The 42658-nt window shown below is 61.1% G+C and carries 33 protein-coding genes and 1 pseudogene; 16 read left to right on the top strand and 18 right to left on the bottom strand.

Features of this window, described 5'->3' with window-relative positions:
- Nucleotides 1–77 precede the first annotated feature (77 nt).
- Together IL54_RS07925 and IL54_RS22205 are read left to right on the top strand one after the other, a co-directional pair.
- Nucleotides 78–1007: a phytanoyl-CoA dioxygenase family protein gene (locus IL54_RS07925; RefSeq protein ID WP_052027605.1), complete on the top strand. Its 930-nt coding sequence runs from the start codon at nt 78–80 to the stop codon at nt 1005–1007.
- Entirely contained in the window at nt 1004–1597 is a 594-nt protein-coding gene (locus IL54_RS22205) for a GntR family transcriptional regulator (RefSeq protein WP_052027604.1), read from the top strand. The genes IL54_RS07925 and IL54_RS22205 overlap by 4 nt, the downstream gene beginning before the upstream one ends.
- A 499-nt stretch (nt 1598–2096) precedes the next feature.
- Here IL54_RS22205 and IL54_RS07915 read toward each other — a convergent pair whose 3' ends face one another.
- From IL54_RS07915 to IL54_RS07895, 5 genes are all read right to left on the bottom strand, one after another.
- Nucleotides 2097–2879 carry an HNH endonuclease signature motif containing protein gene (locus IL54_RS07915; RefSeq protein ID WP_037474540.1) on the bottom strand — a complete coding sequence of 261 codons (783 nt, stop codon included), beginning with the start codon at nt 2877–2879 and terminating at the stop codon, nt 2097–2099.
- Between the two features lie 161 nt (nt 2880–3040).
- Nucleotides 3041–4441 (bottom strand): hypothetical protein, encoded by a 1401-nt coding sequence (locus tag IL54_RS07910; protein ID WP_037474539.1) that lies wholly within the window; start codon nt 4439–4441, stop codon nt 3041–3043.
- Nucleotides 4438–9189 (bottom strand): AAA domain-containing protein, encoded by a 4752-nt coding sequence (locus IL54_RS07905; protein ID WP_037474536.1) that lies wholly within the window; start codon nt 9187–9189, stop codon nt 4438–4440. The genes IL54_RS07910 and IL54_RS07905 overlap by 4 nt, the downstream gene beginning before the upstream one ends.
- A 2-nt stretch (nt 9190–9191) precedes the next feature.
- Entirely contained in the window at nt 9192–10406 is a 1215-nt protein-coding gene (locus IL54_RS07900) for an IS256 family transposase (RefSeq protein WP_037474533.1), read from the bottom strand.
- 475 nt (nt 10407–10881) lie between these two features.
- Nucleotides 10882–11916, bottom strand: a complete 1035-nt coding sequence (locus IL54_RS07895; RefSeq protein ID WP_052027603.1) for an Abi family protein — start codon at nt 11914–11916, stop codon at nt 10882–10884.
- Nucleotides 11917–12012: 96 nt separating this feature from the next.
- On the opposite strand from IL54_RS07895, the gene IL54_RS07890 reads away from it, so the two are divergent.
- From IL54_RS07890 to IL54_RS07880, 3 genes are all read left to right on the top strand, one after another.
- Nucleotides 12013–12564, top strand: coding sequence for a YfbU family protein (locus tag IL54_RS07890; protein WP_156106177.1), 552 nt, complete (start codon nt 12013–12015; stop codon nt 12562–12564).
- Nucleotides 12565–12660: 96 nt separating this feature from the next.
- Nucleotides 12661–14562 (top strand): PIN-like domain-containing protein, encoded by a 1902-nt coding sequence (locus IL54_RS07885; protein WP_156106176.1) that lies wholly within the window; start codon nt 12661–12663, stop codon nt 14560–14562.
- Nucleotides 14562–16124 (top strand): ATP-binding protein, encoded by a 1563-nt coding sequence (locus tag IL54_RS07880; protein ID WP_052027602.1) that lies wholly within the window; start codon nt 14562–14564, stop codon nt 16122–16124. The genes IL54_RS07885 and IL54_RS07880 overlap by 1 nt, the downstream gene beginning before the upstream one ends.
- A 141-nt stretch (nt 16125–16265) precedes the next feature.
- On the opposite strand, the gene IL54_RS07875 is transcribed toward IL54_RS07880, so the two are convergent.
- The 4 genes from IL54_RS07875 to IL54_RS07860 form a co-directional block, all read right to left on the bottom strand.
- Complete coding sequence (locus tag IL54_RS07875; protein WP_052027601.1) at nt 16266–17840, bottom strand: ATP-binding protein; 1575 nt, start codon at nt 17838–17840, stop codon at nt 16266–16268.
- A complete protein-coding gene (locus IL54_RS07870; RefSeq protein ID WP_052027600.1) occupies nt 17837–19471 on the bottom strand; it encodes a radical SAM protein in 1635 nt (544 codons plus the stop codon). The genes IL54_RS07875 and IL54_RS07870 overlap by 4 nt, the downstream gene beginning before the upstream one ends.
- Complete coding sequence (locus IL54_RS07865; RefSeq protein WP_037474530.1) at nt 19464–20498, bottom strand: DGQHR domain-containing protein; 1035 nt, start codon at nt 20496–20498, stop codon at nt 19464–19466. The genes IL54_RS07870 and IL54_RS07865 overlap by 8 nt, the downstream gene beginning before the upstream one ends.
- A 269-nt stretch (nt 20499–20767) precedes the next feature.
- A complete protein-coding gene (locus IL54_RS07860; protein ID WP_037474529.1) occupies nt 20768–23143 on the bottom strand; it encodes a DGQHR domain-containing protein in 2376 nt (791 codons plus the stop codon).
- Between the two features lie 197 nt (nt 23144–23340).
- Here IL54_RS07860 and IL54_RS07855 point away from each other — a divergent pair, with 197 nt between their 5' ends.
- From IL54_RS07855 to IL54_RS07840, 4 genes and pseudogenes are all read left to right on the top strand, one after another.
- Nucleotides 23341–23742 carry a hypothetical protein gene (locus tag IL54_RS07855; RefSeq protein WP_081912841.1) on the top strand — a complete coding sequence of 134 codons (402 nt, stop codon included), beginning with the start codon at nt 23341–23343 and terminating at the stop codon, nt 23740–23742.
- Between the two features lie 286 nt (nt 23743–24028).
- Nucleotides 24029–24709, top strand: a pseudogene (locus tag IL54_RS07850) (nucleotidyltransferase); the annotation flags it as partial.
- Nucleotides 24710–24823: 114 nt separating this feature from the next.
- Nucleotides 24824–26176: an IS1380 family transposase gene (locus IL54_RS07845; RefSeq protein ID WP_037472266.1), complete on the top strand. Its 1353-nt coding sequence runs from the start codon at nt 24824–24826 to the stop codon at nt 26174–26176.
- A gap of 412 nt (nt 26177–26588) precedes the next feature.
- Nucleotides 26589–27500, top strand: coding sequence for an alpha/beta hydrolase family protein (locus IL54_RS07840; protein ID WP_037474527.1), 912 nt, complete (start codon nt 26589–26591; stop codon nt 27498–27500).
- 163 nt (nt 27501–27663) lie between these two features.
- Here the strand turns inward: IL54_RS07840 and IL54_RS07835 are convergent, their stop codons facing one another.
- Genes IL54_RS07835 through IL54_RS07820 form a run of 4 tightly spaced genes read right to left on the bottom strand, consistent with a single transcriptional unit; the run spans nt 27664 to nt 32355 of the window.
- A complete protein-coding gene (locus IL54_RS07835; protein WP_004206985.1) occupies nt 27664–28794 on the bottom strand; it encodes an ABC transporter permease in 1131 nt (376 codons plus the stop codon).
- Complete coding sequence (locus IL54_RS07830) at nt 28791–29954, bottom strand: ABC transporter permease (RefSeq protein ID WP_004206986.1); 1164 nt, start codon at nt 29952–29954, stop codon at nt 28791–28793. Before IL54_RS07830 ends, IL54_RS07835 begins: the two co-directional genes overlap by 4 nt.
- Nucleotides 29951–30988, bottom strand: a complete 1038-nt coding sequence (locus IL54_RS07825; RefSeq protein WP_004206989.1) for an HlyD family secretion protein — start codon at nt 30986–30988, stop codon at nt 29951–29953. Before IL54_RS07825 ends, IL54_RS07830 begins: the two co-directional genes overlap by 4 nt.
- On the bottom strand, nt 30985–32355 hold the full coding sequence (locus tag IL54_RS07820) for a TolC family protein (protein ID WP_025290596.1): 1371 nt from the start codon (nt 32353–32355) through the stop codon (nt 30985–30987). Before IL54_RS07820 ends, IL54_RS07825 begins: the two co-directional genes overlap by 4 nt.
- An 88-nt stretch (nt 32356–32443) precedes the next feature.
- Between IL54_RS07820 and IL54_RS07815 the strand changes: the two genes are divergently transcribed.
- Entirely contained in the window at nt 32444–33067 is a 624-nt protein-coding gene (locus IL54_RS07815) for a TetR/AcrR family transcriptional regulator (protein WP_037474525.1), read from the top strand.
- Between the two features lie 76 nt (nt 33068–33143).
- On the opposite strand, the gene IL54_RS07810 is transcribed toward IL54_RS07815, so the two are convergent.
- The gene (locus IL54_RS07810) at nt 33144–35561 is read right to left on the bottom strand and encodes a helix-turn-helix transcriptional regulator (protein ID WP_037474523.1); all 2418 of its coding nucleotides are present in this window, start codon (nt 35559–35561) and stop codon (nt 33144–33146) included.
- Nucleotides 35562–35650: 89 nt separating this feature from the next.
- On the opposite strand from IL54_RS07810, the gene IL54_RS07805 reads away from it, so the two are divergent.
- From IL54_RS07805 to IL54_RS07780, 6 genes are all read left to right on the top strand, one after another.
- Nucleotides 35651–37081 (top strand): aldehyde dehydrogenase family protein, encoded by a 1431-nt coding sequence (locus IL54_RS07805; protein WP_037474520.1) that lies wholly within the window; start codon nt 35651–35653, stop codon nt 37079–37081.
- A 4-nt stretch (nt 37082–37085) separates the two neighbouring features.
- Entirely contained in the window at nt 37086–38663 is a 1578-nt protein-coding gene (locus tag IL54_RS07800; RefSeq protein WP_037474518.1) for a GMC family oxidoreductase, read from the top strand.
- Nucleotides 38664–38675: 12 nt separating this feature from the next.
- On the top strand, nt 38676–39077 hold the full coding sequence (locus IL54_RS07795; RefSeq protein WP_004207001.1) for a DUF2147 domain-containing protein: 402 nt from the start codon (nt 38676–38678) through the stop codon (nt 39075–39077).
- 429 nt (nt 39078–39506) lie between these two features.
- On the top strand, nt 39507–40094 hold the full coding sequence (locus IL54_RS07790; protein WP_037474513.1) for a recombinase family protein: 588 nt from the start codon (nt 39507–39509) through the stop codon (nt 40092–40094).
- A 36-nt stretch (nt 40095–40130) separates the two neighbouring features.
- A complete protein-coding gene (locus IL54_RS07785; protein WP_228221671.1) occupies nt 40131–40430 on the top strand; it encodes a BrnT family toxin in 300 nt (99 codons plus the stop codon).
- The gene (locus tag IL54_RS07780; protein WP_004206995.1) at nt 40411–40746 is read left to right on the top strand and encodes a BrnA antitoxin family protein; all 336 of its coding nucleotides are present in this window, start codon (nt 40411–40413) and stop codon (nt 40744–40746) included. The genes IL54_RS07785 and IL54_RS07780 overlap by 20 nt, the downstream gene beginning before the upstream one ends.
- Before the next feature lie 62 nt (nt 40747–40808).
- Here the strand turns inward: IL54_RS07780 and IL54_RS22865 are convergent, their stop codons facing one another.
- From IL54_RS22865 to IL54_RS25340, 4 genes are all read right to left on the bottom strand, one after another.
- The gene (locus IL54_RS22865) at nt 40809–41342 is read right to left on the bottom strand and encodes an SMI1/KNR4 family protein (protein WP_081912838.1); all 534 of its coding nucleotides are present in this window, start codon (nt 41340–41342) and stop codon (nt 40809–40811) included.
- 111 nt (nt 41343–41453) lie between these two features.
- On the bottom strand, nt 41454–41888 hold the full coding sequence (locus IL54_RS25350; protein WP_025290603.1) for a hypothetical protein: 435 nt from the start codon (nt 41886–41888) through the stop codon (nt 41454–41456).
- A gap of 20 nt (nt 41889–41908) precedes the next feature.
- Nucleotides 41909–42226, bottom strand: a complete 318-nt coding sequence (locus tag IL54_RS25345) for a hypothetical protein (protein ID WP_231958566.1) — start codon at nt 42224–42226, stop codon at nt 41909–41911.
- A 46-nt stretch (nt 42227–42272) separates the two neighbouring features.
- Entirely contained in the window at nt 42273–42611 is a 339-nt protein-coding gene (locus tag IL54_RS25340) for a hypothetical protein (RefSeq protein ID WP_017503244.1), read from the bottom strand.
- Between the last annotated feature and the right edge of the window lie 47 nt (nt 42612–42658).

Here is a 42658-nt window from a genome sequence, read left to right as displayed (position 1 = left end):
GGCGTGTACGAGCCGATCCGTTTCGCTCTGATCGGTAGCGACGTCGAACCATCAGCACGCGCGGGAGACATGCTGTCATGAACCCGCTCGAAACGATCGATCATCTGGCCGCGGTGCAATATTGGACCGGTCGCCTATTGCGGGATGGCTTGTGCATCATCCCCGACCTGCGTCCCCCTTCCGCGCTCCAGGCGCTGGAGCGGGATCTCTCGCCCATCTTCGAGGCGACGCCTTTTTGCGAGGGCGCTTTCTATGGCGAGCGGACCAAGCGCTTTGGCGGCCTCCTGCGCCGCAGCCGTCATATCGCGCCGCTAGTGGAAGATCCGCTCATCGTTGGAATCGCGCACGAAATATTGAGCCCCGCATGCGACCGGATCCAGCTCAATGTCGCCCAGGCCATCGAGATTCATCCCGGCGCCCTGACGCAGTTGCCGCATCGCGATCACGACATGTGGCAGGGCGCCAAAGGCGCCCATGAATATCTGCTCAATGTCATGTGGCCCATCACGCCGTTCACGGCAGACAATGGCGCAACCCAACTCTATCCCGCAAGCCATGGTGCTGCTGGCATGGCACGGCAGGATTATGACGAGCCGATCGTAGCGACCTGTCTGCCGGGGTCTGCTATCCTGTTCCTGGGTTCGACGTTGCACGGTGCTGGCGGAAACGTATCTAATGAGGTCCGGCGCGCGATCGTGACCGGCTATTCGTTGGGCTGGCTCAAACCCTATGAGAATCCGTGGCTGGCCTATCCGCCGCCTGTCGCGCGAACCTTCTCGCCTTCCCTCGCCGCTCTGGTGGGATATGCCCAACACCGTCCCAATCTCGGCAATTACGAGGGCCAATGTCCCTCGATCCTGCTCAGGGACGTGATACCTGCGCACATCGCCGCTATCGATGCGCTCCGGCCCGACCAGATGGATTTGGTCGATCAATACCTCAGTCGGCAGGTGCCGGGGAACGACAGGCCCTGGCTTCAAGACAATGGCGCGGGCAAGGACCGGTGAGTCCGGCACAGATTCTCGAGCGCAGCTACCGAACGCTCAAGCAGCGGCTGATCGAGGGTGCGTTTGATCCCGGACAACGCCTAGAAGCCGCCCGGCTCGCGGACGACATGCATGTAAGCATCACCCCAATCCGTGACGTGCTCAATCGGCTCACCGGAGAGGGCCTGGTCGACGCCATTGCGGGCGGAGGCTTCTACATGCCGATGCCTGATGAAGGCGGGCTGCGCGACCTTCTGGACTGGAACTCCCTTCTTTCCCTTCACGCTGCAGGGTCTCCAAGGCGCGCCATGCCAGAGGTGACGTCGGCATCATCGGACGACGCGGACCGTGCCGCCTGCCTTTTCTTGCAACTGGCCGAAAGCCGCGGCAATCGGGAAATGATCCGGGCCGTCGAACATCTCAATGACCGCCTGTACGCTGCGCGTCTTCTGGACGCCCGTATCCTCAGCGAGACAGGGGCCGAAATACAGGATCTGGAAGAATCCTTGCGGGCTGGTAACGCCGACCTGTCGAAAAGGATCAAAACCTATCACCGCCGTCGAAAAGCCAGGGTGTCGACCTATATCCGACTCCTTTGCAAAAGATCCTGAGTTGCGTGTGTTGCCGAAAGCATCCGAGCCAGTAACTGCCATGTTCTGGCTCATCTGAAAACTGCCCTGCCGGAGCAAGCTCACGACAGGGCCAAGGTTCAGGGAGGTGTCGCTCCAAAGGGGGAAGGACGCGACAAAATCTATGTAGGGAGGTGTTCGGTCATTTCAAGGTTGTTGCCTGTCTATAGTCGCCGGGCCCTGGATCGTCCCGAATTGTCGACACACTAGCCGCACGTTTCACGTTTCACGTTTCAGGCTATCGAGATACTACCGCCCGATGGCTCAGGAACCGCTGGAGATAGATCGGCCTTATCGCCGCGCGAATAGGTGCCGACGTAACAATCCTGCCGCCAGGACATGTCCATTCAGGGCCTCTACCAACGCTGTGCGGCCGGGATTGGAGGTAAGTGATGGCGTCAGCGGCCCTCGCGTATGGACGTCATTCCAGCAGGGCCGATGCGGCGTCGCTGGTCGGCCGAGGCCAACCAGGATTACCGCGTCATCTTCCATGTTTACGCATATACTCTTCAAAGGTTGATAAGAGAGCCTGACCCTTCGCCGCGTTGATCTTTCCGAGGCTTGTCTTGCCGATGCGGGCCTTGAGATAGACGCACAAGTCCGCAAAGCGAGCGAGGCTCACCAGCTCCCACTGGGCCCCAAACTCACGCTTGATGGAGACATAGATAACCGCCGTCTTAAAGGGTGTGGGTCGGACAGGCCCGACTTTCGCATACTGGATATAGCGATCGATCAGATATTTGACATAGCGCCGCTTGTCGCCATCGGCTCCGATTGATCCGGCAGGCGGAAGGATTTTTGTCTTGCTGCTCGTGGACTTGAGCACGAGCGTCCTCGTCTGCACGGCGCCGGGGCTGTTGATAGCGATATTGCCCGTGTTGTTAGTGATGATCGTATTGCTCAGCTTTGCCAGTAAAGCGGCCGAGAAGAAAACGTCTTCTGGACACTCGGGCTTGCAATTGTCTGCTTCGGCCTGCGCTTTCATGTTCAGCAGCAGCTTGACCGAAAAGACCTCCGGCTGAGCATCGATAGTCTTATGATGTGTCGGGCAAAGCAACAGCAGATTGTCGTAGCCCTGCCGCTCCGCCTCACCTTGGTGGGAATCATAACGCTCACCGCCTACATTGCGGGCTCTAATGTGACAGATCTCGCCGATGATTGCCCCGTTTTCACCCACGATAGGCGTCGCGCACCCGGGAAAGGCGCAGCGTTGGCCCGTCCGCGCAAAGAGCCGTTTGATCGTTGGGAGCGATGGCTTACCCATTGGATATCCGGCGCCTCAACGAAGCTGTGCTGCGGTGGCCGCCTGGTTTCGGCGGAACCCTTCGCCATTGCGGAATAAATAAGTCGGCTTCGTCAGTCATCCCCCCTCCATTTCTAATCTAAGTGTCCATCAAAAACGCTGAATCGACGCTTTCGAAATCATCACCTCTTTGTAGCTTGACGCTGAGGCAACGCTTCGGCCGGCACCGCCCATAAAGTATCGCTTGTCGAAATCCTGCTCTCGCTGAACCGGCGCTCGAGCGCGCGCAGCAGCCGTTCATTGCTCGAGGCAATGCCGATAGGCGCGCCGTGCCGGCCGACGTCTATGTGCAGGAAGACCATGGCGGCGATACCTGGGATCAGGATGATCTCCAGATCGGCGGGGTAAAAGCCAGTTGGGGCCAGGCGTCCCTCGTCAAAGACGCGCTTTAGATGTCGGCGCTGGCCGGACGGCACCGCGCGCGGAACGATCGCGATCGTCTGGGCATCCTTGACGCCGCCGGAGCTAAGGGTCTCGTCGAGGCGTTGCAGCGTTTCGCCGACCTTGAAGGTGCGCCCCCAGGCGGTTCCACCTGGACGCAGCCAGATGATCGACGGCGGCCCGCTGGCCGTCCGTTCCGCGCCCAAGGCGGCCTCGATCACGCCGCAGAACTTTCCGACATTGTAGTCGAGATAGGGGGCGCCGACGAGAAGCGGGTCCCCGTCCCGATCGCCGGCAGCGAGCAACCGCGACCAGGTCGAGGTATCGCCTGACTGACGCAGCAGGCCGGGACGATCGTCGCCGGTCAGGCGCTCATAGTCGGCAAGCCCTGATGCACTCTGCTCGGGGCCGCTGAGCATAGCCCAGACGTCCACCGCAGCCATGCTGAGCAGAGCGAACCGCGCAGGGTCATTGTCGGCAAATGGCAGATGGAGATTGGTTTCAAGGGTGGTGTCGCGATCGAGCCAGCATTCGGCCGGCATCGGCTGATAGCCGTAGATCCCCGCTTCCACTTCGGAAATGGAGTAGATGGCGAGCTGGTCGGCATCGGGATGCCGGCGAACTCGCCGGGCATAGTCGTGGAAATTTTGCTCGAAGGCTGTCCGGGCAAAGGTCTCCGGCACCTGGCGGGCATTGGGCTGCTCGGGAATAGACAGAAGGTTGGGCAGCGACCGAAAGCGGGCCGGCGACATGATGTTGCGGCTGACGAGATCGAACCAGACGCCTTCGGTCCAGGGCTCGACGGCAGCCAAGCGCGGTAGCTCCCCCTCGGTCAGTCCCTTGAACAGGTCCTGCCCCTTGGAAGACAGGGAGATTTCCCGATCATCGCTTTCCAGAAGTCCGCGCTCGGTCAGTTCGAGGAGGACGGTCTCGATCTCGCTGCCCGAAAAGCCGAAATAGCCGGCCAGCCGCTCGACGCTGATCTTCTGGACGACTTGGACGAGGCGCAGGACGAATTCGTCGACCACCGGCATCTGGCGCTCGCGCGTGACATTGGCCTTGATCGTGAACCGGCGGCACGGAACCTGGAAGTCGACCGCATCGACCTGCAGCTGCCCACCGCCCGAATTCCCGGCGCTCATCGGATCGCATCCATGCGCACGACCGCCGCCTTGCCGGTGCGGTCGCGGTCGATCTGGTCGATGACGCTGCGTATCGGCGAGCGGCAGCGCTTGTCGCGCCACATCATAGTATTGCCGATGATGAAAAGCCGCTCGCGAGCGCGGGAGATCGCGACGTTGCAGCGATTGGGCGAGCGGACATGGCCCGCTTCGAAATGACCATTGGCGCGCACCAGCGACAGGATGACGATTGCGTTCTCCTTGCCCTGGTAGGAGTCGACCGTGTCGATCTTGACCGTGCGGCGAAAGGCCGGGTCGAAGGGCTGCTGGGCGAAGCGGCGTTCGAGTTCGCGCTTCTGTTTCTTGTACATGCAGATGACCCCGATCGTCTGTTCCTCGTCCTTGGCGAGCGCGGCAGCGAATTGCTCCTGCGCGGCGATAAGATTGAGCAGCCGCATGGTCGCTTCGACCTCGGCTTCGTTCCAGGTGGAATTCTCGCCCTTCTTGCGGTTCTCCGCCGATGCGGCCGCGCCGCGCGTGTCGATCCAGTTGATCGGACGTTTGAGCAGGTCGGGCATGGGCAGGTCGAAGCGCTCGTCGGCCTCGCGATCCTTGGATGTTACCAGCTTAACGCCGTGGGGCGCATAAAAAGTCCGCGAGACGAGATCGCAGATCGGCTTCACCATGCGATATTGCTCGTCGAGTATCTGGCCGGCCACCGCGCCATAGGAAGCGGTGAAGGCGCGCTCGAAATCGCTGCGCATCACCTCGCGTTTGGGCACGCTGGGCAGTTCTTCGGTGACAGCCTTGACCATGTCGCGGTCGATCATAGGGGGCAGCTGGAGATGATCGCCGACCAACAGCACACGTCGGCCGAGCTGGAGCGGTACGGCAAGCTCGCCTGCCGTGCAGCGCGCGGCCTCGTCGACAATGACCCAGTCGAACGAGCCGGCCTCGAGACGTATGCGGGTCTGGCCAAGGCCGACGCAAGTGCCGGTGATGATAGTGCGCGTCTTGGCGAGGAATTCCTCAAAATTGCGGTGCCCCGCCCCGAGCGTCTCGTTCCATTCGCGCGAAAGGGCGAGGAGCCGGCGGGCCGCGGCGAGGTCGGCCGGCGTGGAGCGGACGTGGCGTGTGAGCAGCGCGGTATGCGCTTCTTCGATGACGAGGACTGCCTGCGAGATTTCGGGATCGATGTCGTGGCCGACCCATTGCGGCGCGGCCTTGGCGAAAGCGGCGATGGCGGTGCGCAAACGATCGCGCAGGCGACGCGCTTCGTCTGGCGTGACGTCGGACGCGGCAAGCGCGTCGTGCAGGATTTCGATGCGGCGGGCGAGATCGCCTAACGCCCGGTCGAGATCGACAAGATCGTGGAGCAGCGCCCGGCTGATCCCCATGGCTCCACCGGCGGCCGCGAGACGAGCCTTGAGGCCTCCCTGAAAGCGGCGTTGGTAGCGCTCGCGCAACGTCGAGCTGTGATAGGGTCGCAGGCGACTGGTGAGCCCCTTGGCGCCGACGCGGAGCAGTTCGAGGCGGTCCTTGCGCGCGCCGAACAATTTGATCAGTTCCTCAGCCGCGCCGTTGACCGCCTCGTGGCTCTGGCTCGCCACCAGGATCTTGGAGGCACCGCCGCGCGTGACCAGCCAGTGGACGAGCGCGCCGATGAAGCGCGTCTTGCCGGTGCCCGGCGGCCCCTGCATCAAGCCGAGCGGCCCCGAGGCGAGGATCGTGCTGAAGGCCGCGCGCTGCCCTGCGTTAAGACCGTAGCCCTTAAGCTCTTCATCGGTTGGAGCAAGGGCAAAGGTCGCCGGCACCTTGCGCATCCGCGGCTCGAAATAGTCGATGAGGTCGGGGATCTCGCTGGTGCGCGAGAGGATGCGATCGACGCCGCGTTTACGGCGGTCGAGCGAGGCTTGCGCCCGGCGGTCAATGAGCGAGACGATGTCGCCTTCGCTCGGCGGGCGAGCCATGTTGCGGATGGCGATCGTGCGGTCGGTGAGATCGCGCAGGTCGAGCTTGCCGATGAACTTGCCGCGCGCGCCGTCGCGGGTGCGCACTTCGACATCGCTTTCGCTGTCGAAGTCGAACGGCCGGTCGGTCTCATAGGTGTAGACGACCGCATCGGTCGTGTCGGCAGCCCGCTCGCCGATCGTGATGCAAGGAATGAACTCTTCCTCGAGATCGATCAGCGTCCGCCAGAGCTGCGCGGCAGCGAAGCCGGTTGGGCTGGCACTGCGCTCACCGTCGGTCGGTTCGACAGTGGCCGGAAGGGCCTCGTCGAGGAAGGCGACAAGGTCTGCAACATCGTCGAGCCGGCCATCGGCTGTCTCGAGGCGCAAGGCCATGGCGGTTCCGCGCCGTGTGTAGGAAAGCCCATCGAAATCGATGGCCTCGATGGCGCAGTGTTCGATCAGGCTGCCCCGCATGCGCAGGAGCAGGCTGCTGTCGAGGCCATCGATGCGATATTCGGTGCGCTGGTCGCGAAGGCGCTGGATGCGGACATAGAATGTGTCGTCGTCCGGGGTGAGCTCGCCATCGGCTAGCCCAGGCGAGGTGACGACGAAACGCGGCACGGGCGGCGCATTCGCACGATCGAGATCCTGCCGTGCGGCAATGAGCAGCGGTTCGAGCGTCTCGATCGCGGTGCGATCCAGGTCTTCGCCGATTGCGCGGTCGAGCGCGGGGAGCCGGTCGGTGCCGGCCTCGTCGACCATGGCGCGCGCGATCTTCACAACGGCGAAGCGGTCGATCTGCTGGCCGGTCAGGCGCTCCCAGCCCCCGGGCAGATAGGCATGGTTGCGGATCGCGCCGATGCCCGGCGGTGCCAAGTCGAACAGGTCGATGATGGTGAGCGCGTCGTTGTCCTCGCCGCTGTCGATCAGGATGTTCGCGGGGCTGAGATCGTCATGGGTGCAACCAAGGCCGTGCAGCATATCGATCGTCTGGCCGAGCGTCGCGATGATCCCCGCCGCCCGCGCCGGATCGCCGACCGCAACTTCGCCGAGCGGTGCACCGGCAGCGCGGCGGTAGACGACGAAGGGGCCGACCGACGAGAGGCCGGCGGCCTCGAAATGGGGCAAGCCGTCCTGCGGCTTGAGCCGGAGCCGCGCGATGCCTTCGAACATGGCGAGCATTGCGAGGTCGAGTGCCTGCGACTGGCCGCGCCGCATGCCGGCCCAAACCTTGACCATGCAGTCACGGTCATCAATGCGCGTCGGATAGGTGGCGCAGCGCTCATTCTGTTCGACATTGCCGCTGTTGGGCCACTTCACGAACGGAATGTCGGTGACTTCATGGGCGTCGAGCCGGGAATGATCGATTGCCGGTTCGGTGGGCGACAGGATGTCTCCGAAGGCATCGGCGAAGAGCTGGGCATTGCCATAGCGCTCCGCTGGCACCTGCGCGCCGGCCTTGGCCAAGACCGTGTCGAGTCCCTCCGGGAGCGCGAGGGAAATCGACGCCTCGTCCGGTCCGACGATCTCCCGGACGATCTGCGCAAGCTGATAGACGTCGCGTTCGCTCGCGGTGCCGGCGAGCGTCTTGTCCAGGTCTTCCGGCAAGGGCGCCGAATAGCCGCGCAGGAGGTCGAGCCAGTCGCCAACCGATTCGTCGGCCGTGATCTTTGCCGACATGAAGCCGGTGAGCGCGAGCCGCGTCGGCGAGGTCATCCAGATGCAGGCCGGAGCGAGGTCGCGATGGGCGACGCCCTGGCGGTGCAGCTCGGCGGCGATGCCCAGAAGCGTGCTTATCGTATCGAGGCGCTGGTCGAGCGCGAAAGACGAGCGGTTTTTCTCGATGTAGCGGCGCAGGGTCGTCCAGTTGGGTGGCAGCCCCAGGACTTCATAATGGTCGGTGAGGATCTCGTCGGGCGGCGCGACGGTAGACTGCAGGATGGCGGCATCGGCGATGACCGAACTCTCCGCCTCGCGCAGCAGGCCGACGACACGAGCCTCTCGTTCGGCGACGATGCGCCGGGTTTCTGGGCTGTTGAGATCGTGGGGCAGCTTGTCGAGCCGCCATTGGCGAAGGAGCGCCTTGATGCGCGGGTCGCGAAACTGCTGGGCACCGTGTTCGGCCCACAGGCAGCGCGGATGGACGAACAGGTCGCGCTCGGCGATGCCGTAGCCATCCCAGTTCATTTGGCTGGCGCGAAACACGGTGGGATTGCGCAGCAACTTATCGAAGTCGCCGACCAGCGAACAGGGTTTCACGCTGAGAATGGTCGCCTTTTCCAGCAACCCGGCGTGCGCGGCGGGGTCTCCGAGGCTGCGCGCGTCGGCCAGCGACCAGGTATAGCGCTGGTCGTCGGGATGAAGCTTGGCGGCCGTGCAACTGCCGGTCAGGACAACGCGCAGGTCGACATAGACCTTCGCGAGCGCGGGAATACGCTGAGCAATGATCCCTTTGATCTTACGGGCCTTCTCGCTGAGAAGTGCGACAGGCGACCGGCCGCGCGGGCGTTCGTTGACAACCCAGCGATCGCCCCGTGCTACGAGATAGCCATTCCAGTCCTTGAGCTCGAGCAGTATGACGCGATCGTCGGTGATTAGTAGGGCGTCGATCTCGATCGGCGACGAATTCTTCGGATAGCTGGTCAGCGATGCGTAGAGCAGCCAGTGCGCTGGCAAGGCGTCGGCTAGGGCGTTGATGCCCTTAATCTCGCGCAGATGAATGCCCGCACTATTAAGATAGTGAACTTTGCAACCCAAGCCCTGTGTCTCGGTCGTGTCCGTCAAGATGGTGTAATTTCGGCGGTGGCCACGGGTCATCGTCAGGCGGCCTTTGATGTGATGTGGAGTGGTGCGCTTTCCTCCTCGATCGTAGTTTGATTGAGCTCGGCCATGCCTTCGATCTGCATGTACCGGTGCTGGAGTTGCCACTCGTCGTTCTGCTCGAGCAGGACGGCGCCGACGAGGCGAACGATGCTGTCCTCGTTGGGGAAGATGCCGACGACATCGGCGCGGCGCTTGACCTCCTTGTTCAGGCGCTCGAGCGGGTTGGTCGAGTGTAATTTCACGCGGTGCTGGGTGGGGAAGCCGGTGTAGGCGAGCACGTCGTTTTCGGCGTCGTCCATGCAGGTGCCAAGCTTGGGCCAGCGGGCGCGCAGCTGGTCGGCCACGTGGCGCCAGGTCTGGATTGCATCTTTCTGATCGGGTTGGATGAAGGCCTGCCGGATCGCGGCGGCGACCATGGTGTGCTGGCCCTTGGGCACATAGGCCAGTGCATTGCGCATGAAGTGTACGCGGCAGCGTTGCCAGGTGGCGCCGAGTACGCGGGTGATCGCTGCCTTGAGCCCTTCGTGGGCATCTGAGATGACCAGCTTTACGCCGGTGAGACCGCGGCGCAGGAGGTCTTTCAAGAAGTCGGACCAGAAGACCTCGGCCTCGCTGGGGCCGATATGCAGGCCGACGATCTCGCGCCGGCCTTCGGTGTTGACCGCCATGGCTATTATGGCCGCAACGCTGATGATCCGCCCGCCCTGCCGGACCTTGAGGTAGGTGGCGTCGAGCCACAGATAGGGCCATTCGCCGGTTAGCGGGCGCTTCAGGAAAGCCTGGACGCGTTCGTCGATGTCCTTGCACAGCTTGCTGACTGTCGACTTGGAGATGCCGGTCATCCCCATGGCCTGCACAAGTTCATCGACGCGCCGAGTGCTGACCCCGCCGATCCAGGCTTCCTGGATGACCGCGACCAGCGCCTTCTCGACCATCTTGCGCGGCTCGAGGAAGGCCGGGAAGTAAGAGCCGGCACGCAGCTTGGGGATCTTGAGATTGAGCGTTCCCAGCCTGGTGTCGAGCGTCCGGTCACGGTGGCCATTGCGCCAAGTGGCGCGCTCGCCGCTGCGTTCGTGTCGTCCGGCGCCAATCAGGCCATCAACGTCGGCCTCCATGATCAGCTGCAGAACGTTTTCTGCAACCACCCGCAAAAAATCCGCGTCACCGCTCTTCGCAGATAACTCTTCGATCAGTAGTCTGTCCTCGGTCATCGGGTACTCCTTCGTCAGGGTTGAAGTCTCGCAACTCCACCATAACGATGAGCCCGGTGGCCACCAGCGCCGCCGAATTTTGGGGTGGGGCATGCCCCACCCCAAAATCCACCAGTGCGTACACCGGAAATTACACCACGAACGCGGACGCTAGCCTGTGTCTCCTCGCTCGCAGTCTAGCGAGATCGCGGACAATTGCGAGCAGCCTTAATGTTGTCGGTGAACCTGATAGCGTCGTAGCAGGTAGAGCTAACACGTAGGACGATGGTGCGCAGACCGGGTACAAACTGACCGGAGCGGGCTTTACCTTGGTGCGGGCGATCTAAAGTTCCTAGCCCATGCGCTAAATGCGCCGTGCGGAAACCCAAACCTAAATACCGCAGCGGGCATAGCCTCGACCGGTAAACTTCCTGCAACCGTTCGTCTCCCAGTTGCTGCCATCCCTGCGACAGGCATAATCATTGGGTTGGCGAGGCTAACGCCAGAGCGGCTGCGTCTGCCATGCGGGCAGGAAGCCGGCCATGCCCGGATTGAGGCCCGGCACGACAGGAAATGTATCGATCAGCTGGATCAAGCGCGTTTTCCAGCTGCTGGTCGGATGCACGACGCGTAGGAAATACTGGGCAATGGCAGCGGCGGCATAGATGCGGCTGGCGCTGCTTTGATAGGTCGCAAGGTGCGACATAAGAGGTACGGTATCACCCCTGGGCAGCTTGGGCTGGACCACGAGGGGATGATTCCAAAGCCTGCCATGATGGGCGCAGACGTTGCGGACGTAGGAAAGGGTTTTCACCCAGCTCGACAGTAGCTCGGGATTGCCTAGCGCATATTTTCGGGCAAAGGCAGCGCGGTCGGAGGGATGGGCCATTTCGATCAGATGAGATAGTCCGCCAAAATCCCAAGTTTCCACCGCCATCCATACCGGCAAAGGCGGGCGGAACTTCTTGCGATAATCTACCAGCCAGTCGGTGCGCGACCGGGTCTCCGCCTCGTCCGCGCGCACAAGCCATTGGGCGTGGCGGGTTTGCTGCCCCCGCACTGCGGTTGAACGCTTGGGATCGAGGAAAGCGAGATTGCGATGGGCGAAGGCATCGCGCTCACCGAGCCGGTGCGCAATATCGACACGCAGCGCGACCTCGATGCGTTCGATGGCATCCGCCATAAGCATCCGCAGCTGTTTGTCGAAAACATAGAGGCGCACGGCATGATCGAACCGCGTACCGGGCCGGAATGTTTTGGCGATCTGGTGAGTTTGGCTGCCATCGGGTTGTACGCTGACCTGCGACTGCAGCAGGGGCTGCCAATAATCCTTCAGCCTGTAATAGCCGATCCTGGCAAGATGCCGTTCCGCTTGCCAGACGTTCGTGATCTCAAGCCCCCGCTGGCGCAAGAGCTGCACCTGTTCGGCAAAGGTCAGATATGGCTTGTCGTAGGGCGGGAGCATCCAGGCCACAAAAAAAGAAGGCCGCCCCTTGTAGCCGGTTTCCCGGCTTCCAGAGGAGGCGGCCATGTTGCTGCTGAGATAGCAGCCGAGCAGTAAATTTCAAGCTAATGTTGCACGGTGCGGCAAAAGCGCGGAAGGTCGCAATATCGCGAAGAGGATGATATGACTAACGACATTCCCGACAGTCTGTTCAAGCGCATGCTATTAGCCAGCCAGTATCGTATCTTGTCGCATCTCGACACCACCTGTGCCGATTTTTGGCGCGGTGCTGCCGAACGTACGGTCCAGGGATGGCCGGTAGAGGACCTGCCGGATGCGGAAATAATCCTAGCCTATCAAGGCGATGCGCTGACCCGCAGCGATCAGCAATTTGTTCTCGATGCCCTCAACGTCTTCGAGCTGCTCCAGGATGGGATTGCCCAGGGCTACAAACCGAAACGTCCGAATGGATTCACCGCATTTCCGGGCTTCGACGGCAATAATGAAAGCAAATTGCTCAATTATGCGCGGCACGCGGTCGAGCAGGAGCATCGCTTCGAGTCAGTCGAACGCAGTGCCGATGATTTCAATGCCCATATGCCCACTGCCGAACTCTATCAGCGGATGATCAGCACATGGGAGCGCCACGGCCGGTCCTATAGGATCGACCAATCGCTGTTCGATGCCCTGATCGATGCGCAGATTCATCCCTCCATGGCGCGCCACGCCGACTGATCGGTTCACGGACAGGCACCTTCTTCGGACAGCCAGCCCTTTTTCACCAGCATATCGGCCGCTGAGCAGCAGGTCGGAGCGACGGCAGACCAGCGAATGCGGATCATCACCGGGACGGAAACACCCCAGCAATTTACCGAACGACTGTTTGCGCTCCTTCAGGCAGACACGACGCATCTCTACTTCGACACAAGCTTTCTCATGTGGTTGACCATGGTGGGAGACGAGGCCCGTGCGCAGTTCCGCCAGTGGACTGCAAGCATGGGGGAGCGGACCCACATTCCCTTATGGTCGATGCATGAATTTCATCGGCATCACCGCTCGGGAACGCTGCGCGCGGATCTTGTGAAGCGCGCCGACGGGTTGATGAGCGCTGCAAAGCTGTTCCGGCAGGAGGTCGGCCGATATGCCGACCAAAGAATGCAGGTAGGGCAGTCGGGAGCAGCCTTTCAGGATTCGGTCGACAATGCGCTCGAGCTGCTCAAAGACCTCACCGATGTCGCCCGTCGCTGGGACTATGACAGGTGCGCGGCGGACGTCATATCCTGGATGAACGAAAGGGCCTGTGCGAACCGCACCGTGTTCCGCTCCCTGGAATCGCTCGAAGCGCGCGGCGCGGCGCGCTACACACAGGATGTGCCGCCGGGATTTCTCGACCGGATAAAGCAAGACAGCCCGGACAAGGGCAGCAATAAATATGGCGATCTGCTATTCTGGCAGGAGGTTGTGGAGGATGCTCAGAAAAAGGGCGCAAGAGCGGTTATCATCGTCACGCGCGACCGAAAGGAAGACTGGTTCGCGGGCGAGCCTGATCCCAACCTAACGCTCGACTGGCAACGGGTCCGGGCAAAGTGGCGGCCGGTTCCACGGCCCCATCCGACCCTCGCCTTCGAACTCAAGGTCGAGGCGCAGGCGCAGCTCGAACTGCTCGACGAACTTTATCTCGGCGCTGTCCTGTGGAAATTCGGCCGGCCGACCTTCGAACGGCTCGCCTCGGCGGCTATTGCCGTCACTCCGGAGCAATTTGAGCGGGTCGACCCGCCGCCGGCACCCGTTAGGTCCCGCGCGCACAAAAGGCGTGACCAGCCAGGAATCGGCCTCGTAGAGGCCAATAGTCTCATCGATTCCGCAGTTGAAGAGAGCGGCGAGCGCGTCACAGCTTTTCTGGGGATGCTGGAAGGCGACGCGCCGGACGTGGACAAATTTTTGGATGAGCTCGAGCCCACCGCTCTGGCGCAGTTCGACAAACGTGAGCTCGCCAATCTGGCCCTACGGCTGCATGACGGCGCGCGGCAAGGATTGAGCCCTGCCGTGCGCTGCGCCCACAAGGTTATCGGGCTTCTTGACGCCCTGCCCGCGCACAGCGCGGCGGCTATATATATCGGCTTTTTGAGTTCAACCTATCTCGTCGGCGGAAGGCCGCTGGACAGGCCAGACAGCCCATTCATGGAAGACCTGTTCGCCTGGCAGACGGACACGGCGTTCCAGGTCATATTGCGCGCCTTCGCGCTGCGCATGGGCAAACTTCGTTCGACGGCGCTCTATCTTCCCAACAGCCGGGATGAGCGACGCACGCTGCGTGTCGAGCATGACGCGCAGCAACAGCAGGATCCGGTCGCACTTATCCAGGTCTATCTTGGTACGCAGGCTTTGCTTACGGACGGCGAAACACGACCCGACGCCCAACTGCGCGTTTTGGTCGGCCATGCAGCGTCCAGCGTTCGCGACATTGCGAGGGCACTGGCCCGGCACTATGGCCTTCCCTTCGGGTTGCTCGACATCACCGGAGGCGCGCCGGACGAGCTGCGCTTCATTCCGGATCACTGCGGCCTCCGCGAATTCAGTCGCTTCGACCAGCAGGACGGGGTCGACGCTCTGTCAGCAGGACCGGATGCCGTGAAGGATGCTCTCCCGATCGAGGCCGACGAATCAGATGAGGACGAGCCAGAAGAAAACGAGCCAGACGAGGACTGGGATGCCAGCCTGGAGGAAGATTGATGACAAGCGAGACTGTTCCCTTCAAACCGCACTTCGGCGCTTTCGTGCTCGAGACGCTGACCCTGGGCATGTATGGGGAATCACGCAACGCCATCCGCGAATACATCCAGAATGGTTTTGATTCGCTGCGCCAAGCAGTTGCCGACGGCCTACTGACCGAGAGGGAAGCTGGGATCGAGATACGCTTCGATGAAGGCAAAAGCCTCGCAATCAGGGACAATGGCGGGGGCCTCCGCACGGAAAATGCGGTTTCGGTGCTCGCATCGGTTGGCGCATCGAACAAAGATTACAGACGCAACGCCGGCTTCCGCGGCATCGGCAGGCTAGCGGGCATCGTCTTTTGCGACACGCTGGAATTCAGAACCAAGGCCACAGGCCAGGCACGCAGAACCATCGTGACCTTCGATGCCAAGAAGCTACGGGACAAGATGTCCCCGCATGGTTCTTATGCAGCTGACGCGGCTGAGACGCTGGAAAGCTGCGTGACGGCTCGCGTTGAGGACGCCCCCGATGCGGACGAGCATTATTTCGAGGTGACACTCACGGGTTTTTTCAATCCGCCTGTCGAGTGCGAAAATTATGCTTCGCTCAAGAGCTTTGTCGAGCAGGTCTCGCCCCTGCCCTACGGTCCCGATTTCCCGCACGCTGGGGCCATATTGGAGCAGGCGCGCGCCCGGAATTTCGATATTGAATGGGTCCGCATCTTCGTCCGGAATGGTGATGCACCTCAGGAAGAATTGTTCAAACCATACGGCAAGGATGTCGGCGTGAAGAAGGAGCGCGTACCGCTACTGATCGACTACGTCGCATCGCCGACGGGGACATGGTGGGGCTGGGTCGGCCGCAAGCGGGTGTCCGGCACGATCAAGGATCCGGCGTCGCGGGGCGTGCGCATCCGCGTGCGCAACATCCAGATCGATGGGACCGAGATTATGCGCGACATATTGGCCGTCTCCCATCTCGGCGGCAAACCGCGCACTTCTTATGCGCGATTTGTCGATTGGTATGCCGGCGAGATCCATATCAGGCCCAATGCTGCCATCCCCAACGCGCGGCGCGACGGGTTCGAAGAGGATGCGGCTTGGCAGACTATTCGCAACGAGCTCGACGAACATGTCGCCTCGACCTATGGCAAGCTCGCCTACCGCACCTCGACAGCCGACCAGCTGTCGGTTGATAGTCTCACCAAGCGACTGGCCGAGTTCCGGCGCACCGCGGACCCGCTCATCGAGGAGAAGCGGGCTGACTGGGACGTCATCAGCCTAGCGGTCACCGAAGCCAATGAGTTACAGAGGCGTTTGGGATTGGCGGTCAAGGCGGCAGACGACTCTGAACTGGCTCCGATCAGGACGATTTCCGACACGGTTTCAGGTCTAAAAAAGGAGCTGGACGCGCTTGTTGTCGACGCGCCGCGAGGTTCGGCGTGCGAGGCCGAAATTGCCCTTGCCCTCTCCGAATTCACCCAGATGCTCTACAGCGCGCTGAAGCAAAGGCTCGGCCCTAGTGAATGGCAGCGGGCTCGGGAGATCGTTCGGGAGTTGTCAGGTGAGGATCCGATCTAAAAAGCCTGATAAGCCTTAAGGCACGGGCCGTAGCAACATCCGGTCGATGAGGGATTGGGTTGATCGCGTGACGGGGAGCAGGCCGACAAGTTTCCATGGCCGCTCCTGCGTCACGTTGGTGAAAAATTGCCGCTAATTTACCTAACTGAGCTTTTGGAGGATACGATCAACTAGTGATTTGGCCGCGACCCTGTTGGCAGAACATTCGTAAATGAGGCTAAACATCTGCTCAAACACTTCCCGTTTTGGCGCCTCGAAACGTGCAAGAGGAGATTCCACTACATCGCTGACGGCTAGATCGTCCAACCCCCTCCGGATCGACTGCATCTGTTCAAGCAGTGCCGTCACTGTCTCCGCATCGAGGTCAGGCGTCTCGGCGATGCGTTCCATACGGCCCAGACTCCCTCGGACATCCGCTGCGACGCTGTCGCGTTCGGCGACAGCAAGTGCTCCTTGCGCTGCGATCGCCAGCTTCTCGCTGGCGACCGTGCGATGCATCTCGAAGTCCCTCAACCACTTTCGGCGAATGGAGCTGGTCCGACATCGCTTGGCCACGTCCCTGGCCAGCGGAGCCATGTGATTGATCAGATTGCTCATGTGAATGTTGAGCTCAAAATCGTCACGCCGACCATTGGGTACGACCCGGCGGTCAAGGACGTGCAGTTCGCCGATTGCCCAGGAATTGAACCGCTGCTCTGAGAACAGCTCCTCAAGTAAAGCGTGTCCCCCGATCTGGATATTCCCAGCGCGGATTCTCAGTCCCTTCGCGTGGAGGGCATTGGGAACAGCGCCTTCATAGTCATGGTGAGCGACCCAGGCGACGCCGGCCACGCCGCCGTCAACACCCGCAATCTCAATCGTCTCGATCGCTCGAAGCGTGAGTTCGGGTTGCCCCTCGGCAGTCATCACGTTCCGAAATGGACGGCACAGCGGCTTACCTTCGTTCACGCGAATGTCGAGCTCGCAGATCTGGGCGTCACCGATCGCTTGACGAATTTCCTCGCCGAAGCTGAAGTCAGCATGAAATGGTACGGGAGCGACCTGGGAAAGGTATTCGGCCACCGCGTCGATGTTCATGAGCGCATCGTTGCGCTGGCGCACAATTCCACGCAACTCGACCTCGAAAAATCGAGCAGGGGCGTCAGTCCCATCAACGAGCGAGCCCGTGGTAATCTCTGCGATAAGCTCTGCGACCCCGCCGGTGAAGTCGACCGACCGCAGCGCGGTTCGCAGCTGGCGACAATCCCACCGCAACTCTGAAACGGTCTTTTGGCCGGCCGTGCGTGATCTGAAAATCAGCTCCTGCGCATATCCTAGTCCAGCGAGACGGCCTACGCCGCGGAACCCGCGCGCTTTCGTGCCGCGCTTCTGACTGCCGCCAAGAGCGGTTAAGCGTCCCTCAAACTGGCCAGCGGGGATACCGGCGCCGTTGTCGCGGATGGTAATGGAGCGGGATGCCGGGTCCACTCGAATGTCGACCCGACCACGTTCATCGCCGCTGATTAGGCCAGCTTCTCGCGCGGCCTCAATACCGTCCGCCGCGTTCTGTACATACTCCCGGTAAATCGTCATCGGATCAACGTACATCGCGCTCGAGATGAGCTCGAGGATGTCCTTGCCGATGACAATGTCGGAAGCCTGGATCCTGGAACCCTTGTTAGCGCCATTCTGAAGCGCGGCTCGCCTGTCGGCGAGAGTCGCGGTCGCGATGTTCATGCTGCCTGTCTCTCGTCTGCGCTCGGAAGCCGGACTTCATCCGGCGCCATTGGGGGTTCATCATAGTCGAGGCCCGCATCTTCGACGCGTTCGTCATCTGGCAGGCCAAGTGTGCTCGGTTCGGAACGTGCGCGAGCCTTTTGCTGCGCCCAGATGTCGGACAACTCATCCTTCGGTACGGGCACATAGAATGGGAGCAGTTCCTGCAGGCGACGGGTCGACGCCTTGGCAGGGAGCTTGCTGAAGTCTCGCGGGTCGCAGGATGAAAGGAGCTGGACGAGCTCCACGCGTTCTGCGGCGTCAAGCCTCGAATAGCCGTCGCCGAAGGCGTGAAAGACGTTCTGACCGCCGCCAAACTCGTACCAGTCGCGATTGAAGATGATGTCGTGAGGCATGGCAAGAATGCGCTCGTAGTCTTCGACGGTATCGCCAAACGCTCGCTTGAAGAAGGTTGGTTCGCCGCTCACGATGCCATGCGTGGCCTGAAGGATGATCTGCATCGACCGAAGTTGATAGCGGGTCCATTTCGCGCCAACGTGCCCCCGATCCGGACGGTCCGTTGGCTGGTAGCGCATGGGAAACGACCAGATGCGGACGTTCAGCTCTTCATTGAGCGTCACGTTCAGCCGCATCCGCTCGAAGAGGTCGGCAGGGTCGTCGTGAAAGTTATACAACATGTAGTTCGACAGCTCGTTCAGCCCGAACTCGTGCGCATAACGGACAGCCTGCTCGTATGGCTTTTTGACCCCAAGATGATCGAAGGCGATGCGAAGCGGCTTGAGACAGATCGACGATAATTCCCGCAGGTACATTGGATCTTTGCACAGAATGCGCGCGTCGACCCCCTGATTGAAGTCCACGCGGCGCTGCACAGGCGTCCGCATGCCCTCTCGCTTGAGCGTCGCCCCGGGCACGAAGCCCAAGTCCCGTATTTCCGCGATGATTTCTTTGAATCGAGGGCTGGCGACAACATTGTTGTCCATCAGGATGAGGTCTTTTTTGGCGCCATAGAGATCCTCGATCGACCGCACGAGGCCGGTCAATGACTCAGTGTCTCGCTGGCCACCTTCGAGCTTGGGAACGCCGCAGAAATGGCATTTGCGAATGCAGCCGCGCGACGTGTAGGCGAAGTACGCATCCCTGACCGGATATTGGTATTCGATCTGAGACATTATCGAATAATCGGGAACGAGGTCTTCGATCGGCGTCCCGGCGACGTCATCCGAATAGAGCTCTTCGGCGAAATCATCGAGTTGCAGGGCGACCGCGGGCGGCTGGGACAGGAGGCCTTTGATGAACCGGACGCCATGCCATTTGCGCTCAGCTATAAACTTCTCGTGCATGAGCGACGCCGCGATGCCGCCCACGAAGACCTTGTCTGCCTGGTGGTTTGCGGCCTCCAGTGCAAAGTCGATCGTTTGCGCGATCTTGGGATACTCAAACGAGAAGAGCGTTGTGACGTAAATCCGATCCCATGCCTCGGATAGGACACTGCGATCTTCGCCCTTCACAAAACGTACACGGTCCCGCTTGCCTTGCGGCCCATGATATTGCGCAATCTTCATGAGCCCAAGTGGCGGATACTTGTTCTTGTAACCGGGCTCGATCAGCAGGATTTTCTTATCAGCCATTGGACACCACTCGCAGGCGAGCTCGACGGCGAGCATCGCGTATAATTTGAATTGCGGCTTTCACGCCGCCCTCTCCGCCAAGCCCCTGGAGAGGACCCGTCGACGACCAGTCAAAATCGCTTGCGAAATCGCCAAGAAGCGCCGCGAAATAGCGCCGATCCCGCATCTGGCCCGGTCGAGCCTCGTTGCAAAGGTCGGAAGCCAGGTCCATCAGAGCATACACGCCGATGCCCTTGGTCAACAGGTGGCGTCGGGGCTGACTCCACGCTTCCGCGAGAACCTCAGCGATGGCGGACCAAAAGGAAAGGACGGTCTGTGCCGCGCTTTCGACGCCGGTCGTTTGTGCAATTGTAGTCCCAGCCAAAAAGCGCTTCACGGCCTTCTGCATGGTCCTCAGCGACGCACGACGAGTAAGGCCGGACGTCGGCTCGCCACCGAGATCCAGCTGCTTGTACCATGGCGACGATGGTTCGTTCTTCAGAAACAGAGCGATGAAAAGCTCGGGGCGGTCAGCGCCGAGGTCCGTACACAGCTGGGCATCGTGGAAATCGAGGAGGCTCCGACTCAGTCCCTTGGCTTTGCCATTGATAACCGAGAAAACCTCCATCTCCTCGGCCTCGCTCAGCCCTTCGAAGCACATGAAGGGCAGCTCGATGTCGAGATCGGACAGGTGGCCCAACCTATGCTGGCAATCAACCTGCGCCAGGACCCGTCCGGCCGAATCGTCGATGACGATATCCGCGCCGCCTCCCGGTTGGAGTTCGATCCTCCATCCCTCATCGCGGCCGGAGTGCCGACGGCGCAAATTGAATGTGAGCGGGATTGTCGCGCTTCCTTCCTGCTGGATGTAACGCCGGAAATCGAGGCTGTGCTGGGCATTGTACCGGCGCTGATAGCCACGGCCGCTGTCCTCGTCGAGCACATCGGCGAAGCTTATGGCGTGAAGAGTGCTGGCCGCGGCGAAGCCGAGCAGCACCGGCCGATCAGCCGATTTTCCTCTTACGCACCTAAGACGCAACTCACCCATCTGCCACCCCGTTGTCGATATTCTGCATTCGTCAGATGCAGAAACCGCTCTGATTGGATGCAGATACCCTAACAGGATCTCGTTGTCGATCTAGACTTAATAGCATCGCAACGGCAGATAAGGATTATAGTTCGCGGCCTACCTGCAGGGTCTCCGCGGAGGGTCCTGCTGCCGCCAGTATGGGTGGGCAACCGCCCTCGTATCATCGGGACGAGCCACGCTCACAGCGCGGTAAGCGCTCACAGTTGGAGGATCCGCGTCTCGGGACGTCAAGCAGCTTCGTCCACCGACACGGCAACGGCGACATCGTTGATATAGCGCTTACCGGGCTCGACCACCTGGCCTCCTTCAATGAAGGTGGTGACCAGATCGTGGACCGTTTTGACGTAGGCCACGTCCTCCTTTGAGAGTGGGCCTTTTTCAGCGTGGTGGGTGATCGTTCTGGCTTTATTGATTTTGCCGATCCAGCGGATGAGGTCAGCTTTCTTGCCCTTCCCGTAGAAATTGTAGTGGTCCTTAAACACCTCCCAATTGTCATTGTACGAAATGATATCAGGGTAGTTCGAGAGAAACAGGTAGCGCCAGCGCTCGCGGTCACCGGGCGTCTCGTTGTACATCTGGTCGCAGCTGTTTCGGACGGACTTGGGAACCCCCAGCATCCACCACGCCTCCGACTTCTCGCCGTATTTCGCCTTTAGAGTGGTCAACACGTTTTCGAAGATGATGCGATTGATGTTGTCGATCATGTCCTTCGCTTGTTTCGCGCCCGCAACATCGCGGCTATCCATGTACTCGATGACCTCTGGCAGATCGAATTCCGGGATCGCTTCGTGAATTATGCTGCACATCTGGAGGCAATTTGCCGTCACGCTGGCGAGCGAACTGCCCCGTTGGCGAAACGCGTTCACGTCGCCTACGTCGGCGACTGCGAAGTAGTCGATAACGGGCTGAACGTAAGGGGCGACGCGCGCGACGATGTCGTCGGCCTCAAGGATGGTGGCTTTGACGTTCTGCTTGTTCTCGACAAAAGCGACAATTTTCCGAAGCATGAGGAGCAGCGCGCGCAAGCCCAAATTCGTGCATAGATAGCCGCCCTTCGCGTCGCCAAGCTTCCAGTGCGTATCAAGTTGGCCAGCGAACAGGGCGAGATAGCCGGAAAGCGTCTCGACGGCCTTTGTCATGGTCGCCGCTGGCGTTTGCGAGACTTCGCCCAGAGGACCCGGAAGGAGGGCCTGCGCATTGTTCTTTCCCGCGCGATGCAGGGTGCCAATGAGCCCATTGGTGGCGATGCCGTCAGATAAAGACGTCAGCGTTAAACAGCGCCAGCTATCCTTGTCTTGGGCCACGGTCAGGATCCGATCCTTGATCGGAGAAGTCGGGTGATCATCCAGTTTTAGGGCGATGCGCGCGCACAGCGCCTCGAGCCGCTTCACAGGGTCAGGATCATCGATGTTGAGACTGGATACGATTTCGTTGACGAGGTTGCGAGATACCTTGACCTGTTGCGTGTTGATGTCGACGAACAGTTGAATCTCATCCCGAATGGGAAGGTTCTCATAAGCCAGTACCGGAACGACGGACCTGTCATCGGCGAAGCGCTGGGCATGCGCATACCCATAGAGACGGTGCTGGCCATCGATGACCCAGGCCGAACCGTATTGCCCTGGCAAGTGGAGGGTACCCGTAGCGGTGTCGCCGAACGTGTCCTTTTGGTCGAATTTGAGAGGAGAATCGGATTTGAAATTTATAATGATGTTCGTCGGAAACTTGCCACCATCATCAATGTACTTCCCGATCTCCTTAAGCCGGGACGGCTTAACCATGCGCTGATAAGTCTCCAAGTCATCGTTCGATGTTTTGGATCTATGACTGATGTAAGCAATGCGCAAAAGTTCATAAGGTGACATCAGGAAATTATAAAATACACGGCCACCAGCCCTTCCTTTCGTTGCGGGCACTTGAACTCGAAGGCCTTCGACTTTTTCACCCGAGAAGTATCGCCCGAGAAACTGGTAGCGTGCCGCCGTTTTGAGGAAATCTGTGAGCTTGTTGAAGTAAACTAGGTCGTTCTCGGTGATGATCGCGATGCCCGCAGCTTCAGCACGGTCGCGGTCGGCCGCGCGCCAGTGGACATTTCGAGTCGCAATCGCGAACTTCACCTTCAGTTTGGGATCTCGGCCAAAATGGGTGTGGACCGATTTTATCACGTCTTCGCGTATCGCGCCGATCTTATCGATTAGGGTCTTCACGGACTTCGGGCCAGGCTCAGCAGAGTGAGTGCATTCGACGATGAGCGCTGTTTCTTCATCGGCGGCGAACACATCGATCTGACGAGGGACCGTCTTTTCACCGGCTTGAATGGAAAAATTGCGCGTACGGTTAAGGGTTGAAAATCCCATTCTGTAAAGGAGGCACCAGACATCATCTTCAAGTTGGCGATCAACTGGCTTGTCTTTGCCGAGCCGGATCGACGCTTTGTTGCGACGGATGAGTCGCCAACCATCTTCCACTTCGCCCGCAAGCTTGAGCTCAAGCGCTTTAATGCTGGCGGCAGATATGGTCTTCTCGTCCGCGTTTTTGGATTTTTCGCTGTAGATCGGTTTCAGATCATCGCCGACGGACAAACCAGTTAGCGGTGGTAACATCAGGCCCGCGTCCCAAGAATATTTATCGTCATTCTCTTGCTCCCACCCCGTCGATGTGGGCACCGTAAGCGCTGATTCGCACTGTCACAAGCGGTTGATCAACTGGGCCGAAAGGGATTGCGCGAAGAGAGCACCGTAGGCGGGTACGTATTTCGGACTGCCACATAATCGTTGCTCCTAGGTTCGGTTATAAGCACATGGCAGCAGAAATCATCAAATTGGGCAAACCCATGGCTGCGAACTATGGATGGAAACTGGATGCGAACGATCGGACGCGGTTGCTCGATTTGTTCAAACCCGCCTGGCCAGACGTCATCGCGGATCATGTGACGTTTGGCGTCCGCAACGGTCGGGTGGCTTTGCTAGCCACCACTGGAGAGGTCGTCGGTAGCGTTAATGACGGGGAAGGGATCCAGACCCTCATCGTCGCAATCGGCGGATCGACAGCTCGGGCAGACGGCGGAATCTATCACATAACCTGGTCGATCGATCGACAACGAGGACGCCGTCCCGTCGAAAGCAACGAAGTGATTGCTCGGCTGGGCTGGGTGACTTGCATGGAGAAAATCTCAGTGCTCTTATTCCCATCGCAAATTTAGGGGGCGGGATACCTGCCTTTAATGCGCCTTAGTTCGGCACCGGGATCCGAGTGTCAAAAATGGCGCCGCGTCATTTGAAATGAAGTCACGTGTGGACGTCGGTTTTAGCCAACTCCGTTCCCGTAAGCCGTCAGTCCGGAAAGTTCCTTTTCTAAGCGTAAAAGTGGGCAGGCCGAGTCTACCTTGGGAGCCAACGAGCCGACAGAATTTGCGTAAACTTTTGTCGACTAAAGCTGCTTCGTTTAGCTCTGGGCATTGGCATCCTTCTGACGCTAAGATGGCTAGGATGCGTACCGATCTTGAACATCTTCCGGCCAACAAACAGCGTGAGCTCGACCGGGTAAAACAGATCATCTTCGAGGAATTCGAGGATGCGTTGGCGCTTGCCCGGCATGATTGGAAAAAGAAGGGCCGCATTCTGAAGGTCATTCTGTACGGCAGCTATGCCCGCGGCGGATGGGTGGATGAGCCGCATACCGCCAAAGGCTATCAATCCGACTATGACGTCCTGATCATCGTCAACGATCAGCGTCTGACCGATCGCGTCACCTACTGGTCCAAACTCGATCAACGCCTCATTCTCGAGCTGACAGTTACCAAAGGGTTGCGGACGCCGGTCAACTTTATCGTCCACACCCTGCAGGAGGTGAATGACGGCCTGGCCCATGGGCGCTATTTCTTCATGGACGTCGCGCGGGACGGCATCGCCCTCTACGAGGCCGAGGATACCGAGCTTCACCAGCCCAAGCCGAAGACGCCCGTTCAGGCGCTGGAGATGGCGCAGGAATACTATGAAGAGTGGTTTCCGGCAGCAATGCGGAAATTCAAGCTTTCTAAGGACGCGATCGAACAGGAATTCGCAAAGGAAGCTGCCTTTCTATTGCATCAGACGACCGAAAGTTTGTACCACTGCGTTCTGTTGGTGAACACGTTCTATACTCCTCATGTGCACAACCTAGCCCGTCTTATTCACCGGCGGCATGGGATGGGGTTGGCGGACGTGGCGTAAGTTACTGATCTGGAGTAGAGAAAGAGTGCTTAAATCATCCCTCTACGCCGGACAGAAAGTGCCACGACCGCCATGGCAGATGATAGCCTCCTCGGTTTCTCATTCCCAGCGATTTGCCGCAAGAAAATGACCGCCGCCTTCGACGGCGGTCGGCTGACATCCGATGGTGGCGTATTGCTGCTGGCGCAGGCCGAGCGACAGCTTGGCATTGCGGAACGGCTTGCCGCCTGCATTTGCGACCCTCGCGACCAGAGCCGCGTCGTCCACGATCTCGACGACATCCTGCGCGCTCGCATGCTGGCGATCGCCTGCGGCTATGAGGATGCCGATGATCTCGACAGTTTGCGTCACGATCCTGGGTTCAAGCTGGCGCTCGGCAAACTGCCCGGCGGCGTGATCGGCCTGGCAAGCCAGCCAACGATGAGCCGCTGGGAGAATGCGCCGACGACGCGCGAACTGGTGCGTCTGACAGGCGCGCTCGTTGATCTCTACTGCGCGAGCTATCCCGTGCCGCCGGTCGCGGTGACGCTTGATATCGATGAGACGGTTGATGTCGTCCATGGCGGCCAGCAGCTCTCCTTCTGGAACGGCCATTATGGCGAGCGCTGCTTCCTGCCGATCCATGTTTATGACACCGCGACTGGACGTCCGGTGGCGATGCTGCTGCGCACCGGCAAGAGCCCATCGGGGGTCGAGACGGCAGGCCATGTGCGTCGGCTGATCCGGCGCATCCGCCGCCACTGGCCCAATACCCGCATCACGCTACGCGGTGATGGCCATTACGGCCGCCCCGAGATCATGGCGTGGTGCGAGGCGAACGGCATCGACTATGTGTTCGGCCTGCCCGGCAACAAGGCGCTCCATGCCGATCCCGTCATCGTCAATCGCGGCGATGCCTGTGCCACCGACCGGGCGCTGCAGGGATTGGGCGTGCTGCGCCGTTATGCCGAGACTTGCTACGCCGCCAAATCCTGGGGGCCGACCAAACGCAGGGTCGTCGCGCGGATCGAAGCCAGCACTATGGGCCTCGATATCCGCTTCGTCGTCACCTCGATCGAGCTTGGTAGCGCCGAGCACATCTACGACACGCTCTATTGTGCTCGTGGCCAGGCCGAAAACCTCATCAAACTCCACAAGACCCAGTTGAAGAGCGATCGCACCTCGTGCCGATCGGCCAATGCCAACCAGATGCGCCTCATCCTCCACACCGCCGCATATTGGCTGATGTGGAAGCTGCGGCAGGCCGTGCCCGCCACCGCAGCGCTGAGGAACGCCGAGTTCGCCACCATCCGCATCCGCCTCATCAAGGTCGCCGCCCGCGTCGTCGAAACCGCCAGTCGCATCCGCATCGCCTTCGCCAGCGCTTGCCCCGACGCCGACATCTTCCAGCATATCGCCCGCGCCCTCAAACCCGCGCCGACCTGAACGGCGCGGCGCGGCCGCAGATCGATCCACCCTGTCCAGAAACCCCGCAAACCTCTCGGCCAAACGCGATGAAATAGTCGCCACAGGGCAACTCGCGCTGGCCGCCTCAGCCTGCCACCCCGTCCCGGATTAAGCCATCACGCAGCAGCCCGGTGAATAAGAGAGGCTAGATAGCTCTTTGGTCGCCTGACGTATCACTTCCATGATCAAGGCTACCGTGATCGCGCATAGCCGCCATATGCTTTGCGCCAGAAACGGGATTTCATCTATCGCTTTGCCCACTCGATGACGGAATGGTGTTTCCGAAAAGAATATAGCGAACCATGTTATCTAATGACGAATCGCTGTCTTCTCACATTTGACGAACTGGCTGGTAACGTCGGAGCGGGAAGATGCATGAAAGAGGTAGATCATGCGATACCGTTCATTAGGCCTGGCTACAGTCTTGATTGTCACGAGCACCGCTTGGGCGCAGACGCCGTCGGATAACCAACATGCGCTGATCGGACCGCCCCAACTCCACGCCCTTCCCGTCACCGCTCCGACGCTCGTCGAGGCCTATGGTCCTGATCCTCTGCAGATCGGTGAACTGCGCTTGCCTGCAGGTCCTGACCCGTTTCCCGTCGTCATGGTCATTCACGGTGGCTGCTGGACCAAAGGCTATGAGACACTGGCAGGCACGGCGCCGTTGGCGAGCGCCTTGACGGACAAGGGCGTGGCGACATGGAATATAGAGTATCGACAGGTTGGTGACACCCGCGGCGGGTGGCCTGGGACCTTCCAGGATTGGGGAGCGGCGCTCGATCACTTGAGGGTGCTGGCACGAACCCAGCCTCTGGACCTGAAGCATGTGGTGACGGTGGGACATTCGGCCGGCGCCCACGCTGCCCTGTGGCTGGCGGCCCGTCCCAGATTGCCTGCCGACAGCGAGGTCCGCGGCGCTGATCCACTGAAGGTTTCCGCCGCGGTCGCCATCGACGGCCCAGGCGACCTGCGAACCCTGTACGGGTTCGACAAGGATATTTGCGGCCGCCCGATCTTCGTCAACCTGTTCGGGGGCGCTCCTGACGCACAGGCGGGCCGCTACCGTCAGGCAAATCCGATCGAATGGCTGCCTCTGGCCGTGCCTCAATTCATGGTCGCTTCCGTCGTGCTGGAGCCTTCAGCCGCGCAAGCCTATGCAGCAGCCGCACAGTCGGCCGGCGATAAGGCGACGGTGATCACCCTGGAGAATGCGGGCCACTTCAACATGCTTTCGCCTGCGGACCCCACCTGGGCGCCGGTAGAGGCCGCGATCCTCGCGGCGGCGAAAGCAGAGCAATAGTCGAGGCAGCCTCCGGTTTATCCCCATCTCGGTGATCTCTATCTGATGAAGCCCTGCAGAGGTCCGCTTCGAACACCTCCCCCTGGGTTGCGCCAAGGTCGCGTCGGCCGGGGCGAGAGGGTTGCACTTGGGGTGCCCCTGACGATCTCGTTCCATTGAGGCGTCAGTCAGGCTTGAGGGGCTGAAGGTCCGGCGCGGAAATCTTCGTGAAGCGCCACCAGGCCAGGCCTCCGTAGACCAGAATGAGGATGGCGAGGTTGAGCACCTCCCGCGTCTGCTCGGCAAGGCTCGCGCCCATCTGATTGAGCCCGACCATGAGATGAATGCCCGCGGTGGTTGGCAGGAGGCGCGCGAGGAGCGCCAGCCAGGCCGGCGTCGCCTCCGCCGGCCAGGAGAGACCCGCGAGGAAGAAGATGGCGAGCGACGTGCCCATCCACAGTTGCAGGGGTCGTTCCCGTGTCCGGAAGAGGCTGGCCAGCGCAAGCGCCGCCGCCACAGTCGCGCCCACGAACAAACTGCCGCCCACGATCAAGGCGCCAGGAGAGCCGGCGGCGCGGGGATAGTCCTGAAACCAGAACACAAAACCCGCATAATAGGCCACGTCGGCCCAGCCGATCACGAAGAAGGCCAGGGCAATTCCGATAAGGGTGCGCGAGGGCAGACGAAAGCGTCCCAGTGTCTCGCGCAGGGTGGCGGCGAGCATCGTCAGGCCCATCAGCAGGGTCTGGTGAATGATGAGGAAGCCGACCCCGGGGAACACCGTGCTGCCATAGCCTTCGCGCGTGTTGAACAGCGGGCGCTGAACGAGCGACAGGGCAGGGCGGGCGGGTGCGCCCTGCGCCATGGCCTGATCGCTCGCCGCCTCGCCGGCGATCGTGGTGACCGCCAGGCCGATGCCTGACAGCGCCGTGCTGCTGCGCAGCAGATAGGCGCCGTTGCCGTAGAGCGCGACCGTGCCCTGGGCGCCGTTCAGAATATGTCGCTCGAACCCCTCGGGGATGATGACCACGGCCCCTGCGCCGGTCGTCTCGAGCCAGAGCCGGGCGGCTCCTGGAGAGGCCGGGCGCGCGGCAAGATCGGCCTGCTGGAGCGCTGCGATCCGGCGCACGAGACTGCGGCTTGCGCCGCTGTCGTCGAGATCGACGACGGCCACCGGAATGCGGACCGCGACCTCCCCGGAATAGGCTGAAGGGTAGAAGAAGGAATAGAGGATCGTCGACACGACGATCAGCATGAAGGCGGAGCGGTCGGAGAGAACGGCGCGGAAGGTAGCGAGGAAGGCGCGGCCGATCATCGTCGTCCCCAGACCTCCGGGCTCATCCGCGCCGAGACATAGCGCGGCAGCCCGGCGCCCGAGCCGACGACGAGAAAGGCAAACAGCGCCAGGATCGATCCAAGAGATGCGAGCACGGGTGCGCCGATCATCCATTGCTCCGCGACCAGCCGCGCGAAGCGGGTAAAAGGCAGCAGCGCGCTCCATAGCCGGGCGAAGGCGGAGGCCGACTCGATCGGGAAGATCGCCCCGGCGAAGGCGAAGGAAGCGCCCGCATAGAGGGCGGTCATCGACAGCGCCTGCCCCATGGAAAGGGTGGCCCCGACGATGAACAAGGCCATGCCCGCATAGGCGAGATAGAGGGCGAGATAGCCGCCCATCAGCATCGCCACGCTCCCTTGCACGGGCCAGCCCCGGTAGACCGCGAGATAGCCGGTCGCAAGCGCCCCCCAGAGCAGGAAGATGAGGATATAGGGCGCGATCTTGCCGGCGACGGCGGCGACCGCCTCGCCTCGAGGCCCTGCAAGCCATGCTCCGATGGTCCCGTCCCGCAGCTCGCGACCGAGCGCGCTCACGACCGCGATCATGAACAGCAGGTGCAGGAGTGCGGGGTGGATCAGGGCGACGAGTTGCAGCTCGTAACTGGCCTGCGGGTTGTAGAGGATCCGGCTCTGCACGCTCACCGGCTGCGGCCGCACACGCGCGGGACCGGCGATCGCGGCGCTTTGCTCCCCGGCCAAGGCCTTTGCGTGGGCCTGGACCACGGTGCCGACTTCACGCAACACCGAACCCGAGGGCGTGGAATAGCTCGCATTGTAGAAGAGGAGGATCTTGCCGGTCTCGCCGCGCAGCACGGTGCGCTCGAGATCACGCGGGATCAGGACCACGGCATAGGCGGCGTTGGAGCGGACCAGATGCTCGGCCTGTGCCATGTCCGGTGGCCGCGCCGCGACCTTGAGCCCGGGTGACGCCTCCAGCTTGCGGGTGAGGTCGCGCGCGACGCCGCCGCCGTCCTCGTCGACCACGACGATCGGCAGGTTCCGCATGACGCCTGCCGACAACTGGACCGCGACGATCGCCAGCAGCAGCAGAGGCAGCCAGGTGACCAGCGCCAGATCCCAGACGCTGCCGCGCAGGAAGGCGGTTTCGCGCCGGGCGCTATCGACGAAGGCCCGGATCATTGCGGCCAGTCGAACAGGACCGTCATGCCGGGGCGCAGCCCATCGACCCGCGACACGGGCGACAGGCGCACGTCAAAGCTCTTCACGTCAAAGCCGCTCGACTGGCGGGTCGCGCGCCATGTCGCGAAATCGCCGGCGGGCGCGATGTAGAAGACCCGAAACTGGGCGCAACGATCGCCGAGCGCAGGTATGCGGCCGGTCAGGACCCGTCCCCGGCGGATCGCACTGAACTGATCTTCTCTCAGGGTGAGCGTCACCCAGGGATGATCGATGTCGGTCAGGACGAAGACGGGAAATCCCTGCGGCACGAGTTCGCCCGACTGCGCCAGCCTGCGTCCGATCTCACCGTCCGACGGCGCGAACACCCGGGTTTCCTTCTCGGCCGCCTCGACTTCGGCCAGGGCGCCGCGCGCCTGGCGCACCTGTCCGCTCGCGGCCTGCCGATCCTGTCGCCGCGCCCCGGCCAGCGCCAGATCATATTGCGCGCGCGCCGCTCGGGCCGCTTCATTGGAGGCCAGGGCGTTTGCGCGGCTCTCGTCGCGTTTCTGCCCCGCCAGCACACCCTGTTCAAAGAGGCGCTCGGTGCGCTGATAGGTGGTCTGGGCGAGGTCCGCCGCCGCCTGCGCGCGTCGCCACTGGGCCTCGGCAGCCCGGATATCCTCCGGCCGTGCGCCTTCATCGGCCTTGTCCGCATTCGCCTGCGCGGCGGCGAGCGCGCCGCCGGCCTGTTCGGAGCGGGCTTCGACCTCGGGACTGTCGAGCGTATAGAGCAGCTGTCCCGTCTTCACCGGCTGGCCTTCCTCGACATGAAAGGCCGTGATCCGAGCCGAGACCTTGCTCGTGATCCGCAGTTCGCGGGCCTCGACCATGCCCTGGAGCTGATCGGGAACCGGGCGATAGGCCAGCCAGAGACCGAGGCCGAGAATGACCACGACGAGGAAAGCAATGAGCGGCAGCAACTTGCGCTTCCGCCCGGTCGGAACCGGCGGAGCCGTCTCGTCCGGGGTGACCAGGGTTTCCGATGTGGCGGTCATGGCGTGACCCTTTCACCCTGGTCGATATAGTCCGGCAATGTGGCGATCTGACCGCTGACGTGGAGAAGCTGGGCGAGCGCGACAACGAAATCATATCCGGCCTGGGCGCGCTGGATCCGGGAGCGGGCAAGACCGAGCTGCGCATCGATCACGTCGAGCGAGGTTGTCTGCTGCTCCTGATAGCCGAGGGTCTGGACCCGCAGATTCTCCTGCGCCGCAGTGATGGCCGTGTCGGTCAGCTCAAACCGCCGTCGCGCGGCTTCCGCATCGTTCCAGGACCGCGTGACGCCGATTTCGATCTGGGTGCGGGCTTCGCGCAGGCCCGCATTGGCTTGCGTCACCGTTTCCCGCGCGGCCTGCACCGCTTGCGAGCGGCCCACACCGGAGAAGAGCGTGTAGCGCAGCCCGACGCCCACCGACCAGTCGGGATCGGTCAACAGCGTGTCGCGCCGATCGAAATTATACTGGGCGAAGCCATAGATCGTAGGCCGGAGCTTGGCGCGCTGAAGGGCCACCCCCGCTTCAGCCTGGTCTTCCAGCGCGCCGAGCCGATCCAGTTGGGGATGGGCGCGCAGGGCCGCGTCCACATAGGTGTCGAGCGAACGGAGCGGCTGACGGATCACGAAGATCGGGGAGACGGGATCGACGCCGGACGGCGCCCGCAGCGCGCCGGCAAGCGCTACCTGCGCACTCGCGAGATCGGCCTGCGCCTTTTCCAGTTCGCGCGCGGCGTCGTCGCGCGCTACCTGCGCCTGGAGGCGTTGGGCCCGGCTTATGAACCCTTCCTGTTCGAGCTTGAGGGCGTCCGCGACATGCCGCTCTAATCCCGCAAGCGCATCACGGCGAACATCGCGCACGCGCTCGAGCAACTGCTGGCCGAAATAGAGCTGGGTCATCTGCAACAGACCGTTGTCGATGACGATCTGGCGTTCGGCGCGCGACTGTCCCAGTTGCGCCGCGGCGCCCGCCTGGGCGGCGGGAATCTGGCCGCCGGAATAGAGCGGCAGCGTCGCCGTCACGATCGGCCGGGTGCTGGTGCGCTCGATCTCGAAGCGCAGGGGGTCAGAGATGGAATAATCCTGGGCCACGTCCGCCAGCGGGCCGAGCGGCAGATAGAGGGTTTTCTGATAGCGGATCATCTGTCCTTCGAACTCGACGGTCGGACGCCGCAACGTGCTCGTGGAGCCTTTCTGGGCCTCCTTGCTGCGCACATCGGCGTCGGCGCCCTGGATCGCGTCCGACCGCTCGAGCAGCCTCGCCTGGGCGCTTCGATAATCGAGATCAAGCCTGTCGATCGTTTGCGCCTGCGCGCCCTGACAGACCGCAGTCGCCAGCGCGGCAACCAGCATCGAACATCGCAAGGTCATGAAGAACGTCTCCTGCTCCCGCACGGTAACGTTGACATCCAACCGACTCAATACATATTTGTATCGAAATGCTCCCGCCCGTGATCCCGTGAGCCGCCGCCCGGCACGAACGCGCCCGACCCGGGCGCAGACCCGGGAGCGCATCCTGGATGGCGCTCTCGAGGCCTTCGCCGAACGTGGCTTCCATGGCTCCACCCAGGAAGATATTTGCGAGCGCGTCGGTCTGAGCCGGGGGGCCTATAATTCCAGCTTCCGATCCAAGGACGAATTGTTCTTCGCCCTCTATGACCGGGTGATCGAGCGCTTGCAGTCGAGGCTGGAGGAGGCGACCGCTTGCGCCCTGTCCATGCCCGGCTCGACGGCCGACAATTTCCTCAAGGCCTTTATCGCCAGCTATCCGTTCGATCGGGACTGGTATCTGCTCCAGGCCGAGTTCGGCCTCTATGTCCTACGCCATCCTGCCATGGCGAGCCACTATGCCGAACGGCAAGGACGGATCCTCGCCATCATCGAGGGCGCGCTCGCCGACATCCTTCGCGAGGACTCCCGCATCGTTGCCCGGGGCCTCCCGCGCATCGCGCGACTGATCCTGGCTGTCCACGAGGGAAGCATGTTCCAGGGCCTGCTCGAACCGCACGAGGTCGCAAGCGGAGAGCTTCTGGACTTTCTCGTGGATCTCATGCTGGCGAGGGCGGCAACGAGAGTCGACTAAGAATGGATTGCTGATCTTGCCTTGCGGGAGGCCGCGCAACAGCATGCCTGCCTCTATTTGTGACGTGGGAGATCGTTTAGTGAAGGAGACCGCGCTGTATCGCCGTGGCGACGGCCTGGGTGCGCCTGTTGACAGCGAGACACTTGAAGATCGCGCGAAAATGCCATTTTACGCCATCTTCGCCGATACCCAATATGTTGGCGATCTCCGCGCTCGTAAGACCATCCCGCGCCAGGCCGAGGATATGGAGTTGGCGGCGAGACAGGTCGGATCCTTCGGTATGTTGTGAACTCGGCAAGTGATGTTGTGCTGCGGACCGATCAAACCTCGCCTTTACGGCCCATCCCGCGTGAATATGCTCCAGGATATTCCGGAACTCCCGCGCTGTTTCCTTCAGTCCTGTGCTGTCGCGAATTTCCGAGGCCTCTTCCGCTGACCGTATGGAAAGTTGCAGCGCCTCTTTACGTAGATGCAGCACCGAACGCAGCATGAGGGTTTTGAGTATGATATGTTGCCATCCTGCCCTGCGGATGCGGGCCAGGATACGGTCCGTCAATTGGCGCGCGAGGTGATCCTTCCCGTCGGCAAGCGCCCGCGTCGCAGACAGAAGCATGCACTCGACGTCCGCAATGGCGAGGTGAGCCGAAGTGATGGCGTCGTTCCTGGGAATATTGGGGATGGTGACCGATCGACCCGACGCGATTTCATGTTCCGCAGTCAGGATATCGGCCATGAGTTGCAGTCGCGGCATGTGGTCGCGTACGGCTTTCACGTCCAGTTCGGTCAGGATTTTTTCGCAGAGGTCCGCATCTCCGGCCAGACGAGCGGCCCGTAATATGGCCCGTGCCGTATGAATGCGGACGTCGACGATCTGGTCGCAGAAAAGCAACGGCCATTCCAGTTCTGCCAGAGGCACGCCGCTTTCGGCCAGCACAGCGAGGCGCAATGTTTTCAGCGTCTGCTCGGCGACCGGGGAGACCATATCCGTCAGATGCGCGTCGATCCTATTTCGTGCGGGAATGATCTGCCCCTGCGTCAGCAGGAGCAGCACTTCGGCAATCTTTGCCCAGTCGCGGGCAAAGCCCTGATCGGCCAGGGCACAGGCTTGATCCAGTAGGGGACGTAGTGCCGCGAACTCGGCCGCGTTCGACTGGCTCGCCACGATGCTCGCGAGGCAGGCCAGGGCGGAGGCCTTCATCATCGGATTTTCCCGGGCGTGCAGCTCGAGCCATTGCCGGCAGAGCATTTCCGCCCGGACGACATCGTCCCTCAGCGCCGCTGTCGTCGCACCGAGCAGCGTCAGCAATTCCTCATGCGCATCCGTGCGTGACAGCAACTTCAAAAGGTGCGTCGCCCCTGCATGCTGCTGCTGGAAGGAAAGGGCCCATATCTTTCCCAGGCCAGCCATGGGATTGGTCAGCAACGCTGTGTCGGGCACGCCCTCGAGCCAATGGGCCAACTCATCGATACGGCCTTGTCGCAGGGCGACATCCATGACGATCTCACCGCCCAGCCCCCGCGCCCAGGCCGGATCGCCGGCCCGCAGCGAAAGCGCTATCGTTTGCGCTGGCCGGCCGGCGCGCCAGTGATGAAAAGCCGCATGTTTTAGAAGATGGCTTGGAGAGGAACGAAGCTGCGACTGTCCGCTCAAGGCAAGATGGTGTCGCAGCGCCGGATTGAGCGCAAACATTCCGTCACTGTCCGGCCTCAATAGGAGGCATTCGCGTTGCGCACGTGCGATCCATTGCGCGCCGTCGTGGACGCGCAGGGCAAAATCGTGGCTTTCGGCATCGAGGGGAGCGATTAATGCCGCCTTTTTCAGCCATGTGCGCAGAGCGGGCGATAAGGGCGCCAACACCATCTGATCGAGATAACAGATGATCTCGGGCCATAAATGCAGTGGCTGCATCCGGTGGGATACGCGGCCCGCGATGCGGCACAATGCGGGCCAACCCTGTGTGTCCGATATGATCCGGTCGAGGGCTGAAGGGACCCGGATCAATTCCTTCAGATCCTGGGCGCGGCAGGCCAGGGCATCGGGGCCGACTTCCTGCCAGTCAGCGTTGAGGACGCCAAATCCCCAGGGGGCGGAGGTTGCAAGGACCGCTCGCCAATCATCGGGAAGAGCATCCATCATGTCTCTTGTCAGCGTTTCGAGATGCGGCGCTTCCTGAACATCATCGAGGCAAATAATCCCGGGCCTGTCCTGATGCCATATCCATTGGAGAATGGACTCGATGTCCGCGGCGGTTCCGGCCTGAAAGGCGAGGCGACGCAGGGTGCCCTTCTTTGTGTCGTCGCTTGCAAGACTTGCCCAAAGCGCCGGGCGACCAGTGTCCGCCGCCTCCTTCCAACCGGCCGCGAGCGTCGCCGATTTGCCGTAGCCGCAAGGTGCGCGCAGCAGGCTGACGCGCGCGGTCAATTCCACACGGCGAAGTGCCGTTTCCGCCAGTCGCGAAAGCAGCGTTGGAGTCCATTCGGTTCCCAGGCCCATGCCGGGTCGATACTACATGTTCGTGTAGTTCCCTATTGCTTTTGCGCTCGTAAGACTCGCGCGAAGGTCATGTTTTCGACGAGAATGAAATGATTGAAGAGAGCCATTCGATTTCGCAGGAACCCTGTGATGGCCGCCCGGTGGAAATGCTCTTCACCGCGCAAAAGGCAATGTCGGACGAGCGCCGGATGCGCTTTGGCCTTGCTGAAAGACGCGCTGCGCTGGCGCGCCTCGCGGCTGCCATACGAAAGTTCGAAGGGGAGATCGTCCAGGCCATGGCGACCGACTTCGGCAAGCCGGAGGCCGAAGTGTTTCTGACGGAAATTCTTCCGGTCATGCAGGAAATCCGCCACAGCCGTCGTAATCTGCGCCGATGGATGCGGCCAGTCCATGTCGGACCGACATTGATCGGTTTCGGCACGGCCGGACGGATCGTGCCGCAGCCACGCGGCGTGTGCCTTATCATCGCGCCCTGGAATTACCCATTCAATCTCTGCCTGGGGCCGCTTGTCTCCTGCCTTGCTGCCGGCAACAGCGCTATCCTGAAGCCTTCGGAGATGACACCTGCTACCTCGGGCGTCATCGCGCGGCTGATCGCCGACACATTTCCGCCAGACTTGGTTACCGTCGCCCTCGGCGGGAAGGAGATGTCTCAGGCCCTGCTCGCGCTGCCCTTCGATCATATCTTCTTCACCGGCAGCCCCGAGGTCGGGAAAGTCGTAATGCAGGCAGCCTCCCGCCACCTGACCTCCGTTACGCTGGAACTGGGTGGCAAGTCGCCCACGATCGTGGGACCGGATGCCGACATAGAGACGGCCGCCAGTTGGATCGCCTTCGGCAAATTCTCCAATGCCGGTCAAACCTGCATCGCGCCCGATCATGTGTTCGTCCACGCTTCGATCCGCGACCGGTTCGTGGAAGCGCTGCGCCGCCGGATCGCCGCCGCTTATGGTTCGGGCATGACGAGCCCCTATCTCGCAAGGATCGTCAATGATCGCCATGCGGACAGACTGGGGGGCCTGATTGCGGATGCCCTGGCCACGGGCGGGCGGATCATTGTCGGCGGCGAAAGGCAGGGAAGGGCGCTGGCGCCCACAGTGCTGGAGGCGATCGCTCCCGAGGCGGCGATCGACCATGAGGAGATATTCGGTCCCGTCCTGCCGGTCCTGACCTATGATGACATTGAAACCGTGATCGGTCGGATCAACGCAAGACCCAAGCCGCTGGCGCTTTATGTGTTCGATCGTGACCGGGCGAGAGTGGATCATATCCTGGCGGCCACGACTTCCGGCAGTGCAGGCGTCAACCTTACCATCGTCCAATACGTCCACGATCATCTGCCGTTCGGCGGTGTGAACAATTCCGGGATCGGGGCGGCACATGGCCATCACGGGTTCCGGACTTTCAGTCATGAGCGCGCCGTTCTCCAGAACCGCTTCTCCGCTCTGCCTCTCGTCTTTCCTCCCTATTCGGGCCGGGCAGCGCGTCTGATCCGACTTGCCAAACGCTTTCTGGGGTAAATCCATGTACGACTATATCATCATTGGCGGCGGCTCGGCCGGCTGCGTCATGGCCAACCGCCTTTCTGCTGATTCGGATAAAGCTGTCTGCCTCATCGAGGCGGGGCCGCGCGATCGCAATCCCTTCATTCACATGCCGCTTGGCGTCGGCGTCATTGCCCGCACGGGATGGGTGAACTGGAACTGTGAGACCGAAGTCGAGCCTCACCTTAACAACCGGCGGCTCTATTGGCCGCGCGGCAAGACGCTGGGTGGCAGCAGCTCGATCAATGCAATGGTCTACATTCGCGGCGATCGGGCGGACTATGAGGGCTGGGGGGCGGCCGCCGGAGCTGACTGGGACTGGCCGCGCATGCGCGAGCTTTTTATCGCGCTCGAAAACAATCAGGCTATCCACGACGAGCATCATGGCAATGCCGGGCCACTTTGCGTCTCCAATCTTGGGCGAGTGAACCCACTTACGGAAGACTTCGTCGAAGCTGGGGTGGAACTGCACTACCCGCGAAATCCCGACTTCAATGGCGTGAGCCAGGAAGGCTTTGGTGTCTATCAGGTGACCCAGAAAGACGGGCAACGGTTCAGCACGGCGCGAGCGTTTCTCGATCCGGCTCGCTCGCGCAAGAATCTCGCCATCGAAACGAACGGCCTCGTCGAACGGATACTGTTCAAGGACCGTCGCGCCATCGGGGTCCGCGTCGGCGGCCGGGACCTGCTGCTGCGCCCCGGTGGAGAGGTGATCCTTTCGGCTGGCGCGGTCAATTCGCCGCAGATTCTGATGCTGTCGGGCGTCGGCCCGGCGAGCGAACTCAGGCAGCATGGCATAGAGATCGTTCTGGATGCGCCCGAAGTCGGAGCCAATCTCGCCGATCACCTCGACTATACGGCTGTGGCAACCACGGCCGATCGCGAAGGATTTGGGGTGGCGCCCAGTTTCCTGCCTCGTGCGATACGCGGCGCATGGAGCTATTTCCTTCATCATGAAGGCGAATTGACGTCAAATGCCTCGGAGGGCGGCGCTTTCCTCAAATCCGACGCCGGCCGGGAGCGGCCCAATCTTCAATTCCATTTCCTGCCGGCGATCCTGCGTGACCATGGCCGCAAGACAGCCTTCGGCTACGGAATGACCGTGCATGTCTGCGACCTTCTACCGAAGAGCCGCGGCAGGATCGGGCTCAAGATCGCCGATCCCACGGCTCATCCGCGCATAGAGGGCAATTATCTCAGTCATCCCGATGATGTGGGCGTCTTGCTGAATGGCGCGAAGCTAGCCCGCAAGCTCCTTCATGCGCCGGCGCTCGCCCGTCACTTGCGCGAGGAGGTGCGACCGGGACCCGCGGTCCAGACCGACGAGGCTCTGATCGACGACATCCGCGCGCGCGCTGAAACAATCTATCATCCGGTAGGAACATGCCGCATGGGCAGTGACTCGGCATCCGTGGTCGATCCGGCAGCCCGTGTACGTGGCATTGACGGTTTGCGCGTGGTCGATGCATCGATCATGCCGTCGATCGTGTCGGGCAACACTAACGCGCCTACCATGGCGATCGCGGAAAATGTCGCGCAAATGATGATCCGGCCTTGAGGAAGAATGGCGATGAGGTTCAGTTTCGTATTGGCAGCCATGCTGCTACTTGCAGCATCTGCGTCCGTCGAGGCACAGCGCGCTTCTTTCGGAGTGTGGAAGAATCCGCAGGACAGCGTACATGTGCGAGCCCAGCCGTGCGGAAGCAGAATGTGCGGGGTCGTGGTCTGGGCAAGTGACAAAGCCAAGGCGGATGCGCGGCGCGGCGGGACAAACGATCTGGTAGGTCTGATCCTGTTTCGCGATTTTGTTCCTGAAAAGAAGGGCGTGTGGCGCGGCAGTGTTTTTGTACCCGACATCGGCCAAACCTTCTCTGGAACAATCACCACGCTCGACGATCGGCGGATGGAGGGAAAGGGGTGCCTGACAGGGCGGATCATGTGCAAATCGCAGATATGGACGAAAGTGAACTGAAATCCGTCCAATCATCGTCTGACCGAGAGCGGCAAGCCAAGGATTTTAATAAGACACATCAAAAGCTTCTACGATAAATTGAAGAGGCGCGGAGCAGGAAGCGGGCATGGCGACAGCGATGTGTGCAGCCGCCACGGGATCAATTCGGCGACGGGCATGCGACTTGGTCAGCGTAAGCAGGCGGATAATCCGTTATTGATCGTCGCGGCCAGAAGACGGTCCGCTGCGGCAGCGGCTGCACGAACAGATTAACCTAATGGAAATCACACGATAAGCGCCCCGCCTGATGCGCCCGACGACCCATTCCGCCGCTAGCAGGCATCCCCCCGGAAATTCCAGCAATCTACGCACGCCCAAAATCCGTAGCGTCCGATAAACTCTGCCGGAAAGGAGGACTGTCCCACAACAAGCTATCAGGGGTTTTCCGACATGCTTATAGGCTACATGCGCGTCTCTTCCACAGATGACCGGCAATCGGTCGATCTTCAGCGCGATGCGCTGATCGCAGCCGGCGTCGATAGCCGGCATCTCTATTCCGACAAGGCATCCGGCGCTCGCGAGGACCGGGCGAGCCTGCGGGCCTGCCTCGAATATCTCGCAGCCGGCGATACGCTGGTCGTGTGGAAACTGGATCGGCTCGGCCGCTCCCTGCCGCATTTGCTGTCGATCCTGACCGATCTCAGGGAGCGTGACGTGTCATTCCGGTCATTGACCGAGCAGATGGACACGGGAACGCCGCATGGCGAGCTGCTGTTTTCGCTGTTCGGCGCGCTGGCCCAGTATGAACGGGCATTGACGCGCGAGCGCATCATGGCAGGCCTTGCGGCCGCCAGACGGCGCGGGCGCTGCGGTGGCCGCCCGCGAACGATCGATGCGGAAAAGCTCGATCAGATCACCGCCGCCCTTGCCGGTGGCGCTAGCAAGTCGTCGATCAGCCGCACGTTCAACGTGCCCCGATCGACCCTCGCAGATACGCTCGCGCGGGCCGGATGGCTCAAACCGCCGCGCCTTGCGTAACGACAAAAACATAATTATATTTCCGTAATGCCATCCATGCGCTTCTCCTGGCACCCGGCCAAAGCCGAGAGCAATCTGAAGAAGCACGGCGTCAGCTTTGCGATCGCTACTCGTGCGTTCACAGATCCTTTCGCGCTGAGCGATCAGGATCGGATCGAAGGTGGCGAGCGACGATGGCAAACCTTGGGCCTCGTGGAAGGGCATCTGCTCCTCCTCGTGGCCCACACTGTCGTCGAGCAAGACGATGACGGCGAGTATGTAGAGATCATTCATATCATTTCGGCTCGAAAGGCCGATCGAACGGAAAGGCGACGTTATGAAGAAGAAAGACGCTGATACCGTCCGTTTCCAACTCGATCCGGACAATCTGCCGCCGTTGACCGAAGCGCAACAGGCCGAACTGGATGCCCTGCAGGCGATGCCGGATAGCGGGATCGACTATAGCGACTCTCCGGCGCTGACAGAGGATTTCTGGCGGAACGGGCAGCGTGGGCGCTTCTATAAGCCCATCAAGCAGCAGGTGACGGCACGCCTTGATGCTGATGTGCTCGCCTGGCTCAAATCGCAGGGTAAGGGCTACCAAGCCCGCATGAACGCCATACTTCGCCGTGAGATGCTGGCGACCGCCAGAAGGCAGGAAAAGCCACGTTAATTTAGATAGTTAGGCTATCGGTTATCGTATGGTTTCCGTCAGCGCCGAACCGTAACCTCTAGCTACTCCTCTTCTATCCCCATCGCTTTCAAGTCCAATCCCAATTCCTTTAAACTGGGCAGGGGAGGAGGATCGAAGGCTACCAGTGCATCGATAAAGTCATGAAAGCTGTCGTATACGGGGGTTATCGCCCTAGAAGGCAGAGCTTCATCGTGCAGCCATACGGATATCTTTCCATCAATTCTGTCAATTAACAGCATATTACCCAGACCGATTTCCGCAAAAACCACAGATGTTTTTGGAATCTGCATGGATAATTGTTCGTTTATGCGAATTATTCCTAAGCTTCCGTCAACAGGGCCATATATAACTGAAACGCCAATTCTTCCTGAATCATCGGAATAGGCGCATTTTTCCGCAGGAAATTCAACATCCTTATTGAAAACTATCGCTGATCCGAATTCAATAAATAAATCACGAAGCTCAGACGGCAGCAATATTCTTAATGAACTCTCTATCTGGTCTAATTCGATCAAAGAATCTCCCGGCATGTGGAGTGATTCTGCATCGAATGATGGATCAAACTGAAAGGTCATATATTTTCTGCCTTACATCGTTAGGGCGTCGCTATCGTGTCCGTTCCGCACCGCGCCTCAATCACGCCACCTGATTGGTATAGCCGTTAGCGGAGGGGCACGACAATCAGGTCAATCTTGGCGCGTCGATGCTTTGATTGGTGCTGCGCTCCATCTACGATTGAATATCCGCCATCCGACTAAGCCCGCGACAACGCCCAGCAGGCCGCCCACGAGATAGGCGGTTGGCGCATCATTCGGCACAAAAAAGAAGCCGCCAGCAACATAGCCGCCGATTACGGCGGTGCGTGTCACCGCACCATAGATCGCGGCGACCTTGCCATGATCGGCGGGCGGGCATTCCGACTGGAACAAGGTTCGGACAGCGACGTTGTGGATGCTGTTTGCGCCGCCGCCTAGGATGAAGGCGACGGCAACGATTGCCAGCCCGATCGGCGCAAGGCCGATCCACAGCATGGTCGCGCCCATGACAGCGGCCGTGCCGAACGCCGCCAGTCCGACCCTATGGCCAATAACCCTTTCGGCCAGCCCAGCGCCGATCAACATCCCAACCGCCCATAGTGCCGTCAGCATTCCAAACGCGGTCGGCCCGCTCCCAGCGTCACCATCACGAGAAACACGAAAGCAACGTCGGCTATGGCGGTCGCAAACACTTCGAGGCTGAGCGCACCCGTAACCACCATCAACCGTCGATTGCGGAGCAGCGGCAGGTAGTCCGCGAACAGGGTCTCTTCCTCCTGATCGTCCCGTTGTGGCTTGCGGCGAAGCCTGCTCGCCATCACGACGAGGGCCAAAAGGGCAAAACTGGCGGCATCGGCTAAAAGCGCATTGCGCGATCCGATCCATCCCACCAGTACGCCCCCAGCGACTGGACCAGCGAGCATTCCAAGGCTGCGAACCATTTCCATAAGGGAATTGGCGAGTGCGAGGTCATTCCAAGCCGCTCGCCAGCACTGGAATCAACGCGAATGTTGCGGCGCTGCTGATCGTGAACAGCACGCTCAACAGCGCGGCCCCGGCGAGCGTGAACATGGGATAATAGGCGATAAATGCTATCACGCCCGCTTGCAGAACTGACACCATGACCAGAATGCGGGCCGCCTCCCGGCGGTCGATCAAGCGGCCCGCCCAGGGTGCGGCGATCAGACCGGGTAGCAGCTCCGCGGTCAGCAGCGTCGGCACCGCATAGCCGGATGCGTTCTCGGCAGTGCGGAACATCAACGTCAGCAACGTGATTTCATCGCCGGTCGTCGAAATCGTAAGCGCCACAAGGACCAACCATCCCCAGCCTTGCCGAAACTCAACTCCCACTCACT

This window comes from Sphingobium sp. ba1 (assembly GCF_000743655.1).
GTDB lineage: Bacteria > Pseudomonadota > Alphaproteobacteria > Sphingomonadales > Sphingomonadaceae > Sphingobium.
This window is presented reverse-complemented; position numbering and strand designations above follow the sequence as displayed.

Bases quoted from the DNA above. Each gene is read 5' to 3' on its own strand.
- IL54_RS07925 (WP_052027605.1), top strand. From the start codon at position 78: ATGAACCCGCTCGAAACGATCGATCATCTGGCCGCGGTGCAATATTGG.
- IL54_RS07915 (WP_037474540.1), bottom strand. From the start codon at position 2,879: ATGGGTAAGCCATCGCTCCCAACGATCAAACGGCTCTTTGCGCGGACG.
- IL54_RS07910 (WP_037474539.1), bottom strand. From the start codon at position 4,441: ATGAGCGCCGGGAATTCGGGCGGTGGGCAGCTGCAGGTCGATGCGGTC.
- IL54_RS07905 (WP_037474536.1), bottom strand. From the start codon at position 9,189: ATGACCCGTGGCCACCGCCGAAATTACACCATCTTGACGGACACGACC.
- IL54_RS07900 (WP_037474533.1), bottom strand. From the start codon at position 10,406: ATGACCGAGGACAGACTACTGATCGAAGAGTTATCTGCGAAGAGCGGT.
- IL54_RS07895 (WP_052027603.1), bottom strand. From the start codon at position 11,916: ATGGCCGCCTCCTCTGGAAGCCGGGAAACCGGCTACAAGGGGCGGCCT.
- IL54_RS07890 (WP_156106177.1), top strand. From the start codon at position 12,013: ATGACTAACGACATTCCCGACAGTCTGTTCAAGCGCATGCTATTAGCC.
- IL54_RS07885 (WP_156106176.1), top strand. From the start codon at position 12,661: ATGCGGATCATCACCGGGACGGAAACACCCCAGCAATTTACCGAACGA.
- IL54_RS07880 (WP_052027602.1), top strand. From the start codon at position 14,562: ATGACAAGCGAGACTGTTCCCTTCAAACCGCACTTCGGCGCTTTCGTG.
- IL54_RS07875 (WP_052027601.1), bottom strand. From the start codon at position 17,840: ATGAACATCGCGACCGCGACTCTCGCCGACAGGCGAGCCGCGCTTCAG.
- IL54_RS07870 (WP_052027600.1), bottom strand. From the start codon at position 19,471: ATGGCTGATAAGAAAATCCTGCTGATCGAGCCCGGTTACAAGAACAAG.
- IL54_RS07865 (WP_037474530.1), bottom strand. From the start codon at position 20,498: ATGGGTGAGTTGCGTCTTAGGTGCGTAAGAGGAAAATCGGCTGATCGG.
- IL54_RS07860 (WP_037474529.1), bottom strand. From the start codon at position 23,143: ATGTTACCACCGCTAACTGGTTTGTCCGTCGGCGATGATCTGAAACCG.
- IL54_RS07855 (WP_081912841.1), top strand. From the start codon at position 23,341: ATGGCAGCAGAAATCATCAAATTGGGCAAACCCATGGCTGCGAACTAT.
- IL54_RS07845 (WP_037472266.1), top strand. From the start codon at position 24,824: ATGGCAGATGATAGCCTCCTCGGTTTCTCATTCCCAGCGATTTGCCGC.
- IL54_RS07840 (WP_037474527.1), top strand. From the start codon at position 26,589: ATGCGATACCGTTCATTAGGCCTGGCTACAGTCTTGATTGTCACGAGC.
- IL54_RS07835 (WP_004206985.1), bottom strand. From the start codon at position 28,794: ATGATCGGCCGCGCCTTCCTCGCTACCTTCCGCGCCGTTCTCTCCGAC.
- IL54_RS07830 (WP_004206986.1), bottom strand. From the start codon at position 29,954: ATGATCCGGGCCTTCGTCGATAGCGCCCGGCGCGAAACCGCCTTCCTG.
- IL54_RS07825 (WP_004206989.1), bottom strand. From the start codon at position 30,988: ATGACCGCCACATCGGAAACCCTGGTCACCCCGGACGAGACGGCTCCG.
- IL54_RS07820 (WP_025290596.1), bottom strand. From the start codon at position 32,355: ATGACCTTGCGATGTTCGATGCTGGTTGCCGCGCTGGCGACTGCGGTC.
- IL54_RS07810 (WP_037474523.1), bottom strand. From the start codon at position 35,561: ATGGGCCTGGGAACCGAATGGACTCCAACGCTGCTTTCGCGACTGGCG.
- IL54_RS07805 (WP_037474520.1), top strand. From the start codon at position 35,651: ATGATTGAAGAGAGCCATTCGATTTCGCAGGAACCCTGTGATGGCCGC.
- IL54_RS07800 (WP_037474518.1), top strand. From the start codon at position 37,086: ATGTACGACTATATCATCATTGGCGGCGGCTCGGCCGGCTGCGTCATG.
- IL54_RS07795 (WP_004207001.1), top strand. From the start codon at position 38,676: ATGAGGTTCAGTTTCGTATTGGCAGCCATGCTGCTACTTGCAGCATCT.
- IL54_RS07790 (WP_037474513.1), top strand. From the start codon at position 39,507: ATGCTTATAGGCTACATGCGCGTCTCTTCCACAGATGACCGGCAATCG.
- IL54_RS07785 (WP_228221671.1), top strand. From the start codon at position 40,131: ATGCGCTTCTCCTGGCACCCGGCCAAAGCCGAGAGCAATCTGAAGAAG.
- IL54_RS07780 (WP_004206995.1), top strand. From the start codon at position 40,411: ATGAAGAAGAAAGACGCTGATACCGTCCGTTTCCAACTCGATCCGGAC.
- IL54_RS22865 (WP_081912838.1), bottom strand. From the start codon at position 41,342: ATGACCTTTCAGTTTGATCCATCATTCGATGCAGAATCACTCCACATG.
- IL54_RS25350 (WP_025290603.1), bottom strand. From the start codon at position 41,888: ATGTTGATCGGCGCTGGGCTGGCCGAAAGGGTTATTGGCCATAGGGTC.
- IL54_RS25345 (WP_231958566.1), bottom strand. From the start codon at position 42,226: ATGCTCGCTGGTCCAGTCGCTGGGGGCGTACTGGTGGGATGGATCGGA.